The sequence below is a fragment of the Streptomyces sp. NPDC003077 genome, from assembly GCF_040611095.1.
In the GTDB taxonomy this organism is placed as follows: Bacteria; Actinomycetota; Actinomycetes; order Streptomycetales; family Streptomycetaceae; genus Streptomyces.
On the sequence record NZ_JBEXNM010000077.1, the window covers coordinates 1 to 41,997 of the forward strand.

Sequence of the window (41,997 nt, forward strand, 5' to 3'; positions counted from 1 at the left end):
TGCCGGCTCTGCCCCGCGGTGTGCTGCTCCACGTCTTCGTTCTGGTTGTGGGTCATCATCTAATCCTCCCCCCCCCCCCACTACTCCTGCGGTCCCGTCAGCATTTGTCGCCCGTCAAAGCGTCCCGGGGCCGGGCGGCGGCATGGCGTCGAAGTTGCCAGTGACTCCGCGCTTTCCACGTTTCACGTGAAACCGGCCCCATTCCGTTCACGTGACGTGCCCCCTCCCCGCTCATGTGGCCTGTCCCCTCCCCGCGCTCACGTGGCCTGCCCCCTCCCCGCTCACCTGCGGGAAACCACATGACCCGATGCTCGGCGACACGGGACCGCGCCCGGCGACAGCTCAACGCTCAGGCGACGCCACCCAGGCGGCTTCCGCGGCCTCGACCGCGGCGTCCTCCCGCACGGACAGGCCCAAGGACCGCATGCCGCTCGCCAGCGCTGCCAGCGAGGACAGCACCACACCCCGGTCCGCGGCCATGCCGTAGTGGTTGACCCGGATCATCTCCTTGGCCAGCGCGCCCGCCGCCGCCTGTACCGGGACCGACCCGTCGACGGCGAGGGCCGCCGACACGATGTCGCGCGCGTCCACGTCCACCGGGGCCCGCAGCGTGGTGGCCACCGGGGCCGCGTCCTCGTCCCGGACCACGTACGGCGACAGGCCGCCCAACGCCCGCACTCCCGCACGCATGGCCGCCGCTGCCGCCCGGTGCCGCGCGATGACCGCGTCCAGCCCCTCGGCTTCGATGCGGTCCACGGCCTGCTCCAGCGCCAGCATCTCCAGCTGGGCCGGGGCGTGGGGCAAAGCGGTGCGCCCGCCGTCGATCCAGCGTTCCTTCCAGTCGAGGAGCGACAGGTAGGACCGGCGCGGCGCCTGCTCATTGGCGGCGATCCGCTCCCAGGCGCGGGCGCTCACCGACACCGCGGAGACTCCGGCGGGACCGGCCATGGCCTTCTGCCCGCCGATCACGCAGAGGTCGACGCCCCACTCGTCCGTCAGGAGCGGCTCGGCCCCCACCGACGCGACCGCGTCCAGCATCAGCAGGGCGCCGTGCTCGCGGACCACCGCGCCGATCTCGGCCACCGGGTTGGTGTTACCGGTCGCGGCCTCGGCGTGCACCAGGCTGACGAAGTCGATGGCCGGGTGCTCGCGCAGGGCGTCGGCTACCTGCTGCGGGCTCACCGCGCCCGTGAACGGCGCGCTGATCGTCACCACCTCGGCGCCGCAGGAGCGCAGCCAGCCGCCGAAGGTCTCGCCGTACGGCCCGGTGACGACGTTGAGCGCGGTGCTGCCGGGCCGCACCGCGGAGCGGATGCACGCCTCCAGCGGCAGCAGCGCCTCACCCTGCGTGGCCACGACATCGGCACGGGTCCGCATCAGCGCGGCGACCTTGTCCTCGATGCGCGCGAAGTGGGCCGCGCCGAGCGGAGGGAGATCGAGCAGAACCGGGGCGTCGGAGTTCGCGGTGGCGGCGTCGGTCACGGCTGTCACGGTGCCTTTCGAGCGGTGGCGAGCCGCGGTCCGGCGGCTCCTGATGTCTCGCCCCGACTTTACGTCCGCCCGCCTCGCCCCGCCGTAGCCCGGCCGCCGCTTCGGCTTGGGCGGTACCGGGCGCGAATCGGCGATCCCCTTCCCGGTCGGCCCTCCGGCGAGTCGCTGTTTGCGTACGGCTCCCTACGCGAGCACCGGCGAGCCGATCGCCGCGCCGATCCGCCTCTGCTCGTCCTCCGGCAGCCGGCCACCGGCATGCACCATGTGCAGGGCCGTACGCAGCCGCAACCGGTCCTCCGGCGAGCCGAGATACGCCAGGTAGGCGGGAAGGACGACGCCGAGAGCGCGCAGGTCGGACCGGGCGCACCACTGCTCCACCAACGGCCCGAGCAACGCGTCCACAGCCCTCAGCGCGACAACGGTCCGCCGCTCATGGGGCGTCTCTTCGTCCGCCTCGTTCCCTGCCGAGGGTCCGGGCGCGGTCCGCCGTAGTCCGTCCGCGACCGCCAGCCGGGTCCAGTCCCCGTACGGACCCGGGGGAAAGGCGTCGAAGTGATCGACGGCCCGTGCGAAGTGCGCGTACGCCACGGCCGGCGAGCCCAGCTCCTCGTGCACCTGCCCCAGGTTCACGTACAGGGAGGGATAGAAGCTGCGCACGCGGTTGTCCCCCACCCGCTCGGCGCGCATCAGGCACTCCTCGTTCCAGCGCAGTCGTTCCTCGGCCGTGGATTGCCGCCGGGCGAGGTAGTGCGCGGCCACGCATGCTTCGTAGTCGTCCGTCGCGGTGTCCCACGCCTGCCGGAACAGGTCATGGGCCGCGTCGGCCTGTCCCGCGGCCTCGGCTTCCATGCCGCGTACGCACAACCGCACGACCGGGTTCTCGGGGTCCATTCAGGCGCTCCTTCGCAGTAAGGTCGTAAGTCGGCACAAGACCTCGTGAGCCGACACGGGGACTTGTGTACCGGCAAGAAGCCGCACGCCGACGTCGCACGCCGCGCCGCGCCGCGCCGCGCCGCGGCCCAGGATTGCCGTAGCAGTCGCTCGCGCGTGGCCGGAGATCACCCGGGCTCATCCGGCCGAGGCCGGGACGCCGTTCTCCAGTTCCTTGACCGGCATCACCAGCGTGGTGAAGCTGCCTTGATCCGCCGACCGGATCACAACGGGCTGCGCGCCGGTCGACAGCTCCAGGAGCACATCGGGCCCCACTCCCGCGTCCAGCGCGGGCACGATCACGGCGGGGTCGAACCCGATCCGCAGCACCGCCGACTCGCCACCTCCCGGCCGCTCCGGCTCGCCACCTCCCGGCCGCTCCAGCTTTCCTTCCGCCGACAATGTCGCGGTTTGGCCACCTACCGACTCCCCCGGCGTCCTCTCCACCGAAGTGAGCAACCCGGGCAGCAACATGCGATCACCGCCCCCGCCCGACACCACGAGCTCCCGCTCGCCACCGTCCCCGCCGATCTGAATCGTCACCACGGCCCCGGTGGCCCGTCCGGCGAACGCCTCGCGCAGCGCCTGCCGGTCGGTGATGACCCGATGGCGTACGGACGGCAGCGCGTCGAGCATCAACCGGTAGTCAGGGAAGACCCACCCGGCGTCCCCTCCCCGCCCACGTACGGCGATCGGCCGGCACTCCCCGCCCGCGCACAGCCGCGCACCACCGTCCCGGTCGACCTCGATGCCGACTTCGGCATGCCGTACCGCCCAGGCGGCCAGCTCCTTGAGCTCGGCGGCGTCGATGAGCATGTGGCACGGCTCGTCGGCAGGTTCCTCGGTGCGCAGCACCCGTACCGCCAGCCGGTAGCGATCGGTCGCCACCAGCCGAACCTCCTGGCCGTCCAGCTCGACCAGGACGCGACCGAGTACCGGGAACTCGTCCCGGGCGGCTCCGGACGCCACCGCGGGCGCCACTTGCCGCACCGCGCTCGCGAGTTCGGCGCCACCGACGCGCGCCCGGCCGTACCGGCCGACCGCCGCTTGTCCCGAACGTGCGGACAGGGAGTGCAGGACCTCCTCCAGCGCCTCGCGTGCGGCATCCGCCGTCCGGCGCGTCCGCTCCAGGTGTGCGCGCAGCACCGCCCGTGCCTCGTCGTCCGGGCCGTCCAGCACGACGACCGTGTCGGCCAGCCGCAATCCGGCCTCACGGAGCCTGCGCAGCCGTACGGCCCGCGCCACCTGGCCGGTGCCGTACGAGCGGTATCCGGTGAACGGGTCCACCCGCGCCGGGCGCAGCACGCCGCAGTCGTCGTAGAAGCGCAGGGCGCTGGGGGTGAGCCCGACGTGCCGGGCGAAGGCGCCGATGCCCAGGAGTTCGTGGGTGTCGTCCATGGGCCCGATGGTGGACGTTCAACCAACCTGAAGGTCAAGCCCGGTGATCACCGTTATCGCCGGACCGCCGCCCGTCCACGCGCGCGCCCGCCGCGCCCAAAGCCCCGCGCCCGCAGCGCGCCGGACCGCCACCGCGCACCCGGCCGCACCCCGGAATCCCGAGCCCGCGGCCAGGCCCCGCGCCCAGCCCCCCACGTAACCTCACACCCCCGCCACCCGCTCCAGCGCCCGCAGGAACCCGGCCCTCTCCTCCGGCGGCAGCGCCGACAGCAGTTCGGCGTTCGCCTGCCGCGCGGCCTCCGCGCAGCGCTCCAGCAGCCGTTCCCCCTGGGGTGTCATCCGTACGGCGTTCTTCCTGCGGTCCTTTGGGTCGGGCTCGCGCAGCACGTGCCCGTCCGCCTGCAACTCGTTCAGGATGCCGACGACGTCCTTGGGGTCGAGCGCGATGCTCCGTCCCAGCTCGGCCTGCGCGACCGGCTGCAGATCGGCCACCGCCGCGAGCACGACGTGATGCCACATCCGCAGCCCCTCGCCCTCCAGCGCGTCGGCGACCAGCGCCCGGCCACGCGCTGCCGCCCGCCCGAGCAGCCAGCTCGGCAGCGTACGGATCCGACTCGGCACCGGCGGTTTCTCGACCATGCGGGCAGCCTATCCAAAAACCATTGGCAGCCCCAACGAATTGGTCTACCGTTGGCACTCCCAACGATTAATCCGTCATCCACCTCCCGGGAGGCACCCTTGCGCCGCCTGCGCCACCTGTCCGGTCACCTCGTCACCGAAGAAGCCCCCGTTCCCGTGCCCGGCCCCGGCGAACTCCTCGTTCGCACGGAAGCGATCGGCGTCACGCTGCCCGTCGTCCGCAAACTGCGGGAAGGAGGCGCGCCGGAGTCCTTGGGGGGCGAGGTCGCCGGAACCGTGGAGGCCGTCGGCCCGGACGTCACCGCGTACGCGCCGGGCCACCGCGTCACGGGCCTGTGCTTCGGCGACGCCTACGCCGAGTACACGCTGCTCAACACGGCCATGGCGTCCGTCATCCCGGACGGCGCCGACGCCGTCGACGCCGTGGCCCTGGTCCGCGGCGGCCTGGTCGCCCTCGGCGCCCTGGAGGCCGCGCGCCCCCGCCCCGGCGAGTCCGCGCTGATCACCGCCGCGGCCGGCGGGGCCGGCCACCTCGCCGTCCAACTCGCCCGTACGCGCGGCGCCTCCCGCGTCGTGGCCGCGGTCGGCGACCCGGACGCCAAGGGCGACTTCCTGCGCACGCTGGGCGCCGACGAGGTGATCGGTTACGACGACGCCGACTGGGGCCGCCCGGTCGACTACGCACTGGACGCGGTCGGCGGGGACGTACTCCTTCCGGCCGTCCGCGCCCTGGGCGACGGCGGCCGGCTGATCGCCTACAGCTCCGGGGGCGGCATGATCTCCGCATACGACCTCCTCGTCGGGGCACGGACGGTGTCGGGGTTCCAGATCGGCCGGATCGCCCGGGAACAGCCCGATACGTACACCGCCTGGCGCGCGGAACTCTGGCACCTCTTCGCCACCCGCGCGGTACGCCCCGTCATCGCCGCCGCGCTCCCCCTCGCGTCCGCCGCCGACGCCCACGCGCTCATCGAAACCCGGGCCAACCAGGGCAAGGTCGTCCTCGTCCCGTAAACGATGAGCGCGAAAGCGCACACAGATGACGGACACCGACACGCGAAGCCTCACACGCACAACGCCCCAGCCACGCGAAATCACACACGCACAACGGACGCAGCCACGCGAAGCCGCAGACACACGACGCACGCGGACACGCGAACGCACGCGGATGCCCGACGTCACGCGGACAGACGCGGCAGGCGAGCCGCTACGACAACCCCGCGCCCAGCCGGGCGAGGGCGGCAGCCTCCCGACTGCCCTCCTCGGCGCTGAACACGTGCACCACCAGCCCCGTCTCACCGGGCGCCGCCGGTACGTGCAACGTCTCGTAGTCCAAGGTGAGCAGCCCTGCCACGGGGTGACGCAACCGTTTGCGCCCCGCCGCGCACATCACGACCTCGCCGGTCGCCCAGATCCGCCGGAACTCGGCGCTGCGCTCGCACAGTTCGGTGATCAGCGCGGCCAGCTCCGCGTCGCCGGGGTAAAGCCCGGCGGAAACCTGCAGCTGGCCCGCGGCTTCCCGGGCCCGGTCCTCCCACTCGGGATGGACGACGCGGGAGGCGGGATCGAGGAAGAGGAACCGGGCGTTGTTCCGGTCGCGGCGGCCGGGGTCGGCCAGGCCGCCGATCAACTCCGCGCCCAAACCGTTCCAGGCCACCACGTCGAGCCGGTGGTTCGTGGCGAGCGCCGGGAACTGCGTCAGTGCGTCCAAAACCCGTCGCAACATGGGGCTCACGCGTGCCCTCGGCGCCGGGTCGTGCCGGGCGCCGACCAGGGTGGCGAGGTGCCTGCGCCCGGACGCGTCGAGGCGCAGCGCCGCGGCGAGCGCGTCGATCACCTCGGGGGATGGCTGGGTTGCCCGGCCCTGTTCGAGACGGACGTAGTAGTCCACGCTGATTCCGGCGAGCTGCGCCACCTCCTCGCGGCGCAGCCCGCGCACCCGCCGCCGACGGCCACCGGCGATCCCGACATCCTCTGGTTGCACGCGTGCCCGGCGCGCACACAGGAAGTGCCCGAGCGCCCGCCGGGCGTCACCGAGGCCGTCCGTACGGTCGGGCCCGCTCGGCCGCCCATCGACAGCGCTCGACGCGCGGTTGCCGGCACCGTCCCCGGCCTCGCCCGCGTACTCAGCCTCGCTCGCGTCCCCGACCTCGTCCCACACGCCGTCCACGCGCCCGAGTTCGTCCACACGCTCGATCTCGTCCACGCCGTCCATGCGGTCAAGTATGCGTGGCCCTGGCAATACCAGGATTGTCCTTCCGTGACCGATCAGGGTGCTGGCTGCCGCGTCGTCCCCGGGCGATCGTGAGCGCATGCCTACGGAAACCACCTCGCAGCAGCCGAAGAAGATCCTCGTCGTCAGCGCCCACCCGGAACCCCGTTCGCTCAACGCCGCCCTGACCACCTTCGCGGTCGAGCACCTGCGCGCGGCGGGGCACGAGGTGCGGGTGTCCGACCTTTACGCGATGAAGTGGAAGGCGGAGGTGAACGCCGACGACTTCCCCGACCATCAGGCGGATCGGCGACTGGACGTGCTCGCCGCCCAGGGAGAGGCCACGTCGGCGGGTCGGCTGACGCCCGATGTCGCGGCCGAGCAGGAGAAAGTGCGCTGGTCGGACGCGGTGATCCTGCAGTTCCCGCTGTGGTGGTTCTCCATGCCCGCGATTCTCAAGGGCTGGGTGGACCGGGTGTTCACCAACGGGTTCGCCTACGGCCCGGACGTTCCCCCGCCCTACAGTGAGGGCGCCCTGGCGGGACGGCGGGCGCTGCTGTCGGTCACGATCGGTGCTCGCGAGTCGTCGTTCTCCGACCGGGGTATCCACGGGCGGCTCGCGGACGTCCTCCACCCGGTGCAGCACGGCCTGTTCTGGTTCGCCGGCATGGCGCCGCTGGATCCGTTCGCGGTGTACCGCAGCATCGATCTGTCGCGGGAACGGTTCGCGATAGCGAAGCAGGAGTACGGGCGTCGGCTCGACGGGCTCTTCACCGACGAACCGGTCCCGTTCCGGACGCTCGTCGGCGGCGACTACGACCACGACATGCGGCTGCTGCCGGGCGTGGAGGCGCCGGGCACGAGCGGGCTCGATCTCCACGTCCACCCGCGCGCCTGACGCGCGAGGCCGAGGGTGGGCGACACTGACACGGTGACGAGTGACGCCCACGCACAGGAACCGGCCGCGACCAGCGGGAATGCCGTCCCGACCGATCCCGGCGGCCTTACGGAGGGCCTCGCCGACGGCCTTACGGACGGCCTTACGACCGGTCTCACCGTCGGCCGCACGGCGGCGCTCGTCGGGGTCAGTGTGAAGACGCTGCACCACTGGGACGCGATCGGCCTGGTGCGCCCGAGCGGTCGCACCTGGGCCGGGTACCGGGTGTACTCCGGCGATGACGTGGCCCGGATCCACCGGGTCCTCGTCTACCGGGAGCTGGGCTTCCCGCTCGCCGAGATCGGCCGGATCCTCGATGACTCGGCCGCCGGTGCGCGCGATCACCTGCGCCGGCAACGCGCACAGCTCGTGGAGCGTATTTCCCGCCTGCAAAGGATGGTTTCCGCGGTCGACCGCATGCTGACGGCGTCGAACACCGGCATGCGGCTGACCCCGGAGCAGCAGGTCGAGATCTTCGGTGACGACTGGCAGCCCGCCTGGGTCGAGGAGGCCGAGAACCGCTGGGGCGACAGCCCGCAGTGGGCCCAGTACGCCGAACGGGCCGCCGAGAAGACGCCGGAGGACTGGAAGGACATCGCGGCCACGACCCACGCGTTGAACGCCGACTTCGCCACCGCGAAGAACACCGGCGTCACACCCGGCTCCGAGACGGCGAACACCCTCGCAGAGCGACACCGCGCGCTGCTCTCCACGTACTTCGACTGCACACACGCGATGCACGTGTGCATCGGACGGACCTACATCACCGAACCCGGATACGCCGAGCACTTCGATGCCGTCTCACCGGGGCTCACCACCTGGCTGTGCGACGTGATCTTCGCGAACGCCAAGGCACACGGCGTCGACCCGGACTCCGCGGTGTGGGAGTGAGGCCGCCGACGGCGATGCCGCATCAGCCGCATGCCCGCACGTCCGCCTGCACGTCCGCCTGCACGCCGCTTGCCCGCCTGCTCGCACGTCCGCATGGCATGGCCGGTCGCTTGAAAGGAGAACGGTGGAACCGGCCACGTCCGTATTCCGTTGGATCGCCGTTCGACACGCTGGGTTTCACCAGCCGATCGACCTCGGCGAGGGTGAAGATCGTCGCTGGGGTTTCTCTGGTTGTCTCACGGCTTGGCGGGACAGTCCTGTCTCACGGCCGTGTCACTTCCTCTGCGGCGATGCGGGGCCGGCGATATCTCGCTGGCCCCAAGGAATCATCGCTCGTGGTGATCCGGCTTCATGATCCCGCTTCTCCAGCACGCGGACGGAGGCCGGGTTCGACAGCTCCACCTTGGCGAATACGGTATGAACGCCGGGGGCGGTCAGGGAGAACTCGGCGAGAGCCCCGGTGGCCTCGGGGGGATAGCCCCGGCCGCGGCGGGAAGCCACGATGCCGTATCCGATTTCGAGGGTTCCCTCACTGGGGGGCCAGAACAGGCCGATAGAGCCCACGACCAGGCGACTGTCGCGCTCGATGACCAAACGGTGGCCGTACTCGCCGAGCCAGTCGGGGAACTGGCCGAAGAGGCCCGCGATGACGCGGTCACCTTCGGCGGGGAAGTCGTCCGCCCAGTGGGCCGACCTGGTTTCGTCGAGGACCGCGGTGGCCTCGGCCATAGTCCAGGGCCGAAGAACGAGGCGGTCGGTGGTCAGCTGAATGTGGGCTGATGAAGTGGAGGAAGTCACGTGTCATTCCCGGCCGTTGGAACGACCGAGCCGCGCTCTGCTAACGCGCGGGTCAGACAAGGGCATGCTGAAGACGGCCAACGGCGGCCATATTCATCAGCCTCCCTGTCTCTTGATCACGCACCTCTCGTGCTGGCGTGACGCTAGCAACCCCTCCCTGGCCTGGGCAAAGCGTTTTTTGGTCGGGACCAGACTTCCGGATGGCGGCGGCCACGCGTTCGCCGACGGGAGCACACCAGCCACGCTTTCACTCGAATGAGTTACGGCAGCGACCTGCGAATCTCAGCTCGGTGTCGGATTCGACTCCCATCCGACATCGATCGTGAGATTCCGACACGAGATTTGAGAGCCTACACATTTCCTGTAGGGTCTCATCGCTCGTGACACCTGCCGATGCCGTGGCCTGGGGTTTCTATGGTTGTCTCGCGGCTATGCCGGGCCTTCATGCCTCACAGCTGTGTCATCTCCTCAGCGAGAGTCTCCTTGGGTGGCAGTCACATGCCCCTTCTGCTGGGATCACCACTGGGTGGGTTGACGCGCAACGGCACGCCCACCCCACTACTGCATCAGAGCTGAAGGGTGTCCGCTGCCGAGGGAAGTCGGCTCTGGATCAAGAGACTCAGCCGTCGGCGGCCAGCATCACCGCTAAAAGCGGAAGCCACGGACCCTACGACCCAGTAGTCAGCACCTGTGCGGTTCGAGAGCAAGCCGTTGTTGTCAACGACCTCGCCTTCGAGGGTGGGAAGGTTCCCCATGACATCGGCGTAGCCATCAGGTTGGCCAAGCCGTTCACCACGGCTCCGCACCACCTCGATCACTTGCGGCAGGACTCGGTGCAAGGCAACCGCGCCACTTCCCTTCTGAATAACATAACTCGATGAATGCTCGAACGGTTCAGGCATAACCCTCTTAATTCCTGACCAATAGGCGTTGATGATCACCGCAATGTCTGAGGCGCTGGCCCTTTTAAGAGTGGGCATATCGAGCACCGGCTTGAGAGATCGGGCAAACTGCGGCTTCGGGATGGTCACCCCATCACCCCTAACCTTGCGCTTGTTGGGCTCTTGGAATCTCCCCTGCCAAGGACCATCGAGCTTCTCCAGCTCGTCCACCACAGCGTAAGCGCGCGTAATCCAGTCCCTGTCCTCAGCCGCAAGCATCTCCCGGAGTTCGGGGTCTTCCTCAGCCATCTTGGTCAGCAACTGCCATGCGAGGTCAGTCTTGACACTGGCAGCATTTGTGTTGACCTCGTAGAACTCCCGCATTTCCTGTCCTTGATCGAGGCCGATGGTGACGCTGATGGGGACTGGGAAGTCCTCAAACTCATCTAGTTCCTGAAGTAGTTGATGCAAGCCGCCTGCGCGATGCTGCCCGTCATAAATCCACAGTTGCATGTCATTCGCAAACTCGATGCGCCCGGTGCCGATCCAGTTACTTCCCTCGATAAGGGCAGTTTCATAGCCGACCTTTCCCTCATCCACCACCACGACCGCCTGCTCGTTATCTAGGTCCGCCTTTCGGATGTTGATCAACAATGGGTTCGGCATCCGGCCACCCTTGTCGGAGTAGTACTGGGCTGCCTTGCGAACCCGTGCTGCGATGGGCGCCCGTTGGTATCCATCACCGGTATCCGCGACAAAAATGTCGACCGCCTGGTGATCCGACAGAGTGGCCGCCTCGGTGAATCCTTGCAGCATCGGAGTACCCCTTTGGACGCAGAGCGCTCCTGAGATTCGCACCACTCCAGCACGCTGAACAGCCATCTCACCCTCCCCTGAGAAAAGTAGGGCAGTCCAGAGCTGGCCTGCCTCAATCATGAGGCTATGGCAGACCTGAGAATCAGATCCGGAGAAGAGATTTAATCTTCAGATCTGCGCACCTGACATTCATTTAGGTCACCACACTGATCAGGTTTGACCGGAACGGAGACCTTCTGGACCGCAGCTGACACGCGCCGTCCGAAGGAGGTCAGTTTCATAGCTCGGCCGCGTTCGGCTCGCTCAAACAAGGGTTGACCAAAATCCCGTTCGAGGCGGTTGATCTGAGTCACCAGCGCAGACGGGTTGATACCCAGGGCCTGGGCGGCCTCGCGCATTCTCGGGTAGGCGGTGGCAGCCAGAAAGCGATCGAGTCTTCGCCGCGCGTAAGGGCTGGTGAGTGCCTTCCGCAGGACGGCCGGGCTCTGTGCGGCCTCGTCGGGAACGCGGAGGGCTGTGTCGTGGCTTCCGCCGCCCCGGGCCCGGAGAGGGATGCGGTGCGTGTGGGCCCAGCGGGCCATGTTCGTGGTACTCATGCCGGTTTCGCGGGCGAGATCGGGCAGGATCCGGCGATGGTGGACGTACTGCTCGATGAGCCAGTCCCGTTCGATGGCGCCGCGGCGCTTGTAGTCCTGGGGGCCCTCGCGGAGCGGGATGCCGTACTCACGGGCGAGACGTGCCAGCACCTGACGGGAGAAGCCGTTGAGGGTGGCGATCTGCGGAGGGACCGGTGTTCGTCGAGGTAGAGCTCTGCCGGGCTTGCTGCCGGATGCGGTATGTGGCTCTGGCGGTGTTCTTCGTCAGCGGTAGTGCGGGGGCTGGATGTTCGTCGAGGACATGCCGGATGGCCTCGACAGTCGTGCCCAAGACTTGGGCGGCGTGCTGAACGGGGTGCTGGCGTTCTCGGACGAGCTGGTGCAGGCGGGGTAGGTCGACGTGCGTCAAATCGGATCGATCCGGGAAGGGAGAGTTCCGCCAGCAGGGCGGTGCGAGGTTGCCAGATCACGGGCTCGTCGTCGATGTGGTGCGAGGCCAGGAAGCCGAGGGCTTCCTGCTCAAGGGCTTGTGCGAGTTCGCGTGTCTGCAGTGCGGTGAACCGCAAGGACGTCGCCCGGAACTCCGCACTGTCGAGCCCACCCAGATCGTCGGGGGGCGGACTCGGCAGGCAGGCCGCTGAGGCGCCGGAAGAGCTGGCTGCGGGCCATGCGTTCGCGCCGTCCGGTCCCCGGTGGTGTTCCGGTGCGGCGGCCGATCTCCAGCCAGCGGTCATAGGGAAACAGGCCGGTATAGTCCAGGAACCGGCGTCGGCCGTAGTCGGTGGGATGTCATCGGCGTCGAGGTGGTTGGCGAGCCGGTCCAAGGAGATGCGGCTGTCGGGGATCAGCAGCAGGGCAGCGAGCACGAGTGCCAGGGTCCACGCATGAATTCTTTCGGGCGGTGTGAGCCGGACTGTCCAGGACGGCCAGAACATCGTGGGGATCTTCCCGGCTCACTGCTCGATGTCCCAAGTGGTCCTTGCCTGTCGACGGCGAGTCTCGGCCGTGACGCGGTAGCGGAGGTGCTCGCTGGGACGGAGGGAAGAGGCGAGGGCGGCCAGGTGCACGGACTGCAACACCGGGCTGATGCCCCGGCTGGTCACCGGGATCTGCGTGAGTTCCTCGCGTACTGCCTCCAGCAAACCGCGCAGGGCCTCGTCGGCCGGATGGATTCCCGGCTGCTCCAGGATGCCCAGGGCCATGGTGACCGCGACGTCTGACCAGCGGCTTTCAAGCTGTCTCGCAGCGATGACACACGGCTCAGTCTTACGAAACGTGGCACTTCCTCAGCGGCTTTGCGAGGATTCAGGCCCCCGACCTGCGCGTCTCACGGATATGCCGTCATGCGCCAAGAACGAATGAGTCTGTGCCACGGAATCTGAGATTCCACGACCCCCATCACGTCTGCGCCATATCCACAAACCGCGAGTAGTGCCCCTGAAAGGCCACGGTAATCGTCGCCGTCGGACCGTTACGGTGCTTGGCCACGATCAGGTCCGCCTCGCCGGCGCGCGGTGACTCCTTCTCGTAGGCGTCCTCGCGGTGCAGCAGGATGACCATGTCCGCGTCCTGCTCGATCGAACCGGACTCACGGAGGTCCGAAACCATCGGCTTCTTGTCCGTACGCTGCTCGGGTCCACGGTTGAGCTGCGACAGGGCGATGACCGGCAGTTCCAGTTCCTTGGCCAGCAGCTTGAGGTTCCGGGACATGTCCGAGACCTCCTGCTGACGGCTCTCGGCCCGCTTGGAGCCGCCGGACTGCATCAGCTGCAGGTAGTCGATGACGACGAGCTGCAGGTCGTTGCGCTGCTTGAGCCGGCGGCACTTGGCGCGGATCTCCATCATCGACAGGTTCGGCGAGTCGTCGATGTACAGGGGGGCGGCCGAGACGTCCGGCATCCGCCGGGCCAGGCGCGTCCAGTCCTCGTCGGTCATGCTGCCGGAGCGCATGTGGTGCAGCGCCACTCGGGCCTCGGCGGAAAGCAGGCGCATCGCGATCTCGTTGCGGCCCATTTCCAGCGAGAAGATGACACTCGGGAGATTGCTTTTGATCGAACAGGCCCGTGCGAAGTCCAGCGCGAGGGTGGACTTACCCATGGCCGGGCGGGCCGCGATGACGATCATCTGGCCGGGGTGCAGGCCGTTGGTCAGCGAGTCCAGGTCGGTGAAGCCCGTGGGCACGCCCGTCATCTGGCCCTGGCGCGACCCGATCGCCTCGATCTCGTCGAGCGCGCCTTCCATGATCTCGCTCAGCGGGAGGTAGTCCTCGCTGGTGCGCTGCTCGGTGACGGCGTAGATCTCCGCCTGGGCGCTGTTGACGATCTCGTCGACGTCGCCGTCCGCGGCGTATCCCATCTGCGTGATGCGCGTGCCCGCCTCGACGAGGCGCCGCAGCACCGCCCGCTCGTGGACGATCTCCGCGTAGTACTCGGCGTTGGCGGCCGTCGGCACCGTCTGGACGAGCGTGTGCAGGTACGACGCCCCGCCGACCCGGCCGATCTCGCCGCGCTTGGTCAGTTCGGCAGCCGTCGTGATGGGGTCGGCCGGCTCGCCCTTGGCGTAGAGGTCGAGGATCGCCTGGTAGATGAGCTCGTGGGCCGGCCGGTAGAAGTCGTGGCCCTTGAGGACCTCCACCACGTCGGCGATGGCGTCCTTGGACAGCAGCATGCCGCCGAGGACGGACTGCTCGGCGTCGAGGTCCTGCGGCGGTACGCGTTCGAAGCCGCCGCCCGACCAGCCGCCCTCCTCGTCCCCGCGGTCGTGCCGGTCCTCCCGGCCGCGGAACTTGCCCTCGCCGCGGCGGGACCGCGCGGCGGGCAGCCGGTCGCTGGGGCCGGAGACCGCCCAGGGGTCGTCCATGGGCTCGGGAACGCTCACCCCGGCACCTCCTCCCGTCCGCGACGCGGACCTTGCTGCGCGGTTCTTTCTTACGGCACGGCTCTGACAATCGAGTGGCCGACTCCGGTCACGGCGCGTCGAGGACGCGGGGGAAAATCTCCGACGAAACGGGAGTGGCGCCGGACCACGGTAGGCCCGCGCGCACCGTGCGCCAATCTGGTTATCCACAGGCCATGTGGATGAGCGACCCGAACCTGTGGAGAAGTCCCTCGATCCTGTGCACGGCACGGGGGACACAGTTGTGGACAAGGCCACAATCGAACTCCCTCGCACCCTCTGACCTGCGCTTTCGTCATCCATAGGCTGTGGGGGAGAAAAAGTTCGGGAACCTGTTCAAGATCACGACAAACGGCGCGGAGGAGAGCACGCACCGTAGCGTCCCGTAATAGTCACTAGTGCATTGCAGCACTTACCTGTGGAAGATTAGATTAGGCACATGACTCAGGCACCCGCGACGCCGCGGAGATCCCCTCGCCGCCACGACCGCGAGATCCTCGCACTCGCCGTGCCGGCCTTCGGCGCGCTGGTCGCCGAACCCCTCTTCGTCATGGTCGACAGCGCCGTCATCGGCCACCTCGGCACCTCCCCGCTCGCCGGCCTCGCGGTCGCCGCCGCCCTGCTGACCACCGCCGTATCGATCTTCGTCTTCCTCGCCTACGCCACCACCGCCGCGGTGGCCCGCCGGGTGGGCGCCGGCGACCTGCCCGCCGCTCTCCGGCAGGGCATGGACGGCATCTGGCTCGCCCTCCTGCTCGGCGCGGCCGTCATCGCCGTCGTCCTGCCCACCGCGCCCTGGCTCGTGGAGCTCTTCGGCGCCTCCGGCACCGCCGCCCCCTACGCCGTCACCTACCTGCGCATCAGCGCCCTCGGCATTCCGGCGATGCTCGTCGTGCTGGCCGCCACCGGTGTGCTGCGCGGTCTGCAGGACACCCGGACGCCGCTGTACGTCGCCGTCGGCGGGTTCTCCGTCAACGCCGTACTGAACGTGGCACTCGTCTACGGCGCCGGGCTCGGGATCGCCGGGTCCGCCTGGGGCACCGTCATCGCGCAGTGCGGCATGGCCGCCGTCTACCTCACCGTCGTGGTGCACGGCGCCCGGCGCCACGGTGCCTCGCTCCGCCCCGACGCCGCGGGCATCCGCGCCTGCGCGCAGGCCGGGGCGCCACTGCTGGTCCGTACGCTCTCGCTGCGCGCGGTGCTGATGATCGCCACCGCGGTGGCGGCCCGCCTCGGTGACGTCCCGGTCGCCGCCCACCAGGTCGTCAACAGCCTCTGGAGCCTCCTGGCCTTCGCCCTGGACGCCATTGCCATTGCCGGCCAGGCGATCATCGGGCGCTATCTGGGGGCGGGGGACGCGGCCGGGGCCCGCGCCGCCTGCCGCCGGATGGTCCAGTGGGGCGTCGCCGCGGGGGTGGTGCTCGGCCTGCTGGTCGTCCTCGCCCGTCCCCTGTTCATTCCGCTGTTCACCTCGGACCCGGCCGTGAAGGACGCGTTGCTGCCCGCCTTGCTGATCGTCGCCGTCACCCAGCCGGTCGCCGGTGTCGTCTTCATTCTCGACGGGGTCCTGATGGGCGCCGGGGACGGCCCCTATCTGGCGTGGGCGATGCTGGCGACGCTGGCCGTCTTCGCTCCGGTGGCGCTGCTGGTCCCCGTGGCCGGCGGGGGATTGACCGCTTTGTGGTGGGCCATGGCATTGATGATGACCGTGCGCATGGTGACGCTCTGGCTGCGGGCCCGGTCCGGGCGGTGGATCGTCACCGGAGCTTCGCGTTGAGTCTGTCCGGACGTGGGGCCCCGTGTTGATAATGACCGTGTGCGCCCGCTTCTCAGGAAGATCGTATTGTCCCTGACGCTGATCGTCGTCGGGGTCACCGTCATGACGGCGTACACCGCGCGGATCGAGGAGAGCGACGTCCCTCCGCACATCCTGAGTCACGACGCCTACGGCAAGGCCGGCAGCGCCGATCAGGACCCCGAGGACCAGGACCCGGCCGCGACGGCGCCCGCTGGTGAAGGGAACGCCTACACCCCGCGCCGGACGGAGCAGAACGCCCGGGTCGGCACGCTCTTCGAGAAGGACGACTCCGGCGACCACTTCTGCACCGCCAGCGTGGTGCAGAGCCCCCGCCGGAACATGCTGATCACCGCCGCTCACTGCGCGTTCGACAGCTCGGCCGGAAAGCCCGTGGACGATCTGGTCTTCGCGCCCGACTACCGGGAAGGCGATGAGCCCACCGGTCTATGGAAGGTCAAGAAGGTCGTCGTCGACGACCGCTGGGCGGCTTCGCAGGACGAGGACCTGGACGTCGCCTTCCTGATCCTTCAGGACAAGGACGGAGAGCAGATCCAGGACGTGCTCGGAGGCAACACGCTCGGCATCAACCGAGGATTCGAGAACGACGTCAAGATCACCGGCTACCCCTCCGACAGCGACACCCCCATCTCCTGCCACAACCGCACGACCAAGTTCAGCGACACCCAGATGCGGATCAAGTGCACCGCCTTCGCCGGCGGCACCAGCGGCAGCCCCTGGCTGGCGGACTACGACCCCAAGAGCCACACCGGCACGGTGATCGGGGTGCTGGGCGGCTACGAAGGCGGCGGCAACGAGGACGACGTGTCGTACGCGGTGTACTTCGACGACGACATCGCCAAGCTCTACCACCGGGCCCAGCAGGAAAGCTGATCGAAAAACACCGAGGGCCGCATCCCTGTGGGGATGCGGCCCTCGGCACGCGTGGTCACGCTGAACGCTGTGCCGCAAGGTGCTGCGGCACCGCGGTTCAGGCGGCGACGACCTCGACGCCGACCTTGGCGACGACCTCGGTGTGCAGACGCACGGACACCTGGTGCGAGCCCAGGGTCTTGATCGGCGAGCCGAGCTCGACGCGGCGCTTGTCCACGTCCGGACCACCGGCGGCCTTGATCGCCGAGGCGATGTCGGCCGGGGTGACGGAGCCGAACAGGCGGCCGGCGTCGCCGGCGCGCACGGCCAGCTTCACGCTGACGCCCTCAAGCTGGCCCTTGATCTCGTTGGCCTGCTCGATCGTGGCGATCTCGCGGATCTTGCGACCGCGACGGATCTGCTCGACGTCCTTCTCGCCGCCCTTGGTCCAGCGGATCGCGAAACCACGCGGGACCAGGTAGTTGCGGGCGTAACCGTCCTTGACGTCAACGACGTCACCGGCGGTGCCGAGGCCGGAGACCTCGTGGGTGAGGATGATCTTCATGAGTCGGTCACCCTTCCCTTATCGCGCGGTGGAGGTGTAGGGCAGCAGCGCCATCTCACGGCTGTTCTTCACGGCCGTGGCGACGTCACGCTGGTGCTGGGTGCAGTTGCCGGTGACCCGGCGGGCACGGATCTTGCCGCGGTCGGAGATGAACTTCCGCAGCAGGTTCGTGTCCTTGTAGTCGACGTAGGAGATCTTCTCCTTGCAGAACACGCAAACCTTCTTCTTAGGCTTGCGAGCAGGCGGCTTCGCCATTGTCTCTCTCCAATGAATTCAAGAAGTTTGTGCTGACGCCCTCGGTCCACGAGCCGCCGATCGCCGTTTCACGTGAAACAGCGGTTCCCGTGGCGCACGTTTCACGTGAAACCACGGACCGCGGCTCGCCACGGACCTAGAAGGGCGGCTCGTCCGAGTAGCCGCCGCCGGAGCCGCCGCCCCAGCCACCGCCGCCACCCTGATGGCCACCGCCGGCGGGACCGCCGGTCGCCCACGGGTCGTCGGCAGGAGCGCCGCCCTGCTGACCGCTGGGGCCGCCGCCCCAGCCGCCGCCGGCCTGGCCACCCTGCTGACCGCCGCCGAAGCCGCCGCCCTGGCCACCCCGGCCACCGGTCTTGGTGACCTTGGCCGTGGCGTTCTTCAGGCTCGCGCCGACTTCCTCGACGTCGAGCTCGTAGACCGTGCGCTTCACGCCCTCGCGATCCTCGTAGGACCGCTGCTTGAGGCGGCCCTGCACGATCACGCGGGTACCCCGCGTCAGGGATTCGGCGACGTTCTCCGCCGCCTGGCGCCACACCGAGCAGGTCAGGAACAGGCTCTCGCCGTCCTTCCACTCATTGGTCTGACGGTCGAAAGTGCGGGGAGTGGACGCGACGCGGAACTTCGCGACCGCCGCACCGGACGGGGTGAAGCGCAGCTCGGGGTCGTCGACAAGATTGCCGACGACCGTGATGACGGTCTCGCCTGCCATTAGGGGAACCTCTCGGCGGGTGTGGCTGCTGGTGTTGCTACTCGGACCCGATTACCGCTGGCGCTGACGCGCTCAGTGGGTCTCGGGACGGAGGACCTTGGTCCGGAGGACCGACTCGTTCAGGTTCATCTGACGGTCGAGCTCCTTGACGACCGCAGGCTCGGCCTGCAGGTCGATGACCGAGTAGATGCCCTCGGGCTTCTTGTTGATCTCGTACGAGAGACGACGACGGCCCCAGGTGTCGACCTTCTCGACCTTTCCGTTGCCCTCGCGGACGACGGAGAGGAAGTTCTCGATCAGCGGGGAGACAGCGCGCTCCTCGAGATCGGGGTCGAGGATGACCATCACCTCGTAGTGACGCATGGTGAACCCACCTCCTTTGGACTCAGCGGCCACGGTCGTTCCGTGGCAGGAGGGTCGTGATGCGTATCCGCGCCCCGTCCGACCAGGCAACCTGGACAGACATGTGCGCAGACCGTACAGAGTACCCGCCAAGAGGCCTCCGGTTGAAATCCAGCCGCCGATCCCCCCAATCTGGAACAGAACGGGTGTGAGCGGCGTTACAGTGCGCCGCCCTTTCTAGGGAGGTGCCACATGGCACACGCAGCCCGGCCGCAGCACGGCCTCGTCTCGTTCCTGAACAGCGATGGCAAGGCCCATCCCGTCGAGAACACCTTCGCGGCGGCGACCCTGGTGCTCGGCCTCATCGCCTTCTTCACCGCCCACTTCCACCACCTCCACCTCCTGAGCTCGTGGACCGGACTGGCGGGGATCATCACCGGCGCCTGGGGCCAGTTCATCTCCGCCACGACAGCCGAACGCTTCGTGCTGGTCATCGGCCTCGGCGCAGCGGGGGTGGGATTCTTCCTCGGCATGGCGCACGGCGGACTCTTCGGTGGCCTGGTCGGCTGACCTGCGGGGCACCTGAGAGGCGGGCGGGCCGTCCGGCGCCCTGTGCACGGCGGCCCGCCCCGGCACGGGGTGCGCCGCCGGCGCGACCGGCGCACGTGCCCGGGCCCACCTCCCCACCGGAGGCGAGAGAGGCACCGCGGGGCCTCCTGGGCCCCTGCGGCCAATCGGGGCGCTCACTTGTCCCAGTAGGCTTCGGCACGAGAGCTGGAGCCCCGATCCTGGGGACAAACCTGCCGAGGAGCGCCCCGCATGAGCCTGACCCTGAGGACCATCAGTCGAGAGCAGCATCTGGCGTACATCCAGAGCCTGCCGGCGGCCAGCCACATGCAGGTTCCGGCGTGGGCCGATGTGAAGGCCGAGTGGCGCTCCGAGAGCCTGGGCTGGTTCGACCCTCAGGGCTACCTGGTCGGCGTCGGCCTGGTCCTCTACCGGCAGCTCCCCAAGATCAAGCGGTACCTCGCGTACCTGCCCGAAGGCCCGGTCATCAACTGGTTCGCCCCGAACCTGGAGGACTGGCTGCGGCCGATGCTCGACCACCTCAAGCGCCAGGGCGCCTTCTCGGTGAAGATGGGCCCGCCCGTCATCATCCGGCGCTGGGACGCCAACGCGATCAAGTCGGGCATCCAGGACCCGGACGTCAAGCGCCTGCGGGACATCGAGGCCACCTTCATCGAGCCGCGCGCCTTCGAGGTCTCCGACAAGCTGCGCCGCATGGGCTGGCAGCAGGGCGAGGACGGCGGCGCCGGCTTCGGTGACGTGCAGCCGCGCTACGTCTTCCAGGTCCCGCTGGCCAACCGTTCGCTGGAGGACGTCCACAAGGGCTTCAACCAGCTGTGGCGCCGCAACATCAAGAAGGCCGAGAAGGCCGGCGTCGAGGTGGTCCAGGGCGGCTACCACGACCTCGCCGAGTGGCAGCGGCTGTACGAGATCACCGCGGAGCGGGACCGCTTCCGTCCGCGTCCGCTCAGCTACTTCCAGCGCATGTGGGCGGCCCTGAACACCGAGGACCCCAACCGGATGCGGCTGTACTTCGCCCGCCACGAGGGGGAGAACGTCGCCGCCGCGACGATGCTGGTCGTCGGCGGCCACGTCTGGTACTCCTACGGCGCCTCCGCCAACCACAAGCGCGAGGTCCGGCCCTCCAACGCCATGCAGTGGCGGATGCTGCGGGACGCCTACGCCCTCGGTGCCACCGTGTACGACCTGCGCGGCATCAGCGACTCGCTCGACGAGAACGACCACCTCTTCGGCCTGATCCAGTTCAAGGTCGGCACGGGCGGCCAGGCCGCGGAGTACCTGGGCGAGTGGGACTTCCCGCTGAACAAGCTCCTGCACAAGGCGCTCGACATCTACATGTCGCGCCGCTGACCCGCACCACTTCCCTGTTCGTCTCACTGCTCCACCGCAGCCACGAGAAAGGTCCCGGGCCCGGCATGGCGCTCACCCTCTACGTCGACACCGCGCGCTGGCGGGCGCACCAGCACAACGTCGTCCAGCAGTTCCCGGGCCTGGTCCCGGTCGTCAAGGGCAACGGCTACGGCTTCGGCCACGAGCGCCTGGCCGAGGAGTCGGCCCGCCTGGGCGCCGACCTCCTCGCCGTCGGGACGACCTACGAAGCGGCCCGGATGAAGGACTACTTCAGCGGTGACCTGCTGGTGCTCACGCCCTTCCGGCACGGTGAAGAACCGGTTCCCCTGCCGGACCGCGCCATCCGGTCGGTCTCCACGGTCGAGGGGGTGTCCGGCCTGGTCGGCGCCCGCGTGGTCATCGAGGTCATGAGCTCCATGAAGCGGCACGGTGTCCACCCCGAGGACCTACCCAAGCTGGCCGCGGCCATCGAGGACGTGCGGCTGGAGGGGTTCGCGATCCACCTCCCGCTGGACCGCACCGACGGCACCAGCGCCGTGGACGAGGTCATCGGCTGGATGGACCGGCTGCGCAACGCCCGGCTCCCGCTGCACACGATGTTCGTCAGCCACCTCAAGTCCGAGGATCTGGTCCGGCTCCAGCAGCAGTTCCCGCAGACCCGCTTCCGCGCGCGCATCGGCACCCGCCTGTGGCTGGGTGACCACGAGGCCACCGAGTACCGCGGCTCGGTCCTGGACGTCACCCGGGTCTCCAAGGGCGACCGCTTCGGCTACCGCCAGCAGAAGGTGGCCTCCGACGGCTACCTGGTGGTGGTGGCCGGCGGCACCTCCCACGGCGTCGGCCTGGAATCGCCCAAGGCGCTCCAGGGCATGATGCCGCGGGCCAAGGGCGTCGCGCGCGCGGGGCTGGCGACCATGAACCGCAACCTGTCGCCGTACGTGTGGGCGGGCAAGCAGCGGTGGTTCGCCGAGCCGCCGCACATGCAGGTCTCCATCCTGTTCGTCCCCGGGGACGCCCCCGAACCGCGGATCGGCGAGGAACTGGTGGCCCACCTGCGGCACACCACGACGCAGTTCGACCGCATGGTGGACCGCTGATACGCGCGAGGGCCCGGCACCGCCGAAACACGGTGCCGGGCCCTCGCGCGTACGCGGGTCCTCAGTCGCCCGTGGTCCCCCAGCGCACCGAGGCGCCCCCTTCCGGGTGCGTGGCACCAAGGGGACCGCGCGGCTTGCGGCGCAGCACGAACACGTCCGGCGCGTGGTCCAGGACGCCGCCGGACGGATCGTCCTCCCCATCCCTGCGGACGCCGTCCCGCTCCGGCATCAGCACGTCGCGGACCACCACCGCGCACAGGTACGCCGTCGCCAGCAGGTGGACGACGATCGCCAGCTGGTAACCCTCGGCGGGCAGCCCCTGGTGCTTGTCACCGTTGCCGGTGTAGGCGAGGTACATCCAGATGCCCAGGAAGTACATGACCTCACCGGCCTGCCAGATCAGCAGGTCCCGCCAGCGCGGCCGGGCCAGCGCGGCGAGCGGCACCAGCCACAGCACGTACTGCGGCGAGTAGACCTTGTTCGTGAGGATGAACAGCGCGACGACCAGGAAGGCGAGCTGCGCGAAACGCGGCCGGCGGGGCGCGTAGAGCGTCAGTGCCGCGATCGCCACGCACCCGAGGGCCATCAGCAGGAGCGCGTAGGTGTTGGCGCCTTCCATGCTGTTTCCGGTGCGCTGGGAGATGAGCAGCCACAGCGAGCCGAAGTCGACGGGCCGCTCCTGGCTGAAGGTGTAGAACTTCAGCCAGCCTTCCCTGATGTGGAGCCCCGACCCGTCGTAGGTGATCATCACCGGCAGGTTGACCACGAGCCAGGCGACCACCGCGCCCGCGACGGCCTTCCAGTACGGGCGCCAGGCGCCGGCCCGCCAGCACAGCACGAGCAGCGGCCCGAGCAGCAGCAGCGGGTACAGCTTCGCTGCGGTCGCCAAGCCGATGAGCACCCCGGCCGCCAGCGGCCGGCTCCGCGACCACATGAGCACCGCGACGGAGGTCAGCGCCACGGCCAGCAGGTCCCAGTTGATCGTCGCGGTCAGCGCCAGGGCGGGCGCGAGGGCCACGAGGAGACCGTCCCAGGGACGGCGCCGGTGGGTGCGGACCACACAGACGGCGATCACCGCGGCGCACGCCATCAGCATGCCGGCGTTCACCAGCCAGTAGATCTGCTCCCGGTGCTGGATGGTGCCGCCTTGCGGGGTCAGCCAGGACGCCACTTCCATGAACAGCCCGGTCAGCACCGGGTATTCGAGGAACTCCATGTCTCCGGGCAGCCGGTCGAAATAGGGGACCAGGCCGTCGGCGAACCCGCGCCCCGCGTACAGGTGCGGGATGTCGGAGTAGCAGGCGTGGATGTACTGACTGGTCGCGCCGAAGAACCACCCGCCGTTGTAGCAGGGCAGCTTCTGCACCATGCCGAGCGCGAACATACCGATCGCCACGAGCCCGACGATCCGTACGGGCGACCACCAGCGGCTGCGGACCAGCGCGCGTCGGCCGATCGGGCCCCCGATCACCTCGCTTCCGGCCGCCGCCACCTCGTCCCGTTGCGTCGGCCGTACGGGCTCGTCCTGTCGCACGCTCGTCATGCGCCCATCCTGCCGTACGGTCCCGGGTCCGAATATGACGAAGCCCCCGCCGGTCGGCAGGGGCTTCGCTCACCGTGGGTGTTTCACGTGAAACGCAGCGTGTTTCACGTGAAACGGTGCGGCGTCAGTTCCACGGCCCTCCGTCCGGTTCCCCGAACAGGTTGCCACCGTCGTCATGGCCCTTCCCCGGAGGATCCGGCGTGCCGGGCGGGGTGGTGGTGGGATCGGGGCTCGGCTTGCCCGTCGGACCGCCGGTGGACGGGTCCCCGGTTTCCTGACCCCGGCATCCGGGGTCCAGCACGGAGCATGTGTCGGTCGGGGTGGGCGATGCGGTGGTCGGGGTGGGCTCGACCGAGTCGGACGGCGTCGGGTCCGGCTCGGCCGGCGGAGCGGTGGTCGCCGACGGCGTCGGGGACGGGCGCATGCCCTCGCCGTACACCAACTGGCCGATTGGCCCCGGCTTGGGGAAGGGCAGGAGCTGCTGGCCCCGCATCGCCTCGGTCATGTAGTCCGCCCAGATACGGGCCGGGAACGACGCACCGTGGATCTTCTTCTCACCACCGACGCCGTACATCTTCTCGAACGTCTGCTGCTTGGCCTGGTCGTTCACCCGCCACATGCCGATCGTGGTCGCGAGCTGCTTGGTGTAGCCCGCGAACCACGCCGAGCGGTTGTCGTCGGTGGTGCCGGTCTTGCCCGCCACCTCACGCCCGTCCGGCAGCTGCGCGGCCGTGCCGGTGCCCTTTTCGACCACGGTCTTCAGGACGTCCGTGACGTTGTCCGCGACCGCCGGGGAGAAGCCGGTCTTCGGCTTGCTCTCGTGCTTGTACTTGGTGACCCCGTCCTTCTCGACGCTCTCCACCGAGTACGGGTCGTTCTGCTGACCGCTGGAGGCGAAGGTGGCATAGGCGCCGGCCAGCCGGATGGCGCTGGGGGAGGAGGTACCGAGCGAGAAGGTCGGCGTGGTCTTCGCCATGCTCTTGTCGTCGCGCAGGCCCGCGCTTATGGCGGCTTCCTTCACTGTCTCGGTGCCCACGTTCATGCCGAGCTGGATGTAGGGCGTGTTGGCCGACACCTGCATCGCCTGGCGCAGGGTGACCTTGCCCTCGTCCTTGTCGCCGTCGTTGCGCTGGTGCCACTCGTTGCCGTCCTTGTCGTGCCAGACGGTGCCGTCGTAATTGAGCAGTGTCAGCTTGTTGTTGCCGTTGTAGACGCTGGCCGGCGAGACCCGGGTGCGGATGGACGGGTCACTGGGGCTGCGCACGCCCTTGTCCATGGCCGCAGCCAGGACGAACGGTTTGAAGGTCGAACCGACCTGCACGCCGGTGTAGTCCGCGTTGTTGGTGTAGTGCTCGGTCGCGTCCTTGCCGCCGTAGATGGCGACGATCTTGCCGGTGCCCGGTTCCACCGACGCCCCACCGAACTGGACGTACTTGTCGACCGCGCGCTTCTCCGGCTTGATGTACTCCTTGGTGATCTTGTCGACGGCCTTTGAGAGCTGGTTGACCTTCTTCTCGTCGAAGGTCGTGTGGATCTCGTAGCCACCCATCTTCAGCTGGGTCTCGGTGATGTCGGTGTTGGCGGTGATGTAGTTGTTGGCCAGGTCGACGAGGTAGCCCTTCTGCCCGCGCAGGTCCATCGCCTTCTGCGGCTTGCGCGGCATGGGGAACTTCGTGATCTTGTCCCGGTCGGCCTTGTTCATGAGCCCGACCTCCACCTCGCGGTCCAGCGTCCAGGCCCAGCGGCGCTCGGCGCGGTCCTGGTTGGTGCCCTTGACCTCCGGGGTGATGTACGGGTCGTAGAGGTTCGGCCCGTTGAGCAGCGCCGACATGAAGGCGCTCTCGCTCGGCGTCAGGTCCTCGCAGTCCTTGCCGTAGTACGCGCGGGAGGCCGCCTGGATGCCGTAGGCGCCCCGGCCGTAGTAGGCGGTGTTGAGGTAACCGGCCAGGATGTCGTCCTTCTCCATCTGGGCGCCGACCTTGATGGAGATGAACAGCTCGGTGATCTTGCGCTTGATCGTCTGCGACTGGTCCAGGTAGGTGTTCTTCACGTACTGCTGGGTGATGGTCGATCCGCTCTGGGTCGTGCCACCGCGCGCCATGTTGAGGACCGCGCGGGCGATGCCCATCGGGTCGACACCGGCGTCCGTACGGAAGGAGGCGTTCTCCGCCGCGATCACCGCGTTCTGCATCGACTTGGGGATCTGAGAGATCGAAACGATCTGGCGGTTGAGCTCACCACCGCCCGCGACCACCATCGGCTTGCCGTTCGCCCAGTAGTAGACGTTCTTCTGGATCTTGGCGGCGTTGTTGGCCTTGGGGATGTCCACATAGGCCAGTGCGATGCCCGAGGCACCGACGAGCAGCCCTATGAAGCCCACACAGGTGCCGACCACCTGCTTCCAGGAGGGGACGAAGCGGCGCCAGCCGATCCGTCCCGCGCGCGGGTAATCGATGAGCCGCTTCTTGGCCGGCTTCCCGCCCCGGCCCCGCCCGCGACCGCCCTCATGGCCGCCGCCTCCGGTACGGCGTCCGCCTCCGCGACCGCCGCGCCCACCATCGGAGGACATCGCGGTCGTGTCCGCCGAGCGCCGCCGTCCCCCGCGCCGCGCGGCGCGCCGGGCCTCCGCCCGGCCGCCGTACGGTGGGGTCTGTTCGTACGCCTCGGGACTTGGAGACGAACCGTGAGTGGGCGCCGCGCGGCGCCCCGATGACTGTTGTGCGGCGCGTCGTGCCGCGGCACGTCCGCCGCCCTGCGGCTGAGGCGGTTTGCGACGGTGCTCGCTCATGGAACGGTTACTCCTCGGACAGGCGCGCCATTTCGGCGCCTGTAGGCGGCAGTTGACTTCGGATCCCCCCGACGCACGACCCGCCTGAGGCTCACGGGCCGCACTGCACCGCGAGCAGGGACGCAACTTCTCGTCCCACGGTTCCCGGCAGTTCGCATGGCGCACAGACTACGCACGGCCAAATCCCACCCACCGCCGAAATTCACTGCAAATCAGTCAGGTTGCGTACGGGGAATCAACGATGTGACGCCGTTCACCATGCCCCCGCTTGTCCCTTCCGGGTCACCGTTCTATCGTCGGGATGTATCGAGTCGATACATCAGCTCGACATAAAGAAGGCACGAGGCCGAGGAGGTGGGGATGAGCAGACGGTCCGGCATCCTCGAATTCGCCGTCCTGGGCCTGCTGCGCGAGTCCCCCATGCACGGCTACGAGCTGCGCAAACGGCTCAACACGTCGTTGGGGGTCTTCCGTGCGTTCAGCTACGGCACCCTGTATCCCTGCCTCAAGGCCCTGGTCGCCAACGGCTGGCTGACCGAGGAGACCGGCGGAGCCGGGGAAGCTCCCGCCGCCTCCCTCGGGGGGCGCCGAGCGAAGATCGTCTATCGGCTGACCGCGGAGGGGAAGGAGCACTTCGAGGAGCTGCTCTCCCATTCCGGCCCGGACGCGTGGGAGGACGAGCACTTCGGCGTGCGCTTCGCCTTCTTCGGGCAGACCTCGCGGGACGTCCGCATGCGGGTGCTGGAAGGCCGCCGCAGCCGGCTGGAGGAGCGCCTCGAAAAGATGCGCGTCTCTCTCGCCCGGACCCGTGAGCGGCTGGACGACTACACCCTCGAACTGCAGCGCCACGGCATGGAATCCGTGGAGCGCGAGGTCCGGTGGCTGAACGAGCTGATCGAGAGCGAGCGTGCCGGACGTGATCAACGCGCCCCGGGGTCCGCTGAGCAGGACAAGAAGGACACGTCAGAAAGCGCGGACGGCCTGCCCCGGCGCCGGGGTGATTCCGGGCCGGATCCGTCCGATGACACCACCCCATGAGACGCCGCGTCCGCGGGGCCTCATTCGAGAACACACAGGGAGCAACCGGAATGGGTTCGGTTCGCGTAGCCATCGTCGGTGTGGGCAACTGCGCCGCCTCGCTGGTACAGGGCGTCGAGTACTACAAGGACGCCGACCCGGACAGCCGTGTGCCCGGCCTCATGCACGTGCAGTTCGGCGACTACCACGTCCGTGACATCGAGTTCGTGGCTGCCTTCGACGTCGACGCCAAGAAGGTCGGCCTCGACCTCGCGGACGCCATCGGCGCCAGCGAGAACAACACCATCAAGATCTGCGACGTGCCGCCCGCCGGTGTGACCGTCCAGCGCGGCCACACCCTGGACGGTCTGGGCAAGTACTACCGCCAGACCATCGAGGAGTCCCAGGAGGCGCCGGTCGACGTCGTCCAGGTCCTCAAGGACCGGCAGGTCGACGTCCTGGTCTGCTACCTCCCCGTCGGCTCCGAGGACGCGGCGAAGTTCTACGCCCAGTGCGCCATCGACGCCAAGGTCGCCTTCGTCAACGCGCTGCCCGTGTTCATCGCCGGCACCAAGGAGTGGGCGGACAAGTTCACCGAGGCCGGCGTGCCGATCGTCGGTGACGACATCAAGTCCCAGGTGGGCGCCACCATCACGCACCGCGTCATGGCCAAGCTCTTCGAGGACCGCGGCGTCGTCCTGGACCGCACGATGCAGCTCAACGTCGGCGGCAACATGGACTTCAAGAACATGCTGGAGCGCGACCGCCTGGAGTCCAAGAAGATCTCCAAGACGCAGGCCGTCACCTCCCAGATCCGCGACCGCGAGCTGGGCGAGGACAACGTCCACATCGGCCCCTCGGACTACGTGGCCTGGCTCGACGACCGCAAGTGGGCCTACGTCCGCCTCGAAGGCCGTGCCTTCGGTGACGTGCCGCTGAACCTGGAGTACAAGCTGGAGGTCTGGGACTCCCCGAACTCCGCCGGCGTCATCATCGACGCGCTGCGCGCCGCGAAGATCGCCAAGGACCGCGGCATCGGCGGCCCCGTCCTCTCCGCGTCCTCGTACTTCATGAAGTCCCCGCCGGTCCAGTACTTCGACGACGAGGCCCGCGAGAACGTCGAGAAGTTCATCCGCGGCGAGGTCGAGCGCTAAGCACCCGCGCACCGCTCCGCCACAGGCTCCCGAAACGTCCCCTCGGGAGCCTGTGTGCTGTGAGGGTGGGGCCATGCCCGCACGCGATCTCCGGCTCCTGCTCCGCTCGCGCGACTTCCGTTCGCTGCTGGCCGTACGGCTGCTCTCGCAGGGCGCGGACGGCGTCTACCAGGTAGCGCTCGCCACCCACGTGGTGTTCTCCCCCGAGCAGCAGACCTCGCCGGTGGCCATCGCCTCCGCCATGGCCGTCCTGCTCCTGCCCTATTCGCTGCTGGGTCCCTTCACCGGGGTGCTGCTCGACCGGTGGCGCCGCCGGCAGGTGCTCCTCTTCGGCAACGCGCTGCGCGCCGTCCTCGCCCTCGTCACCGCCGCACTGATCACCGGGGCGGCCCCGGGGTGGCTGTTCTACGTCTCCGCCCTGTCGGTCACCGCCGTCAACCGCTTCGTCCTCGCGGGACTCTCGGCGGCGCTGCCCCATGTGGTCCACGGGGACCGGCTGGTCCTGGCCAACTCCCTGACCCCGACGGCCGGCACCCTCGCGGCCACCGCCGGCGGCGGGCTGGCTTTCGCCGTCCGGCTGATCGGCCCGGACACCGACGCGCTCGTCGTGCTCCTGGCCGCGGCCCTCTATCTCACCTCGGCCCTGACCGCCCTGCGGATGGCGCCGGGGCGCCTCGGCCCGCGCACCCTCCCACCGCGGCGCGGGCCGGCGGTCGCGGTGCGGGACACGGCGTGCGGGCTGATGGCCGGCGCGCGGCATCTCGCGGAGCGGCGCGCCGCCGGCTCCGCCCTGGGCGCGATGGCCGTGCTGCGCTTCTGCTACGGCGCCCTGACCGTCATGGTGCTGATGCTGTGCCGGTACGCCTGGTCGGACGGTACGTCCCAGGGTGTGGCGCTCCTGGGGCTGGCGGTGGTGGTGTCCGGGGCCGGGTACTTCCTGGCCGCCGTCCTGACGCCGTGGGCCGTGGCACGTCACACCCCGCTCGGCTGGATCGCGGTCTGCGCCGGGACCGCGGCGGTGCTGGTGCCGGCGCTCGGCCTGTCGTTCGCGCCGGGCCCGGTGCTGACCGTCGCCTTCGTCCTCGGGCTCACGACCCAGAGCGCGAAGATCGCCACGGACACGGTCGTTCAGCTGTCGGTCGACGACGCCTTCCGCGGGCGCGGGTTCGCCCTCTACGACGTGCTGTTCAACGTGGCGTTCGTCGCCGCCGCGGGGGTGACCGCCCTGGTGCTCCCGTCCAACGGCATCTCGGTAGCTCTCGTCTTGGCCACCGCCCTGCTGTACGCCGTCGTCGCCGTCGCAATGCCCCGGTGCGCGCGTCGCGCCGCGGCATGAGCCGGTACGCCCCAGAGCGGTGTCCGCGGCGTCACTGCGACCCGATACGTTTACCGGCGTCCATGACACAACGACATGCACGGGGGACTTTCGTGACCACGCCACCGCAGCCGGGGCAGCCACCCTACGGCCACAATCCGTACGGCCAGAACCCGTACGGCCAGCCGCCGCAGGCCGCCAACGCACCGTACGGCCAGCCTCCGCAGGCGCCCCCGCCCCCCTACGGCCAGCCTCCGCAAGCGACCCCTTACGGCCAGCCTCCGCAGGCAGCTCCGTACGGCCAGTCTGTTCCGCCCGCGCCCTACGGTCAGCCGTCGCCTCCGCCGGGCGGCTACGGGTATCCGCAGGCCGCTCCGTACGGCGCGCCCGTGCCGGGGCCCCAGCCCCCGGCGCCCACGCCTCCGCGTGACACCGCCGGCCGGAAGGTCGGCCGGGTCGTGATGACGTTCGTCGTCATCGGCGTGGTGATCGGCGGCCTCATCGGCTTCAGGTCCGTCTGGGACTCCCTGTTCGGCAGCGACGCCAAGACCGCGGCGGTCGGTGACTGCATGAAGAACACGGGCAGCACGTACTCGCCGAAGATGGAAACGGTGGACTGCTCTTCCTCCGAGGCCAAGTACAAGGTGGCCGAGGTGCACGACGACACCACGGACAAGTCGCTGTGTGACCTCACCAAGTACAACGCCTACTCGGAGGCCAGCGGCCGACGCCACCGCAACAAGGTCGTGCTGTGCCTGGAGGACGTGAAGCAGTAGGCTCCCGGGTTGTTTCACGTGAAACGCGGCGTTCGCGAACCTGCGTTTCACGTGAAACGTCAGCTCTGGCCGGCCCACCACTCCTTGAGGGCGGCTACGGCCTCCTCGTGCTCCATCGGCCCATTCTCCAGCCGCAGTTCCAGCAGGTGCTGGTAGGCCCGGCCCACCTGCGGTCCGGGGGCGATGTCGAGGATCCGCATGATGTCGTTGCCGTCCAGGTCGGGGCGGATCGCGTCCAGCTCCTCCTGCTCCTGGAGCCGGGCGATCCGCTCCTCCAGGCCGTCGTACGCCCGCGACAGCGCGTTGGCCTTGCGCTTGTTGCGGGTGGTGCAGTCCGAACGGGTCAGCTTGTGCAGCCGCTCCAGCAGGGGACCTGCGTCGCGTACGTAGCGCCGGACCGCAGAGTCCGTCCACTCTCCCGTCCCGTAGCCGTGGAAGCGCAGGTGCAGCTCCACCAGCCGCGAGACGTCCTTGATCATCTCGTTGGAGTACTTCAGGGCGGTCATGCGCTTCTTGGTCATCTTCGCGCCCACCACCTCGTGGTGGTGGAAGGAGACCCGGCCGTCCTGCTCGAAGCGACGCGTCTTCGGCTTTCCGATGTCGTGCAGCAGCGCGGCCAGCCGGAGCACCAGGTCCGGTCCGTCCTGTTCCAGGTCGATGGCCTGCTCCAGCACCGTCAGCGTGTGCTCGTAGACATCCTTGTGACGGTGATGTTCGTCACGTTCGAGTCGCAGTGCGGGCAGCTCCGGCAGTACCCGATCGGCGATTCCGGACTCGACCAGCAGCTTCAGGCCCTTGCGCGGGTGGGCGGCCAGGATCAGCTTGTTCAGCTCGGCCTGCACCCGCTCCGCGGAGACGATGTCGATCCGTTCCGCCATCTCCTTCATCGCCTCCACCACATCCGGAGCGACGTCGAAGTCGAGCTGGGCCGCGAACCGGGCGGCCCGCATCATGCGCAGCGGATCATCGGAGAACGACTCCTGCGGGGTGCCCGGCGTCCGCAACACCCGCGCGGCCAGGTCCTCCAGGCCGTTGTGCGGGTCGATGAACTCCTTCTGCGGCAGTGCCACCGCCATGGCGTTCACCGTGAAGTCCCGGCGCACCAGGTCTTCCTCGATGGAGTCGCCGTAGGACACCTCCGGCTTGCGCGACGTGCGGTCGTACGCCTCCGAGCGGTACGTCGTCACCTCGATGTCGAAGGAGTCCTTCTTGCACCCCACCGTGCCGAAGGCGATCCCGACCTCCCAGACCGCGTCGGCCCACGGCCGGACGATCTTCAGTACGTCCTCGGGGCGGGCGTCGGTCGTGAAGTCCAGGTCGTTGCCGAGCCGCCCGAGCAGCGCGTCCCGCACCGAACCGCCGACCAGGGCAAGCGTGAACCCGGCCTCCTGGAATCGGCGGGCCAGATCGTCCGCGACGGGGGAGACCCGCAGCAGCTCGCCGACGGCACGGCGCTGGACCCGGTTCAGCGCGTCCGCCTGCTGCGGCGTCCGCTCGGTCTGCGGGGAAGAGGTGTCATTGTTGGCGTTCGGCACAACAGAACAGGGTACGTGGCCGGGCCGCGCGAAGCGCTCCGGCGACGGGGCGGCACGAGGGCGCCGATCTTGTGGCCCGATCCCCAGCACTTCGGCGCCGTGGGCCTCGTTACCATGCGTGGACGCACATTCCGACGACCACTGACGACGACGAGGGACGGGCGAGCGCGTGGCCGAGGCGGCAGGGTTCCAGGGGCGTGAACGGCCGCGTGGCCGATGGCGGCGACGGGCCGCGACGCTGCTCGCCGGGCTGCCCCTCCTCGCGACCCTGGTGCAACTCCCCGCCCCCGTGGCCGCCCACGCGGCGGAGGGCTCGCGCACCGTCGACGTCGCCATCGACTCCCTCACCCCCACGGTCCCGGCGAAGGACGGCACGGTCACCGTCTCCGGCACGCTGACGAACGAGGGATCCGCCCCCGTCACCGACGCCCACGTGGGGCTGCGGGTCGGTGCCTCCTTCGACACCCGCAGCACCCTGGACGCCGCCGCCCGGCGCACCGGGTTCTCACCCGACGCGGACGGACCGGAGATCAAGGGGCACACCCAGAAGATCGACCGACTGAACCCGGGCGTCAGCCGGCCCTTCTCGCTCCGCGTCCCGGTCAAGGACCTCGACCTCGGCGGTGATGGCGTCTACCAACTCGGGGTCTCCCTGTCGGGCCAGACCCGCGACGCCCAATACGAGCGAGTGCTGGGCATCCAGCGGACGTTCCTGCCCTGGCAGACGTCCGACACGCAGAAGAAAACGCAGCTCACCTTCCTGTGGCCGCTGATCTCCACCACGCACCTCACCGCGGAGACCGACGCCAACGCCGTGCAGACCCCCGTCTTCCGCGACGACGACCTGGCGGCGGAGATCGCGCCCGGCGGACGACTGCAGCAACTCCTGTCCCTGGGCAAGGACCTGCCGGTCACCTTCGTCGTCGACCCCGACCTGCTCGCCAGCGTCGACGCGATGACCAGGAACTACAACGTCGAGACCGCCGACGGCGTCCGCCCCGGGAAGAACCAGGCGGTCGCCAGGCAGTGGCTTCTCGAACTGGAAGGCGCGGTCAAGACCCACGAGGTGGTCGCGCTGCCGTTCGCCGACCCCGACCTGGCAGCGCTCGCCCACCACGGCAAGGACGTCCCGGGCGCGCTCGGTCACCTGCGCCCGGCCACCGAGCTGGCGAGGACGGCCGTGGACACGATCCTCGGCGTCACCCCGCGCACCGACTTCACCTGGCCCGTGAACGGCGCGATCGACGCGTCGATCATCGACGTGGCCACCTCGGCGGGCGCCCACAACGTCATCACGCGCAGCGACAGTCTCGTGGAGACCGGCGGACTCACCTACACCCCCACGGCCGCCCGGCCCATCGGGGGCGGCAACACGGCCATCGTCGCGGACGCGCGGCTGTCCACCGCCTTCTCCGGTGACCTCACCGTCGCCGACAAGGCCACCCGGGCCGTCCAGGGCTTCCTGGCGCAGAGCCTGCTGATCACCAACCAGGAACCCGGCAGGCAGCGCAGCATCGTGGTCGCCCCGCAGCGGCTGCCCACCGCCTCGCAGGCGCAGGCCATGGCCACCGCGCTGAAGGCGCTGTCCCCGGGGCGCTGGACCCAGCCCCTGAACCTCAGCGGCGCGGCCAAGGCCCAGCCCGACCCGAACGCCACCCGCCAGGTGCCGCCCCGTTCCGCGTACCCCCGCTCACTGCGGGCGCAGGAGCTCCCGGTCGACGCCTTCCGGCAGATGCAGGACACGCAGGCGGCCCTGGACGACTTCCAGGTGATCCTGTCCCGGCCGGAGCGGGTGGCGACGCCGTTCGGCAACGCCGTGATGCGGGAGATGTCGACCGAGTGGCGCGGCGACACCGCGGGCGCCACGGCGTTCCGCGGCTCCGTCCGCAGCTACCTCGACGACCTGACGAAGCGCGTCCACCTGATCCAGAAGTCGAACGCCACGCTCTCCGGGCGCAGCGCGACGATCCCGGTGACGGTGCAGAACGACCTCGTCCAAGGCGTCAAGGGCCTGACGCTGGAGCTGACCACCTCGCAGACGAACCGGCTGGACGCGGGCGAGCCCCAAGAGGTCAAGGTCAGCGGTGGGCACAGCCAGTCCTTCAAGTTCGACACCACGGCGAACGCGAACGGCCCGGCGCAGGTGACCGCACAGCTTTACACCGCGGACGGCAAGCCCTACGGGGACCCCATGGTCTTCGTGGTGAACGTCACGGAGATCACCTCTGCGATCATGCTCGTCATCGCGGGCGGCGTCCTCCTGCTCGTGCTCGCCGGCGTCCGGATCTACCTCCAGCGCAAGCGCGCCGCGGCCCGCCAGGAGGAGGAAGGGACCGAGGGCGGCACAGGTGGCGACGACGGCACGGATGGTGACGAGCCCGAGCAGCCGGGTGACCCGGCACCGGACACCGGTTCGGAGAGCACGGACACGTCCGGCTCAGGTGAGAAAGTGGACCGTTGATAGTTGACGGGGCCGGATGGCCGGCGACGGATGAGGTGGGGCAGCGATGAATGCGCCGTACGACGGTGACCGCGGCCGGGGCGCGAGCGGCGACCCCGCGCCGCAGGTCCCCCCGAACCGCCAGGGGCCTCCTGTGCCGGGTCCCTACGACCAGGACGTCCATGCCCGTGACCCCTACGTGCAGGACGCCTACGCCAACGATCCCTACCGGTCCCAGGACCCCACGGCCCAGGACCCGGTCGCCGACGCGCTCTACGACCAGGCGGCCCACCCTCCCCCGCCGCCCCGGCAGGAGCCGCACCCCCTCTACCACCAGCCGCCCGCGCCCCAGCACACGCCCGACCCGCACCTGTGGGCCGCGCCCCCGGCACCCGAGCCGCAAGGGCCGACGCGCCACCTGCCGTACGGGGACCACGCCGCCTCGACGCAGTACGTCGGCGTCGACGACCTGATCACACAGGCCGGCGACGAGCGCCCTGAGCCGGACGCGTTCGCCCACCTCTTCCGGGACCAGCAGCCCTACGAGCGCCGGCCCTACGAGCACCAGGGACCGGTGGCGCCTCCGCAGCACCCCGTCCCTGAGACCGCGGCCGTTCCCGCGCCGCCGGTTCCCGCCGCGCCGGAGCCCGCGCCGCAGGAGCCGCCCTCGGCTCCCGCGGCGGCGAAGCCGTCCGGCGGCAAGTCCGGCGGGCTGCTCAAGTCCAGCGCGATCATGGCCGCCGGCACCATCGTCTCCCGCCTCACCGGCTTCGTCCGGTCCGCTCTGATCGTGGCGGCGCTGGGAGGCGCGGTCCTCGGTGACGCCTGGCAGGTCGCCTACACCCTGCCCACGATGATCTTCATTCTGACCATCGGCGGCGGGCTGAACTCCGTGTTCGTCCCCCAGCTGGTCCGCGCCATGAAGGAGGACGAGGACGGCGGCGAGGCGTACGCCAACCGCCTGCTGACGCTCGTCGTGGCGGTGCTCGGCGTCCTCACCGTCGTGGCCGTGCTGGGAGCGCCACTCCTGGTGAAACTGGTGTCCTTCGACATCTCCCGGGATCCGGGGGCCAACGAGGTCGCCGTCGCCTTCACCCGCTACTGCCTGCCCACGATCTTCTTCATGGGCGTGCACGTCGTGATGGGGCAGATCCTCAACGCCCGCGGCCGTTTCGGCGCGATGATGTGGACCCCGGTCCTGAACAACATCGTCATGATCGCCACCTTCGGCCTCTTCATCTGGGTCTACGGCACCGCCAAGACCTCCCACATGGGCGTCACCACCATCCCCGACGAAGGCATCCGGCTGCTGGGTCTGGGCACCCTGCTCGGCCTGGTCGTCCAGGCGCTGGCGATGGTCCCCTATCTCCGCGACGCCGGGTTCAAGCTCCGGCTGCGCTTCGACTGGCGCGGCCACGGCCTGGGCAAGGCGGCCAAGCTCGCCAAGTGGACCGTCCTGTTCGTGCTCGCCAACCAGGCGGGCGTCCTGGTCGTCACCCAGCTCTCCACCTGGGCGGGCAACACCGCCGCCCAGCAGGGCCACCCCGGCACGGGGTACATCGCCTACGCCAGCGCCCAGCTCATCTGGAACATGCCGCAGGCCATCATCACCGTCTCCGTCATGGCCGCCCTGCTGCCCCGGCTGTCGCGCTCCGCGCACGACGGCGACACCGGGGCGGTCCGCGACGACCTCTCCCAGGGCCTGCGCACCTCCGCGGTCGCCATCGTGCCGCTGTCCTTCGGCTTCCTCTCGATCGGCATCCCGCTGTGCACGCTGATCTACGGATCGTCCGGGGCCGGCGTGTCGATGGGCTACATGCTGATGGCCTTTGGCGTCGGCCTGATCCCCTTCTCCGTGCAGTACGTCATCCTGCGCGTGTTCTACGCGTACGAGGACACCCGCACGCCCTTCTACAACACGGTCATCGTCGCCGCCGTGAACGCCGCCGCATCCGCCGTCTGCTTCCTCGTCCTGCCCGCCCGCTGGTCGGTGGTCGGCATGGCGGCCTCCTACGGCCTGGCGTACATCATCGGTGTCGGTGTGGCGTGGCGCCGGCTGCGCAAGCGGATGGGTGGCGATCTGGACGGCGCCCACGTCGTGCGTACGTACGCGCGACTCGCCGGCGCGAGCATCCCCGCGACGCTGCTCTCCGGCGTCGCCGTCTACGCCGTCATCCAGGGCCTGGGCACCGGGCTCCTCGGGTCGCTGGCCGCCCTGGTCGGCGGTGGAGCCGTGCTCATGGTCGTCTTCTACCTGGCCGCCCGGAAGATGCGCATCGACGAGCTGAACGCCATGGTCGGCATGGTCCGGGCCAAGCTGGGGCGCTGACCGCACACAACCATCGCCCACCATCGCGTGTCGTGCATAGTGGCGGTCTGTGGGCACAATTGTCGTGGCTCTTGGAGCCTGCAACGGATGGGGAGGCAGGAACGACGGTGGCGGAACGGAGCACGGCTGCCGTCGACGTGGCCGACACGAGCGGTGACGAACCGCTGTCCGCCAAGGCGGGCGGGGCCACGGACGACGGTGCGGAGGCCGAAGGAGCAGCCGGCACGGGCCAGGACGGCGCTCGCGCCGAGGAGAAGGGCGCCGGGACGCCGCCGCCCGACCTGCACAGCGGCCACAAGCTCGCCAGACGCTACCGCCTTGAGGAGTGCGTCACCCGTCTGGACGGCTTCAGCAGTTGGCGGGCGGTCGATGAGAAGCTCCGCCGCGCCGTGGGTGTGCACATCCTGCCCGCCGACCACCCCCGGGCCCGCCCCGTACTGTCCGCCGCCCGCTCCTCCGCGCTGCTCGGCGACCCCCGCTTCGTGCAGGTGCTGGACGCCGTCGAAGAGAACGACCTCGTCTACGTCGTCCACGAGTGGCTGCCGGACGCGGTCGAACTCACCACCATCCTCGGCAACGGCCCCCTGGAACCGCACGACGCCTACCAACTCGTCCACCAGGTCTCCCAGGCGATGGCCGCCGCCCACCGCGAGGGCCTGTCCCACTTGCGCCTGACCCCGGGCGCGGTGCTGCGCACCGGCACCGGGCAGTACCGCATCCGAGGGCTCGCCGTCATGGCGGCGCTCCGCGGCATCACCAGCGAGCACCCCCAGCGCACCGACACCGAATCCATCGGCGCGCTGCTGTACGCGGCCCTGACCCGGCGCTGGCCGTACGAGAGCGACGCGCACGGCCTGCCCGGGCTTCCCAAGGGGGTGGGGCTGCTCCCGCCCGACCAGGTGCGGGCGGGGGTGCACCGCGGACTCGCCGAACTGGCCATGCGGGCCCTGGTCAACGACGGTGCCACGGCCTCCCGCCAGGAGCAGCCCTGCACCACGCCCGAAGAACTCGCCAAGGCCGTCGCCGCCCTGCCGCGCATCCGGCCTCCGGAGCCGACGTTCGCCACGCCCACGCCCTACCGGCCCACGTCGTTCCAGAAGGGCACCTACGGTCCGGCGGCCCGGCAGGGCGCCGCCCTCGCCCAGCCCGTCGCCACTCCGCCCCCGCCTCTCCACAGCCGTACCGGCAAGGCGCTCAAGTGGGGTGTCTCCGCGTTGCTCATCGCGGCGCTGGGGCTGGGGAGTTGGCAACTCGCGGACACGCTGCTCCAGGGTGAGAACCAGGACCAGCAGAACAACTCCCAGTCGGACGACGACCACGCGAAGCCCCAGAAGCCCGCCAGTGTCCCGCTGAAGATCGCCGGCGCCGAGGAGTACTACCCGGACGGAAACCCCCAGCACGCCGGCGACGTGGGCCTCACCTACGACGGCGACCCCGGCACCGCCTGGAAGACCCGGTACTTCAACCAGGGACCGGACCTCCACCCGTCGGTCAAGCAGGGCGTGGGCATCACCTACGACCTGGGATCGGAGCGCAAGGTCACGGGCGCGGACATAGCGCTCCTCTTCGGCGGCCCCCACACCACCGTTTCCCTGTACGCCACCGACTCCACGTCCTCATCCGCTCCCTTGAGCTCGATGAAGAAGCTCGGCAGCACCCAGACCGACGGCACGGAAGCGAAGATCTCCGTGAAGGACCCGAAGCCGACCCGCTACGTCCTGGTCTGGATGACGGCCATGCCCTGGGCGCCACGCGACACCTTCAGCGGCGCCGGTTACAAGCAGGGCCTGACGAACGTCTCCTTCAGCGGCCTCCGCTCCTGACAAGTCGCCGCGTGTGGTGGGCCCCGGGGCAGGTTTTCCCGGGGCCCACCACACACCACCCGCCCCAGGCGTCCGGCCTCGTGCGGGCTCATGGCCGAATCCCCATGCATTTACTTTCGTTGGGGGAGCGGCTTCAATGGGCCCAGACATCCGCTACCCGCGTCAGGGGGCCACGTGGAGGCTGGGATCGACGGGCCTCACGTAGTGAGCGACAGGGACCTCCTCACCCGCCATGTCGCGGGTGACCCCGATGCCTTCGGGGAGATAGTCCGACGACACCGCGACCGGCTCTGGGCCGTGGCACTGCGCACGCTCGGAGATCGCGAAGAAGCCGCGGACGCCGTCCAGGACGCGCTCGTCTCCGCCTACCGCGCCGCTCACACCTTCCGCGGACAGTCCGCCGTCACCACCTGGCTCCACCGGATCACCGTCAACGCCTGCCTCGACCGGGCTCGCAAGACCGCCTCCCGGCGCACCTCACCCGTCGCGGAGACCGAGCGCCTGGAGCAGCTCCTGGAGCCGCACGAATCGGCCGCCGTACCGGCCGAGCGCCAGGACCTGCACCGGGAATTGCTGGCGGCGCTGCGCACCCTGCCGGAAGAGCAGCGCGCCGCCCTCGTACTCGTCGACATGCAGGGTTACCCCGTGGCCGAGGCCGCCGAGATCCTCGACGTGCCGGCCGGCACCGTCAAAAGCCGCTGCGCGCGAGGGCGCGCCCGCCTTCTTCCACTCCTCACCCATCTGCGTCCGGAACAAGGGGGTAACAAGCCCGTCGGCGGGGGAAGGAACCGGGCGCGGGGGACGTCCGTCCCACAGGCGGCAGGGCCGAAGGACACAGATGCCGTGAAGGGCGGAGGTGGGCGAGCGTGACATCCACGACCGACACGGACGAGCACCCGGAGGTCGCGGAGATCTCCGCCCTCACGGACGGTCTTCTCCCTCCGGCCCGCACCGCGGCGGTCCGGGATCACCTGGCGCGCTGCTCACTGTGCGGAGACGTGCACGCCTCGCTGGAGGAGATCCGGGGGCTGCTCGGCACGCTGCCCGGTCCAGTCCGGATGCCCGCCGATGTGGCCGGCCGGATCGACGCGGCTCTTGCCGCCGAAGCGCTGCTGGACGCCACGACACCGGCCCCCGGGACCCACGTTTCACGTGAAACGCCACCTCTCGACACGATCAGCGTTTCACGTGAAACAACGAGCCGCACCCGCCCCGAGGGCCACCCTCGGGCCGCCACCGGGCCCGGCCGCCCCTCCCCGGCGCCGCGAGGTCACCGACCGCGGCGCTGGCCGAAGATCTTGCTCGGTACCGCGGCAGCCGTCGCGGTCCTGGGCGTCGGCGGCATCGTCGTCCAGAACCTGTCCGCCTCGCCTGAGGACAACGGGCAGCCACAGGCCACCGCCTCACCCGAGCGCACGGACGTGGCCCTGAAGAACCGGGTCCATGCCCTGCTCACCACCGTGCACACCGAGGTCGGAGCCCGCTCGGCTTCCCCCTTCCGGGAGAAAGACCCGCTGCCTGCCTGTGTCCGGCAGGGAACCGGCCGTCCGGAAGCTCCGCTCGCCTCGGCTCACGAGGCCTACGAAGGCAAGGACGCCTATCTCGTCATACTGCCGCACCCCTCCGATCCCGATCAGGTGTCGGTGTACGTCGTCGCGGCTTCCTGCGTCTCCGCCTCACCCCCGGCTCCGGGGAAAATCTTGCTGAGCCGCTCGTACCAGCGTGAATGAACCGCTGGGGGTCCGCTGCCGCACTGCGGGAATGCTCGCCCCGTAGGATCCGTTGGGTGGGGTGAGAGATCCCACGCAGTCGGCAGAGACAAGGAAGACACCCGTGAGCGACGTCCGCAATGTGATCATCATCGGCTCCGGGCCCGCGGGCTACACCGCCGCGCTCTACACCGCCCGTGCCTCCCTCAAGCCGCTGGTCTTCGAGGGCGCCGTGACGGCCGGTGGCGCGCTGATGAACACCACCGACGTGGAGAACTTCCCCGGCTTCCGCGACGGCATCATGGGCCCGGACCTCATGGACAACATGCGAGCTCAGGCAGAGCGCTTCGGCGCCGAGCTCATTCCTGACGACGTGGTCGCCGTCGACCTCACCCAGGAGATCAAGACCGTCACCGACACCGCTGGCACGGTCCACCGCGCCAAGGCCGTCATCGTCACCACCGGCTCCCAGCACCGCAAGCTGGGGCTGCCCCGTGAGGACGAACTGTCGGGCCGCGGCGTCTCCTGGTGCGCCACCTGCGACGGGTTCTTCTTCAAGGAGCAGGACGTCGCCGTCATCGGTGGTGGCGACACGGCGATGGAGGAGGCGACCTTCCTCTCCCGCTTCGCCAAGTCGGTCACGATCGTGCACCGTCGCGACACCCTGCGCGCCAGCAAGGCGATGCAGGAGCGTGCCTTCGCCGACCCGAAGATCAAGTTTGTGTGGGACAGCGAGGTCGCCGAGATCCACGGCGACTCGAAGCTGGCCGGCCTCACGCTGCGCAACCTCAAGACCGGCGAGACCAGCGAGCTGCCGGTGACCGGTCTGTTCATCGCGATCGGCCACGACCCGCGGACCGAGCTGTTCAAGGACCAGCTCGACCTGGACGACGAGGGCTACCTCAAGGTGCAGTCGCCCAGCACACGGACCAACCTGACGGGTGTCTTCGCCGCCGGTGACGTGGTGGACCACACCTACCGCCAGGCGATCACCGCTGCGGGCACCGGCTGCTCCGCCGCGCTGGACGCCGAGCGCTTCCTGGCCGCGCTCGCCGACGTCGCTCCGGAGCACACTCCGGAGCCGGAGAAGACCGCTTCTCTGTAACTCCCCCACCCCCCACCCCACGCTTATTAAGGAGACCGCCATGGCCGGCGCCACGGTAACTGTGACCGACGACAACTTCGACGAGGTCGTGCTCAAGAACGAGAAGCCCGTGCTCGTCGAGTTCTGGGCCGTCTGGTGCGGCCCGTGCCGCCAGGTCGCCCCCTCGCTGGAGGCCATCGCCGCGGAGCACGACGAGATCGTCGTCGCCAAGCTCAACACCGACGAGAACCCGGCGACCACCGCCAAGTACGGCGTCATGTCCATCCCGACCATGAACGTCTACAAGGGCGGCGAGGTCGTCAAGACCATCGTCGGCGCCAAGCCGAAGGCCGCCATCGAGCGGGACCTCGCGGACTTCCTCGCCTGAGCGCACTACGCGGACGGGCCCGCCCCTACTGGGGG

At 69.5% G+C, this 41,997-nt stretch carries 36 protein-coding genes; 19 read left to right on the forward strand and 17 right to left on the reverse strand.

Going from position 1 to position 41,997, the window contains the following annotated elements:
• Positions 1-342: 342 nt before the first annotated feature.
• From ABZX96_RS32715 to ABZX96_RS32730, 4 genes are all read right to left on the reverse strand, one after another.
• Entirely contained in the window at positions 343-1,491 is a 1,149-nt protein-coding gene (locus ABZX96_RS32715; RefSeq protein WP_355551416.1) for an aminotransferase class V-fold PLP-dependent enzyme, read from the reverse strand.
• 183 nt (positions 1,492-1,674) lie between these two features.
• Positions 1,675-2,382, reverse strand: coding sequence for a hypothetical protein (locus ABZX96_RS32720; RefSeq protein WP_355551417.1), 708 nt, complete (start codon positions 2,380-2,382; stop codon positions 1,675-1,677).
• A gap of 177 nt (positions 2,383-2,559) precedes the next feature.
• The gene (locus tag ABZX96_RS32725; protein ID WP_355551419.1) at positions 2,560-3,819 is read right to left on the reverse strand and encodes a MerR family transcriptional regulator; all 1,260 of its coding nucleotides are present in this window, start codon (positions 3,817-3,819) and stop codon (positions 2,560-2,562) included.
• 201 nt (positions 3,820-4,020) lie between these two features.
• Entirely contained in the window at positions 4,021-4,458 is a 438-nt protein-coding gene (locus ABZX96_RS32730) for a MarR family winged helix-turn-helix transcriptional regulator (RefSeq protein ID WP_355551421.1), read from the reverse strand.
• A 99-nt stretch (positions 4,459-4,557) separates the two neighbouring features.
• On the opposite strand from ABZX96_RS32730, the gene ABZX96_RS32735 reads away from it, so the two are divergent.
• Entirely contained in the window at positions 4,558-5,472 is a 915-nt protein-coding gene (locus tag ABZX96_RS32735; RefSeq protein ID WP_355551423.1) for a zinc-binding dehydrogenase, read from the forward strand.
• Between the two features lie 193 nt (positions 5,473-5,665).
• On the opposite strand, the gene ABZX96_RS32740 is transcribed toward ABZX96_RS32735, so the two are convergent.
• Entirely contained in the window at positions 5,666-6,673 is a 1,008-nt protein-coding gene (locus tag ABZX96_RS32740; RefSeq protein ID WP_355551425.1) for a helix-turn-helix domain-containing protein, read from the reverse strand.
• 97 nt (positions 6,674-6,770) lie between these two features.
• Here ABZX96_RS32740 and ABZX96_RS32745 point away from each other — a divergent pair, with 97 nt between their 5' ends.
• Positions 6,771-7,568, forward strand: a complete 798-nt coding sequence (locus ABZX96_RS32745; RefSeq protein WP_355551427.1) for an NAD(P)H-dependent oxidoreductase — start codon at positions 6,771-6,773, stop codon at positions 7,566-7,568.
• 192 nt (positions 7,569-7,760) lie between these two features.
• A complete protein-coding gene (locus ABZX96_RS32750) occupies positions 7,761-8,498 on the forward strand; it encodes a MerR family transcriptional regulator (protein WP_355551471.1) in 738 nt (245 codons plus the stop codon).
• Positions 8,499-8,771: 273 nt separating this feature from the next.
• On the opposite strand, the gene ABZX96_RS32755 is transcribed toward ABZX96_RS32750, so the two are convergent.
• The 5 genes from ABZX96_RS32755 to dnaB form a co-directional block, all read right to left on the reverse strand.
• On the reverse strand, positions 8,772-9,296 hold the full coding sequence (locus ABZX96_RS32755; RefSeq protein WP_355551428.1) for a GNAT family N-acetyltransferase: 525 nt from the start codon (positions 9,294-9,296) through the stop codon (positions 8,772-8,774).
• A gap of 566 nt (positions 9,297-9,862) precedes the next feature.
• On the reverse strand, positions 9,863-11,113 hold the full coding sequence (locus tag ABZX96_RS32760; protein WP_355551430.1) for a DGQHR domain-containing protein: 1,251 nt from the start codon (positions 11,111-11,113) through the stop codon (positions 9,863-9,865).
• Positions 11,114-11,154: 41 nt separating this feature from the next.
• Positions 11,155-11,739, reverse strand: a complete 585-nt coding sequence (locus ABZX96_RS32765) for a LysR family transcriptional regulator (RefSeq protein WP_355551432.1) — start codon at positions 11,737-11,739, stop codon at positions 11,155-11,157.
• Positions 11,740-12,542: 803 nt separating this feature from the next.
• Complete coding sequence (locus ABZX96_RS32770) at positions 12,543-12,791, reverse strand: hypothetical protein (protein ID WP_355551433.1); 249 nt, start codon at positions 12,789-12,791, stop codon at positions 12,543-12,545.
• A gap of 196 nt (positions 12,792-12,987) precedes the next feature.
• On the reverse strand, positions 12,988-14,466 hold the full coding sequence (gene dnaB, locus ABZX96_RS32775; protein WP_355551435.1) for a replicative DNA helicase: 1,479 nt from the start codon (positions 14,464-14,466) through the stop codon (positions 12,988-12,990).
• Between the two features lie 457 nt (positions 14,467-14,923).
• Here dnaB and ABZX96_RS32780 point away from each other — a divergent pair, with 457 nt between their 5' ends.
• Together ABZX96_RS32780 and ABZX96_RS32785 are read left to right on the forward strand one after the other, a co-directional pair.
• Entirely contained in the window at positions 14,924-16,261 is a 1,338-nt protein-coding gene (locus ABZX96_RS32780) for an MATE family efflux transporter (protein WP_355551437.1), read from the forward strand.
• Between the two features lie 66 nt (positions 16,262-16,327).
• Entirely contained in the window at positions 16,328-17,173 is an 846-nt protein-coding gene (locus ABZX96_RS32785) for a trypsin-like serine protease (RefSeq protein WP_355551439.1), read from the forward strand.
• Positions 17,174-17,270: 97 nt separating this feature from the next.
• Here ABZX96_RS32785 and rplI read toward each other — a convergent pair whose 3' ends face one another.
• The 4 genes from rplI to rpsF all read right to left on the reverse strand — a co-directional run bounded on the left by rplI (position 17,271) and on the right by rpsF (position 19,047).
• A complete protein-coding gene (rplI, locus tag ABZX96_RS32790; protein ID WP_355551441.1) occupies positions 17,271-17,717 on the reverse strand; it encodes a 50S ribosomal protein L9 in 447 nt (148 codons plus the stop codon).
• 18 nt (positions 17,718-17,735) lie between these two features.
• Positions 17,736-17,972 carry a 30S ribosomal protein S18 gene (gene rpsR, locus ABZX96_RS32795; RefSeq protein WP_003978893.1) on the reverse strand — a complete coding sequence of 79 codons (237 nt, stop codon included), beginning with the start codon at positions 17,970-17,972 and terminating at the stop codon, positions 17,736-17,738.
• 136 nt (positions 17,973-18,108) lie between these two features.
• Positions 18,109-18,684, reverse strand: a complete 576-nt coding sequence (locus ABZX96_RS32800; RefSeq protein WP_355551443.1) for a single-stranded DNA-binding protein — start codon at positions 18,682-18,684, stop codon at positions 18,109-18,111.
• 72 nt (positions 18,685-18,756) lie between these two features.
• Positions 18,757-19,047, reverse strand: a complete 291-nt coding sequence (gene rpsF / locus ABZX96_RS32805; protein ID WP_003978891.1) for a 30S ribosomal protein S6 — start codon at positions 19,045-19,047, stop codon at positions 18,757-18,759.
• A 231-nt stretch (positions 19,048-19,278) separates the two neighbouring features.
• On the opposite strand from rpsF, the gene ABZX96_RS32810 reads away from it, so the two are divergent.
• From ABZX96_RS32810 to ABZX96_RS32820, 3 genes are all read left to right on the forward strand, one after another.
• The gene (locus ABZX96_RS32810) at positions 19,279-19,596 is read left to right on the forward strand and encodes a hypothetical protein (protein WP_355551445.1); all 318 of its coding nucleotides are present in this window, start codon (positions 19,279-19,281) and stop codon (positions 19,594-19,596) included.
• A gap of 249 nt (positions 19,597-19,845) precedes the next feature.
• Positions 19,846-20,964, forward strand: coding sequence for a peptidoglycan bridge formation glycyltransferase FemA/FemB family protein (locus ABZX96_RS32815; protein ID WP_355551447.1), 1,119 nt, complete (start codon positions 19,846-19,848; stop codon positions 20,962-20,964).
• A gap of 65 nt (positions 20,965-21,029) precedes the next feature.
• Positions 21,030-22,061, forward strand: coding sequence for an alanine racemase (locus ABZX96_RS32820; RefSeq protein ID WP_355551449.1), 1,032 nt, complete (start codon positions 21,030-21,032; stop codon positions 22,059-22,061).
• Between the two features lie 61 nt (positions 22,062-22,122).
• Here ABZX96_RS32820 and ABZX96_RS32825 read toward each other — a convergent pair whose 3' ends face one another.
• Both ABZX96_RS32825 and ABZX96_RS32830 read right to left on the reverse strand, forming a co-directional pair.
• Positions 22,123-23,604 carry a glycosyltransferase 87 family protein gene (locus ABZX96_RS32825; protein WP_355551451.1) on the reverse strand — a complete coding sequence of 494 codons (1,482 nt, stop codon included), beginning with the start codon at positions 23,602-23,604 and terminating at the stop codon, positions 22,123-22,125.
• A gap of 124 nt (positions 23,605-23,728) precedes the next feature.
• Positions 23,729-26,392, reverse strand: a complete 2,664-nt coding sequence (locus ABZX96_RS32830; RefSeq protein WP_355551453.1) for a transglycosylase domain-containing protein — start codon at positions 26,390-26,392, stop codon at positions 23,729-23,731.
• A 360-nt stretch (positions 26,393-26,752) separates the two neighbouring features.
• Here ABZX96_RS32830 and ABZX96_RS32835 point away from each other — a divergent pair, with 360 nt between their 5' ends.
• The 4 genes from ABZX96_RS32835 (at position 26,753) to ABZX96_RS32850 (ending at position 30,654) form a co-directional block, all read left to right on the forward strand.
• Complete coding sequence (locus tag ABZX96_RS32835; protein ID WP_355551455.1) at positions 26,753-27,430, forward strand: PadR family transcriptional regulator; 678 nt, start codon at positions 26,753-26,755, stop codon at positions 27,428-27,430.
• A 50-nt stretch (positions 27,431-27,480) separates the two neighbouring features.
• A complete protein-coding gene (locus tag ABZX96_RS32840) occupies positions 27,481-28,563 on the forward strand; it encodes an inositol-3-phosphate synthase (protein ID WP_355551457.1) in 1,083 nt (360 codons plus the stop codon).
• A gap of 73 nt (positions 28,564-28,636) precedes the next feature.
• Entirely contained in the window at positions 28,637-29,899 is a 1,263-nt protein-coding gene (locus ABZX96_RS32845; RefSeq protein ID WP_355551459.1) for an MFS transporter, read from the forward strand.
• Positions 29,900-30,339: 440 nt separating this feature from the next.
• Positions 30,340-30,654 (forward strand): hypothetical protein, encoded by a 315-nt coding sequence (locus tag ABZX96_RS32850; RefSeq protein ID WP_355551472.1) that lies wholly within the window; start codon positions 30,340-30,342, stop codon positions 30,652-30,654.
• Positions 30,655-30,713: 59 nt separating this feature from the next.
• Here ABZX96_RS32850 and ABZX96_RS32855 read toward each other — a convergent pair whose 3' ends face one another.
• On the reverse strand, positions 30,714-32,189 hold the full coding sequence (locus tag ABZX96_RS32855; RefSeq protein WP_355551461.1) for a CCA tRNA nucleotidyltransferase: 1,476 nt from the start codon (positions 32,187-32,189) through the stop codon (positions 30,714-30,716).
• A gap of 169 nt (positions 32,190-32,358) precedes the next feature.
• Here ABZX96_RS32855 and ABZX96_RS32860 point away from each other — a divergent pair, with 169 nt between their 5' ends.
• The 7 genes from ABZX96_RS32860 (at position 32,359) to trxA (ending at position 41,962) form a co-directional block, all read left to right on the forward strand.
• On the forward strand, positions 32,359-34,650 hold the full coding sequence (locus ABZX96_RS32860) for a DUF6049 family protein (RefSeq protein WP_355551463.1): 2,292 nt from the start codon (positions 32,359-32,361) through the stop codon (positions 34,648-34,650).
• A gap of 46 nt (positions 34,651-34,696) precedes the next feature.
• A complete protein-coding gene (gene murJ / locus ABZX96_RS32865; protein WP_355551464.1) occupies positions 34,697-36,958 on the forward strand; it encodes a murein biosynthesis integral membrane protein MurJ in 2,262 nt (753 codons plus the stop codon).
• A 107-nt stretch (positions 36,959-37,065) separates the two neighbouring features.
• Positions 37,066-38,781, forward strand: coding sequence for a protein kinase family protein (locus ABZX96_RS32870; RefSeq protein WP_355551465.1), 1,716 nt, complete (start codon positions 37,066-37,068; stop codon positions 38,779-38,781).
• Positions 38,782-38,967: 186 nt separating this feature from the next.
• Positions 38,968-39,651: an RNA polymerase sigma factor SigM gene (gene sigM / locus ABZX96_RS32875; RefSeq protein WP_355551474.1), complete on the forward strand. Its 684-nt coding sequence runs from the start codon at positions 38,968-38,970 to the stop codon at positions 39,649-39,651.
• A complete protein-coding gene (locus ABZX96_RS32880) occupies positions 39,648-40,511 on the forward strand; it encodes a hypothetical protein (protein WP_355551466.1) in 864 nt (287 codons plus the stop codon). Before sigM ends, ABZX96_RS32880 begins: the two co-directional genes overlap by 4 nt.
• 103 nt (positions 40,512-40,614) lie before the next feature.
• Positions 40,615-41,595 (forward strand): thioredoxin-disulfide reductase, encoded by a 981-nt coding sequence (gene trxB, locus ABZX96_RS32885; protein WP_355551468.1) that lies wholly within the window; start codon positions 40,615-40,617, stop codon positions 41,593-41,595.
• A gap of 40 nt (positions 41,596-41,635) precedes the next feature.
• The gene (gene trxA / locus ABZX96_RS32890) at positions 41,636-41,962 is read left to right on the forward strand and encodes a thioredoxin (protein WP_355551470.1); all 327 of its coding nucleotides are present in this window, start codon (positions 41,636-41,638) and stop codon (positions 41,960-41,962) included.
• The last annotated feature ends 35 nt before the right edge of the window (positions 41,963-41,997 follow it).

Coding starts and splice junctions, on each gene's coding strand:
- ABZX96_RS32720 (WP_355551417.1), bottom strand. CDS start 2,382: ATGGACCCCGAGAACCCGGTCGTGCGGTTGTGCGTACGCGGCATGGAA.
- ABZX96_RS32725 (WP_355551419.1), bottom strand. CDS start 3,819: ATGGACGACACCCACGAACTCCTGGGCATCGGCGCCTTCGCCCGGCAC.
- ABZX96_RS32730 (WP_355551421.1), bottom strand. CDS start 4,458: ATGGTCGAGAAACCGCCGGTGCCGAGTCGGATCCGTACGCTGCCGAGC.
- ABZX96_RS32740 (WP_355551425.1), bottom strand. CDS start 6,673: ATGGACGGCGTGGACGAGATCGAGCGTGTGGACGAACTCGGGCGCGTG.
- ABZX96_RS32745 (WP_355551427.1), top strand. CDS start 6,771: ATGCCTACGGAAACCACCTCGCAGCAGCCGAAGAAGATCCTCGTCGTC.
- ABZX96_RS32760 (WP_355551430.1), bottom strand. CDS start 11,113: ATGATTGAGGCAGGCCAGCTCTGGACTGCCCTACTTTTCTCAGGGGAG.
- ABZX96_RS32770 (WP_355551433.1), bottom strand. CDS start 12,791: ATGGCCCTGGGCATCCTGGAGCAGCCGGGAATCCATCCGGCCGACGAG.
- ABZX96_RS32780 (WP_355551437.1), top strand. CDS start 14,924: ATGACTCAGGCACCCGCGACGCCGCGGAGATCCCCTCGCCGCCACGAC.
- rplI (WP_355551441.1), bottom strand. CDS start 17,717: ATGAAGATCATCCTCACCCACGAGGTCTCCGGCCTCGGCACCGCCGGT.
- rpsR (WP_003978893.1), bottom strand. CDS start 17,972: ATGGCGAAGCCGCCTGCTCGCAAGCCTAAGAAGAAGGTTTGCGTGTTC.
- ABZX96_RS32800 (WP_355551443.1), bottom strand. CDS start 18,684: ATGGCAGGCGAGACCGTCATCACGGTCGTCGGCAATCTTGTCGACGAC.
- rpsF (WP_003978891.1), bottom strand. CDS start 19,047: ATGCGTCACTACGAGGTGATGGTCATCCTCGACCCCGATCTCGAGGAG.
- ABZX96_RS32810 (WP_355551445.1), top strand. CDS start 19,279: ATGGCACACGCAGCCCGGCCGCAGCACGGCCTCGTCTCGTTCCTGAAC.
- ABZX96_RS32815 (WP_355551447.1), top strand. CDS start 19,846: ATGAGCCTGACCCTGAGGACCATCAGTCGAGAGCAGCATCTGGCGTAC.
- ABZX96_RS32820 (WP_355551449.1), top strand. CDS start 21,030: ATGGCGCTCACCCTCTACGTCGACACCGCGCGCTGGCGGGCGCACCAG.
- ABZX96_RS32825 (WP_355551451.1), bottom strand. CDS start 23,604: ATGACGAGCGTGCGACAGGACGAGCCCGTACGGCCGACGCAACGGGAC.
- ABZX96_RS32830 (WP_355551453.1), bottom strand. CDS start 26,392: ATGAGCGAGCACCGTCGCAAACCGCCTCAGCCGCAGGGCGGCGGACGT.
- ABZX96_RS32835 (WP_355551455.1), top strand. CDS start 26,753: ATGAGCAGACGGTCCGGCATCCTCGAATTCGCCGTCCTGGGCCTGCTG.
- ABZX96_RS32840 (WP_355551457.1), top strand. CDS start 27,481: ATGGGTTCGGTTCGCGTAGCCATCGTCGGTGTGGGCAACTGCGCCGCC.
- ABZX96_RS32845 (WP_355551459.1), top strand. CDS start 28,637: ATGCCCGCACGCGATCTCCGGCTCCTGCTCCGCTCGCGCGACTTCCGT.
- ABZX96_RS32850 (WP_355551472.1), top strand. CDS start 30,340: ATGACGTTCGTCGTCATCGGCGTGGTGATCGGCGGCCTCATCGGCTTC.
- murJ (WP_355551464.1), top strand. CDS start 34,697: ATGAATGCGCCGTACGACGGTGACCGCGGCCGGGGCGCGAGCGGCGAC.
- trxA (WP_355551470.1), top strand. CDS start 41,636: ATGGCCGGCGCCACGGTAACTGTGACCGACGACAACTTCGACGAGGTC.